The following is a 56681-nucleotide window of genomic DNA, read 5'->3' on the forward strand; positions in this document are numbered from 1 at the left end:
TGTGGTTGGTCGACATGAACCAGCGCGCGAAGAAGCCCGGCTTGTGCTCGGTATCATGCGCATGATGGTCGCTATGGGCCGCCTCAAAGGCGCTCGGTGTGACTGCGGTATCGGTCATGGCTTAGTTTCCCGTGGCGGGCTGAGTCGTGCCGACCGCTTCGGTCGTGGCATCGACGGTGTTTCCTGCAGGGGCGGCAACGCCCATACCGCCGGCTGGCGTGGCAGTGGCATCGACGGTGTCGGCGGCGGGCTGTGCCGGTGCCGCAGTCGAGGGCGCGTTCTTGTCCTCGGGCATGGTGCCGCCCTTGGCACGAACCCATTGCGCGAACTCGGCCTCCGGCACCGCTTCGACCACGATCGGCATGAAGGCATGGCGCGCGCCGCACAATTCGGAGCACTGGCCGAAATACAGGCCCGGCTTGTCGATCGTGAACGTCTTTTCGTTCAGACGGCCCGGAATGGCGTCGAGCTTCATCCAGAAAGCGGGCATCGCCCAGCTGTGAATGACATCGGTCGCGGTGGTGATCAGGCGGATCGGCCGGCCGACCGGCAGAACAACGCGATTATCCACGGCGAGCAGGCGCGGACCGTCCTGATCGGTGCGGAACCGCTGTCCCCCGGTGACCTCGTTCTTTTCCTTCAGCATGTTGGAAGTGAACTGAATATCGCCGTTATCGGGATATTCGTAGCTCCAATACCATTGGCTGCCGATCGCCTTCAGCGTGATCGCATTGTCGGGCGCGGGCTTATACTGATGCGCGAGCAGCCGGATCGACGGCACCGCGATAAAGACGAGGATCAGCACCGGAACCACGGTCCACACCACCTCGATAAAGGTATTGTGCGACGTTTTCGACGGTTCGGGATTGCGCGCGGCGCGATAGCGGAACACGACCCAGAGCAGCAGCACCAGCACGAACAGGGTGATCGCGGTGATGATCGGCATCAGGATGTAATTGTGGAAATTATGCGCCTCGATCCCGGTATCGGTGACCTGTTGCTGCAGGCCGAACCGCGCATCGATGGGATGGCCGATATCGGCGCTCTCACCCATCTTCTGCGACCCGTCGGGATTGAGCGTCGGGTCGGGCAGCGATGCAGCCGCCGTTACGGTTTCATTGCCGACCTGAACACCCGGTGCAGTGTCCTGTGCATGTGCAGCATTGCCAAGGCCTGCCAGCATAAGTCCGGCGGCAATCATTATGGTTTTTATACCGGTAATTCGCATCGTCCCCTACATCCCGTTGCTGGAGCGACATAGGTTATATCCATGTCGTCAGGACGAGATACGCCCTTCAAGTTGGTCTATACGCGCGGTAATCCTTTCTCTCAAGTTATCCCTTGGCGATTTTTGGCGCGCAGTTGCGGGCCTGCCCCGCCGGGCCTAAGAGAGCGGCGGTTTTTCAAGGGATCGGGACATGATGCGCGACGAAGAGATTCTGGCCGAATTCCGTGCGGCGGATGCGTTGCTGGAGGGGCATTTCATTCTTTCTTCGGGGCTGCGCAGTCCGCGCTATCTGCAATGCGCGCGGGTGCTGATGAACCCGGCGCGCGGCGCACGGCTTGCTGAGGCGCTGGTCGCGCGCATTCCCGATGATCTGCGCGCGCGCATCACGGCGGTGGTCTCGCCCGCAATGGGCGGCGTGATCGCGGGGCAGGAGGTTGCCCGCGCGCTTGGCGTCGATGCGATGTTCGTCGAACGGCCCGCCGGCACGTTCGAACTGCGGCGCGGCTTCCGGCTGGAGGCGGGGCAGGAAGTGCTGATGATGGAGGATGTCGTCACAACCGGCCTTTCCTCGCGCGAAGCGATCGCGGCGATCGAGGCTGCGGGCGGCACGGTGATCGCGGCGGCGTCGCTGGTCGACCGGTCTGGCGGCAATGCGCAGTTCGATATGCCGTTCTTTCCGCTGATCCGGCTCGACGTGCCGACCTATGAGCCCGATGCGCTCCCCCCCGAACTGGAAGCGATTCCGGCGATCAAGCCGGGGAGCCGGGCGGCGGCATGAGCAAGAAGCTGCGCCTTGGCCTCAACATCGACCATGTCGCAACGGTGCGCAATGCGCGCGGATCGGGCTATCCCGATCCGGTGCGTGCGGCGCTGCTCGCGGCGGAGGCGGGGGCCGACGGCATTACCGCGCATCTGCGCGAGGATCGCCGCCATATCACCGATGACGATATCGCCCGGCTGTCGGACCGCCTTTCGATTCCGCTCAATCTGGAAATGGCAGCGACCGAGGAGATGCTCGGCATTGCGCTGCGCCATGTCCCGCACGCTGCCTGTATCGTTCCCGAAAAGCGCGAGGAACTGACGACCGAGGGCGGGCTGGACGCCGCTGCGCATTTCGAACGGCTCGCGCCGATCTGCGCAAAGCTGCGCGCGGCGGGGATTCGCGTCAGCCTGTTCATCGAACCCGATTCGGCGCAGATCGACGCGGCGCTTCGTCTCGGCGCGCCGGTGGTCGAGCTGCATACCGGCCGCTATGCCGAACTCGCCGGGGCGGAGCAGGCGGCCGAGCTGAAACGCCTTGCCGATGCAGCGGCGCTCGCCGCGAAGAACGGGATCGAGGTGCATGCGGGGCACGGCCTCACCTTCGACAATGTCGTGCCGATCGCCGCGATCCCGCAGGTGCGCGAGCTGAATATCGGCCATTTCCTGATCGGCGAGGCGATTTTCGACGGCCTCGCTCCCGTGGTCCGGCGGATGCGCGCGCTGATGGACGAAGCGCGGTGATCATCGGTCTGGGGTCCGATCTGTGCAATATCGAGCGGATCCAACATTCGCTCGACCGGTTCGGCGACCGTTTCGTCAACCGCGTCTTTACCGAGGTCGAGCGTGAAAAAGCGGCGCGGCGACCCTTTACCCGCGCCGGAACACTGGCCAAGCGGTTCGCAGCAAAGGAAGCTTTCTCCAAGGCAGTGGGAACGGGGTTTCGCCGCGGAGTGTTCATGCGCGATATCGGCGTGGTCAACGCGCCGTCCGGAGCGCCCACTCTGGCGCTGTCGGGCGGGGCGAAGGCAGCGCTCGATGCGCTGCTGCCCGCCGGGCATGGCGCGAAGATACATTTGACGCTGACCGACGATCATCCCTGGGCGCAGGCATTCGTGATCATCGAGGCGATCCGGGATGAAAAGGCTGTTTGCGTAGATGGGTGATGACGAAGCGGTTCAGGGGAACGGAGCGCATGCGTCCGCGCAAACGCCTGCGCCGCCAAAGGCAAGGACCGATTGGTGGGGCGAGGGCAAGGCGATATTCTGGCTGATCCTGGCGGTGCTCGGCTTTCACAGCCTGGTCGCCAAGCCCTTTTACATCCCGTCCGAATCGATGCTGCCGACGCTGGAGGTCGGCGACCGGCTGATCGTGTCGAAATTCCCGTACGGCTATAGCTGGGTGACGCCGACCTTCCATGTCCTGCCCGTTATGCACGGACGGTTGTTCGGGCATATGCCGAAGCGCGGCGATATCGTCATCGCGGTGCCGCCGGGCACGCATACCGATTATATCAAACGCGTGATCGGCCTGTCGGGCGACCGGATTTCGTTGTCGGGCGGCGTGGTCTATCTGAACGGCAAAGCGCTGCCGCGCCGTCACATGCCTGACCTCTTGCTCCCCGTCGACGGCAATACCCGCTGCGATCCGGCCGAATATCCGGGGCGACGCGAAACGGGTGCGGATGGAAAGCTATATTGCCGGCTGCCCATTTATCGCGAAATGCTGCCCGGCGGCCGTTCCTATGACACGGTCGATCTGGGCGAATCGATCGGCGATGATTATTCCGAGATCACAGTGCCGCCGGGGCATGTCTTCCTGATGGGCGACAATCGCGACAACAGCGCTGACAGCCGGTTCAGCCGCGCGCAAAACGGGCTGGGCGGCCCGGTACCGTGGGAGAATATCGGCGGCCGCGCGGAGTTCATCACCTTCTCGCTCGACGGCAACGCCACCCTCAATCCCCTCAGCTGGTTTCATGCCTTTCGCCCCGGTCGGACGGGCATGTCCCTCCATCCGGAAAGCGATCCGAAATGAGCGAACGCCGTCACGCCGCCACGACCGAACCGGGGCCGAACGAGATGCGCGATCCCGTCACGCGCGCCGAATTACGCAAGGCGATGATCTGGTTTTCGGTCGCGATCGGCATTGCGCTGATCGTGCTGCTGATTCAGCCGTTGCTGATCATTTTCGGCGCGCTGGTCTTTGCCTCGATGCTCGACGGCGGAGTGCGGCTGCTGGGCAAGGTTTTGCCGATTCCGCGCGGCTTGCGCCTGCTGATCGTCATGCTGCTCGCCACCGCGTTCGTGCTCGGCACTTTCTATCTGGCGGGTATGCAGATCGCGGCGCAGGCGAACCAGCTTCGCGACACGCTGGAAGTGCAGGCGCATCGGGTGATGGGCTGGATGACCAGTCTCGACCTGATGCCGGGCAAGCAGGACATCGCCTCGCTCGCGAAGCAGGCACTGGGTTCGGTGGGTAAAGTCACTACCGCGGTCGGCACGGCGGTAGGCGCGGTGACGACAATGTTCATGATCCTCGTCATCGGCCTGTTTATCGCGATGGAGCCGCGAATCTACGATCGCGGGCTGCAATGGATGGTCCCGCTTTCGAAGCGCGAGGATTTCGCGGTCACGCTGGAACGCATGGCGCAAACGATGCGCAGCCTGCTGGCCGGCCGCCTGCTCGGCATGGCGTTCGAAGGGGTGCTGACCTGGATCTTCCTCGCCATTGCCGGTGTTCCGATGGCGTTGCTGCTCGGCATCATCACCGGGCTGCTGGCGTTCATTCCCAATATCGGGGCGTTCATTTCAGGCTTGCTCATGGTCTCCGTAGGGTTCAGCGCGGGCGTCGATACGGGGCTCTGGGCGCTTGCCATCTATTTCGGCGTCCAGACCTTTGACGGCTATGTCGTCATTCCGATGGTGGCGCGGCGGACCGTGGACCTGCCCCCCGCGCTCACATTGTCAGCGCAGATCCTCGCCAGCACGCTGTTCGGCATTTTGGGGCTGGCACTGGCCGATCCGATGGTCGCGATGATAAAGGTCGCGCTCGAACGCGAATCCGAACTTGCCGCGCGTGCGGGCTATCGCCTTGACGATGAGGGCGAGGATCAGCCCGACGACGCGGACTGACCAACCGGGAATTTTCATGAAATTGCGGCCCGCGCTGCTTGCTTCTCTGTCCGTTGTTGCTCTCTGCCCCGACCCGGCCGCTGCGCAGGCAATTCCCGGCGGTGAGATTGTCGTCGAAGGCGAAGGGCTGGCACCGCCGCCCGGCGATGCCGCATATTCGACGCTGACGATCGACCGCTATCGCCTGACGCATCTGGCTGGAGGGCGGCTGGAAGAGGCGCTCGCCGATGTCGCGGGCCTGGCAAGCTATCGCCGGTCCGATTCGACCTCATCGCACCCGACCAGTCAGGGAATCACGCTGCGGGGCCTTGGCGGCAATGCGTCGAGCCGCGCGCTGCTGCTGCTCGACGGGGTGCCGCAAAGCGATCCGTTCGGCGGCTGGGTCGCCTTTCCCGCCTACCTTCCCGACACGCTGGCGCGTATCCGCGTGATGCGCGGCGGGGGCAGTGGGGTGCAGGGGCCGGGCGCGCTCGCCGGGACGGTCGAGATGACGAGCGCGGGTCCCGATATGCTGCCGACGCTCGCCGCCAATGTCCGCTACGGCAGCCGCGATTCGCTCGACAGCGCGCTCTATGGCGCTACCCGCGCGGGCAGCGGCTTTGTCGGCTATGGCGCAAGCTATCGGCGCGGCGACGGGTTCATTCCGGTCGTGGCAGAGGATCGCGGTGCAGCGGATATCCTGGCCTGGTACGAACAGGGCAATCTTGCCCTGCGCGCCGGAATCGATGCGGACGCCGACACGCAGTTACAGGCATCGGTGCGCGGCTTTGTCGACCGGCGCGGCGGCGGTACTGCCTTTACCGGGATTCGCAGCGAAGGGGTGGATGCAAGCCTGCGCGCGGTGGGCACCGGACGCTGGCAATGGTCGGTGCTCGGCTATGTGCAGGCGCGCAATCTTGCCAGCGGTTTTGCGAGCGTCGACGATTCGCGCGACACCGCACGTCCGGCGCTCGACCAGTATCAGGTGCCCTCGACCGGGATCGGCGGGCGCGTCGAAGTCGTTCCCCCGCTGGGCGGCGGCTGGACGCTTCGGCTGGGCGGCGATGTCCGCAGCGTGACCGGGCGGACGCAGGAACGCTATATCTTCACCGGCACTACCCCGACGCGGCGTCGCGAAGCGGGCGGGACCAGCCGGACGCTGGGCGGTTTTACTGACCTTAATTATCAGTCCGGCCCCTGGACGCTGGATGCGGGCGGCCGTGTCGATTTCTGGCGGATCGGGCAGGGGAGGCTGATCGAACAGAATTTTTCGGGTGAGCCGCCCATCACCGATTCGCGGTTTGCGCCGCGCACCGGGGTGGAGCCGACGGGCCGGATCGGCGCTGCCTATCGCCTATCGCCGCTGGTGACGCTGCGCGCGGCGGCCTATCGCGGATGGCGCCTGCCCACGCTCAACGAACTGTACCGCCCCTATCGCGTCGGGGCGGATGCGACCGCCGCCAATGCGATGCTCGATCCCGAACATCTCAGCGGCGTGGAAATCGGTGCCGATCTGGTCGCGGGGCCGTTCGGCCGGCTGACCGCGACCCTGTTTCACAACCGGCTGGAGGACAGCATCGCCAATGTGACGCTGGGACAGGGGCCGGGCAGCTTTCCCGGCGTCGGCTTTGTCAGCGGGGCGGGCGTCTATCGGCAGCGCCGCAATCTGGACGCAGTGACGACCAGCGGCGCTGAAATCGCGCTGCACCTCAAGCTCGGCAGCTATCGGATCGATGCCGGCTATGCCTATAGCGATCCGAGGGTGGAAGCAGGGGGCGAAGCGGCCCCGCTCGACGGTCTGCGCCCCGCCCAGACCCCCCGGCACAGCGCCCATGGGACCTTCGGATGGCAATCGGCGGGCGGGATCGATGTCAGCGCGACGCTGCGCTATCTGGGCCCGAGATTCGAGGATGATCTCAATACGATCCGGCTGGGCTCTGCGGTGACGCTCGACGGCTCGGTCGAGGTGCCGGTGACGCAGCGCCTGTCCGTGCAGGTCAGCGGCGAAAATATCACCGGCGCGCAGGTGGTCAGCGCCATTGACGGCGACGGGGTTACCGAACGCGCGCGCGCGCGCACGATCTTTGCCGGGGTCAGCGTCCGCTTCGATTGATCGCAGATGGGGGCCGGCGCAGCGCTGCATCCGCAGCTTTGTCACAATCCTGTCGGTATTCTGACTTATGAGCGGCGCGATCCATGTCGAGAACCCTATAGCTGCGTCGTCGATTCAAAGCCCTATCTGCGTGACATCACCCCCTTCCCCCAGCCCGGTAACCAACGGCGCCGCCGCACTTGCGAACGATATCGCCGGGCTGGAGCCGTCGCGAAAGCTGCGCAATCGCTGGCCGAAATGGCTCGGCATGGCGCTGAGTGCGCTGATGGTCGCGGGGTTGTTGCACGAATTGTTCAATGAGGGGCTGGCCGACCTGTCGCTGGCGGTGCCGCACAATCCGCTTTTCTATATCGCCTTTGCCGTCACTTATCTGGCGCTGCCGGTTTTCGACTATCTGATCTACCGCAAATTATGGGGCATTCCGCTGATGAGCGGGCTGGGCGCAATCACGCGAAAGCGGATCGCGAACGATGTGGTGATCGGCTATTCGGGCGATGCCTATTTCTATGCCTGGGCGCGGCAGCGAATGAAGATGGTCGTCGCTCCCTTCGGCGCGATCAAGGATGTGACGATCCTGTCGGGCATTGCGGGCAATGCCACCGCACTGCTGATGGCGGCGGTCGCGCTTCCTTTGTCGAGCGACTGGCTGACGCCGTCGCAATTCAACAAATTCGCCGGATCGGCGGTCATCATCTTCGTCATCTCCTTGCCGTTCCTCATATTTTCGCGGCGCGTCTTCTCGCTGCCTTCGGGTCGGCTATGGTGGATTTTCGCGATGCATTGCGCGCGGATCGCGGTGGGCGCGGTCGCGCTGGCGCTCGCCTGGCATTTTGCGATGCCGATGATCGCCATCGGCTGGTGGCTGTTCCTGTCCGCCGCGCGGCTGCTGGTATCGCGCCTGCCGCTGGTTCCCAACAAGGATCTGCTGTTCGCCAATATCGCCATCATGCTGATCGGCGAGGGGCGGGCATTGTCCGACATGATCGCGTTCACCGCAGCGTTATATCTGTTGCTGCATATCGTGTTCGCAATCGCATTTGCTGGCCATAAACTGGTGGAGAAAGACGCGTGACCGGGTCCAAAATGCTTGTCGCGGCGCTGACCGCCTCGACATTTCTGGCGCTGCCTGCGCTTGCCCAGACGATCGGCAGCGACAGGGATGCGTGCAACAAATCCGAAGGGCCTGCGATCCAGGCCAATATCACCGGGCTGAAGGATCGCACCGGCCGGCTGAAGCTGGAACTCTATCCCGCGACCGAGGAGGATTTCCTCAAGGACGATCACGATCTGCGTGCCGAGAACAAAGTGTTTCGCCGCGTCTGGGCCTCCATGCCCGATGAAGGTCCGGTGTCGATGTGCATCAAAGTGCCGGAACCGGGCACTTATGCGCTGTTCTTCACGCATGACCGCGACCATCGCAACAAATTCAATTTCTGGAAGGACGGGGCGGGCGTGCCCGGCAACGGCAAGCTCGGCCGGTCGAAGCCCGACCTGTCGCAGGCAATCGTGAAAGTCGGCAGCGGCGTCACGGTGGTCAATATCCGGGTGCAATATCTGCGCGGGCTCGGCGGGTTCGGTCCGATCGACTGAGCGGGCGAGTTCGCGATGCGCATCGTCGATGTAAACGAATTTTATTCGCCGACCGGCGGCGGGGTGCGCACCTATCTCGATCGCAAAATGACGATCATGGCCGAGATGGGCCATGAACTGATTGTCATCGCCCCGGGGCGCGAGAATCGGGTCGAGGAGCGGCTCGACGGCGGCAAGGTGATCTGGGTCAGATCGCCGCCGCTGGTCTTTGATTTCAATTACCGCATGTTCTTTTTCGAAGCGCCGATTCACGCGCTGCTCGACGAACTCGATCCCGATATCGTCGAAACGAGCTCGCCCTGGCGACCGGGGTGGATCATCGGCAACTGGCAGGGGCGCGCGCCGAAGATTTTTTTCGCGCATAACGACAATGTCGGTGCCTATCCGATGCGCTGGTTCGAAAGCTTCGCCTGTCCCGGCGATGTCGAAAGCGCCTTTGGCTGGTATACCCGCTATATGGGCCGCTTCCTCGCGAAGTTCGACGCATTCGTGACCAACGGCCCCGCGCTGGCAAAGCGCCATGCCGCGCGCGGGCTTACCGTCCACGCCTCGATGCCGCTCGGCATCCAGCGCGGATTTTTCTCACCCGATCATCGCGACGAAGCGCTGCGCCGGTCGCTGCTCGAACAGCTCGACCTTCCCGAACATGGCCATTTGTTGCTGGGGCTGGGGCGGCATCATCCCGAAAAGCGCTGGCCCATGGTGATCGACGCGGTCGAGACGGCGGGGCAGGACCTTCCCGTCGGCATGATCATGATCGGGCAGGGGGTGCATAGCCGCCAGCTGGAAAAGCGAATCGCGGGCAGCCCGCATATCCGCATGTATCGCCCGGTCTATGAGCGTCCCCGCCTTGCCCGGATCATGGCAAGCTGCGACGCGCTGATCCACGGATCGGATGCCGAACCGTTCGGACTGGTCGGGCTGGAGGCGATTGCATCGGGCCTGCCGCTCGTCGCGCCGGACGAAGGCGGTCTGTTCGAGCTTGCCGATCCGCATATCGCCGAAACCTATCGCGCGCGCGACGCCCGTTCCGCCGCCGCCGCGATCCGGCGCCTGTTCGCGCGCGATCCCGCCATCCTGAAAGCCGCAGGACGGCACGCGGCATCGAAGGTCCGCACCGATGTCGACCATGTCGAGGACCTGATCGCTTATTATCAGTCGCTGATCGACGGCGCGCCCGCTTCGATCTGGGTTGCCTGACGAGGCGGCAGCGCGCGCCGCCGCCCAGACCGGCTTCAGATTTGTTCGGGATAGATCGGCTGAATATCGACCGGGATATGGTCCATCGTGCCGATCACCTGTTCGGCATGGGGGTCGAGCACCGCCCATTTGGCCATGAACGCCTTCACGCCCGCATAGTCGCCCTTTGCCTGCATCGTCAGGATGGTGTTCAGCAGTGTGCGGACGCCCGCCTCCATCTTCGCATCATTGACGCGAAAGCGCTGCGCCGCCGGGTCCCAGGCGAAGGCGCCCTGATCCTGCAAAAAGCGATATTGCATCGCTGCGCCCCGGCCATGCGCCTCTTCGGTCCCGAAACGGACCGCGCGGAAGATACCGGCGAGATAGGTGGCGAACAGCTGCGGCTTTTCGGCCGCGGGAAGCTCGCCTTTGTCCATCATGAACAGGATGTTCCACACGCCCGCGACATCGGCCTTCGCTTCTTCCAGCGCCGAAGCCTGATCCTTCAGCTCGGCATCGACCGTCGTTTCTCGCCCGTCCACCGTGATCGTGCCCGGCCCGAGGCTGTGCGACAATTCGTGGAACAGCGTTTCGAGCTGCATATATTTCTTGGCGACCAGCCCGGACTGATCGCTGACCAGCACCAGCGGCGCCATCGGCTTCAGAATGCGCTCATACTTCGCGCCGAGCACGTTCGACAGGATGACCTTCTTCGCGCCCTTCGCCTCGCGGACGCGTTCGTCATTCGGCAGGTTGAATGCGATCGTCTGAACGCCGGGCACATTGTCGCCGCCGCCATGCACCTGTTCGGCGACCGCGATCGGGCTTTCGAAGCCGCGGCGGAAATTTTTATATTCCTCGGGCTCGGGGAGGTTTGCCTCCATATCTTTCAGATAGCGCTTATATTTGGCGAGCGCGGCCGATTCTTCGGGGTCTTTCAGCGTCACAAAGCTTTCGAACGCTGCCTTCGCGCCATAGAGCCGGTCGGTATACACCTCATAGGGCCCGATCGCGACTTCGATCGGCGTGTCTTTCAGGTCCATCCACGCCAGCTCGCTTTCGAAATAATCGTCGGTGCGAAATGCTTTTGCGCGCAGCGACAGGAATTTTTTCAGGCTGGGATTGGTGGTGATCGCCGCCGCTTTGTCGAGCAGCTGCGCGGCGGGTTCGAGCCATTGCTTATATTCGACCGAATAGGGCACGGCCTTCAACCGGTCGCCGTCGCGGCGCACCACGGTGTAGAGGCTGGTGAGCTCCTCTTTCTGCTCCGGATGCGCCTTCAGATAGGCGTCGAATTCCTCGCGTGTCATATCGGTCGGATAGAAATTGGCGCCAAGCGGCATTTCCTCGGTGCCCCAAAACGGGTGGAGTTCGGCAAGCGCGTCCCACGGCCCGAAATTGAGGTCGTACATGTCGAGAAGCTCGTCGCGAATGGCGATGCGCGAACGCTCGATCGCCTTGCGGTCCTGCGGATACCAGGGGTCGCGCTGGCGGATATAGATGTCGCTCATCAGGTCGGATGCCTGAATCAGCAGATTGACCACCTGACGCTGTTCGTCGTTCAGGAAGCTGGTGTCGGGGTTCATGTCGATCCGGGCGATCTTGGCGCGCTGCGCGGCGAGATCGTAGCCTTCCGCTTTGTCGCTGACGGGTGCGGCGTCGGTGGCAGCGGCGGTTCGCGTTTCGCTTGCCATCGGGGTGCAGGCCGTGCTCGCCAGTAAAGCGAGGAGAAGGGTCTTGCGCATCTATACTCCTTGTCGGGGCGTCGCCCCGCAACCTCAGAAATCGTTGCGCATGAGACTAGCGACGCGATCGCGCGCTGTCACGAACCCGCCATATCAAAGGCGCAGAGGGCACCCGAATCGAGACCGAAAAAGGGAATGCCGCCAATGACTTTCCGGATCAACCGCCGTTCGCTGCTGATGACGGGCACGCTGGGCATGGGCGCCTTTTCGGTGCCGGGTTTCGCTCAGACATCCAATGTCTCGACCGCGAAAGGTTTCACCCATTCGGTGGCGAGCGGCGAGCCGGCGAGCGATGCGATGCTGTTCTGGACCCGCTATGTGCCGAACGCCGGGCAGCAGGTCGAACTGGCGCTGAAAGTGTCGAAGACCGACGATTTCGCCCGGCCCGTGGCAAGCGGCAAGGTGATTACCGGACCCTGGCGCGACTATACGGCGAAGCTGGCGCTGGACGGGCTCGAACCCGCCACGGTCTATTATTACCGCTTCCGCGCGCCCGACGGGTCGGTGTCGCCGGTCGGCATGACCAAGACGCTTCCCGAGGATGGGCTGAAGGCATTTCGCGCCGCGATCTTTTCCTGCTCGAACCTGCCGTACGGCTATTTCAACGCCTATGGCCATGCTGCGGACCGCAGCGATATCGATCTCGCCGTCCATCTGGGCGACTATTTCTACGAATATAAGCAAGGCGGCTACGCCCCGGCGGGCGGCGCGGTCGATGGTCGCTGGCCGCAACCGGTGGGGGAGATTGTCCACCTCGACGATTATCGGCTGCGCTATGCAAGCTATCGCGCCGATCCCGATCTTCAGCGGCTGCACCAGATGAAGCCGATGATCGCGCAATGGGACGATCACGAAAGCGCGAATGACAGCTGGGAAGGCGGCGCGCAGAACCACCAGCCGGGAGAGGAAGGATCGTGGGATGCGCGTAAGGCCGCGTCGATTCAGGCCTATCGCGAATGGATGCCGGTGTCGGACGAACCGTGGAAGACCTATGACATTGGCGGGCTCGCCACGCTGTTCCGCACCGAGACGCGGCTGCTTGGCCGTACCGAACAGCCCGATATCGCGCCGCTGTTCAAAACGGCCGACCCGGCAAAGGCGCTCGCCGATTTCCGCGACGTCAAATGGCAGGACCCCGCAGCCACGATGATGGGCAGCGAGCAGGAAATCTGGCTTGCCGATGCCATGGCCGCGTCGGTGAAGGGCGGAAAGAAATGGCAGGTGGTCGGCTTCGGCACGATCATGGGGGAAACGCGCGCGCCTGCCTCCGCGATGGACTGGGTCGCGCCCGATGCTGAGGATCGGGTGAAAAATTATGTCCGGGCAGGGGTGCTTGCCGGGAAGCTCGGCCTGCCGATGAATTTCGACAATTGGGGCGGCTATCCGGCGGCGCGTGCCCGCTTCCTCAAATCGGCGCAGGAAATGGGGTCGGAGCTGGTCGTCATCTCGGGCGACAGCCACAATGCCTGGGCCTATGATCTGGCGCAGGGCGGCGAGCGTGCGGGCGTCGAGTTTGCCGGGCATTCAGTGACGTCGCCCGGTTATGAATCGGCGATCAAGGTCGACCCGGCGCGGGTGGCCGACGCACTGGTCCGCGCCAATCCGGAGCTGAAATGGTGCGACACATCGAACCGCGGCTATATGGTGATGACGATCGAACCTGATCGCGTGACCAACCAATGGTTGTTCTGCGACACGATCCTGAAAAAATCGAACAATCTGCGCATCGGCCAGACCGCGAGCGTGCTGCGCGGTCAGAAGGTGCTGAGCGGGATTTGATCGAGCTCAGCCTCATCTGACAACGTCATTGCGAACTCCGAAGGCGCACGGCAATCCAGAGCGGCACGCGCTATCGCTCTGGATCGCCGCGTCGCTTCGCTCCTCGCGATGACGGTCGTGGCGGTGAGGTATACGGGCTAGTCGAGGCTCTTGCTCGCCTGTTCGAACACGTCCTTCGACAGGCCCGGTGTCGCGACGATTCGCTCCAGCTCTGAACGCATCCGTTCGCCACGGTTCTCATCGAAACGCCGCCAGCGCCCGAGCGGCGGTAGCAATTTCGCCGCCGTTTGCGGGTTGAGCTTGTCGAGCGCGATGATCTGATCGGCGACGAAGCGATAGCCCGATCCGCTGTCATGGTGAAATGCCCGCTGATTCATCGAAAAGGCACCGATCAGCGAGCGGGCGCGGTTGGGATTGGCGAGCGAGAAATCCTTGTGCTTCGCCAGCGCTTCGACCGCCTGCGGCGTATCGTCGCGTGAGGACAGCGCCTGTGTGGTGAACCATTTGTCGAGCACCAGCGCATTGTCGCTGTAGCGGTTATAGAAGATATCGAGCGCCGCGACGCGTTTTTCCGACGTGCCACTCGCCAGCGTCGCCAGCGCGCCTTGCCGGTCGGTCATATTGTCGGCACTCTCGAACTGGACGAAGGCAAGGCTCGCCGCATCGGGTGCGCCGGATGCGTTGATATAGCCGAGCGCGACATTTTTCAGCCGCCGTGCGCCCTTGGCGGCAGGCGAATATTCGAAGCGATTGGCGCGCGCCGCCTCATAGGCTTCGCGCCAGTCCGCCTCCAGCTCGCGCCCCAGATCGCGGCGAAGCGCCTCGCGCGCGCGAAAGATCGCTTCGGGATCGACCACCGGCATCTGATCGCCGACGAAACTGTCGGACGGCAGCAGCACCGCCTCGGCGATGAACGCCTTGTCGAGATCGGGATCGTGCAGCGTGTGGCGCACCGCATCGATCACCGGCGCATGATCGCCGCGCCCGCGCGCGACACTTTCGACCAGAGTGTCGAGCATCAATTGCTGCATCGCTTCATACCGGGCGAAGGGATCGTCGTCATGGCCCGACAAAAAGCCGAGATCGGCCGCACTGCGATCGGTTTCGACGATCACCGGCGCGGAGAAACCGCGATTGATCGATGCGACCGGCCGTTCGCCGACGCCCTCAAACGCGATTTCGGCTTCGCTGTCGGAAAGCAGCACGAGCTGTTCGGGCGCGATTTCGCGGCCGCTCTCCGCACCGAACAATTTGACCTTGAGCGGCAGCAGCATCGGCGCCTTGTCGGGCTGTCCCGGCGTCGGTGGGACGCCCTGGCGCAGGTTCAGCGCGGCGCGGCCGCTGCCCGCTTCATGCGTTACGCTGGCCGTGACGCGCGGCGTGCCTGCCTGACTGTACCAAAGGCGGAACTGGGTCAGGTCGATGCCGCCCGCTTCCTCCATGCACGCGACGAAATCCTCGCAGGTGGCGGCGGTCCCGTCGAAGCGAGTGAAATACAGATCGGTCGCCGCCCGGAATTTCTCGGGGCCGAGGATCGTCGCCATCATGCCGATCAGCTCGGCCCCTTTGTTATAGATGGTCGCGGTGTAGAAGTTCGAAATCTCGATATAGCTGTCGGGGCGTACCGGATGGGCGAGCGGCCCGGCATCCTCCGGGAATTGCGCGGCGCGCAGCGTGCGGACATCTTCGATGCGCTTGACCGCGGCCGACCCCTGATCGGCCGAGAATTTCTGGTCGCGATAGACCGTAAAGCCTTCTTTCAGCGACAATTGGAACCAGTCGCGGCAGGTGATGCGATTGCCCGACCAGTTATGGAAATATTCATGCGCGACGACGGCGGCGATCGCGTCATAATCATGGTCGGTCGCGGTGTCAGGATCGGCGAGGATGTAGCGGCTGTTGAAGATATTCAGCCCCTTATTCTCCATCGCGCCGAAGTTGAAATCATCGACCGCGACGATGTTGAACACGTCGAGATCATATTCGCGGCCATAGACCTGCTCATCCCACGCCATGGCACGTTTGAGCGATTCGAGCGCATGGTCGGTCTTCGGCAGGTCGCGCTCCCGCACCCAGATGGCGAGCGTCACCTCGCGCCCCGATTGGGTCGTAAAGGTCGCGCGATTGGCGGCGAGATCGCCGGCGACCAGCGCGAAGAGATAGCTCGGCTTCGGATAGGGGTCGTGCCATTCGGCCCAGTGGCGGCCGTTTTCCAGCTCGCCCGAACCGACCGGATCGCCGTTCGACAGCAGCACCGGATAGCGCGCCTTGTCCGCAGCCATCCGTACGCGATAGCGGGTCAGCACGTCGGGGCGGTCGGGGAAGAAGGTGATCCGGCGAAACCCCTGCGCTTCGCACTGGGTGCACAGATTGCCGCCCGACGCGTACAGACCCATCAGCTGCGTATTGCGTTCGGGCGCGATCACCACTTCGGTTTCGACCCGGTGCGAATCGCCCGGAAGGTCGATCAGCAGCGCCCCGTCTTCCATCCGCCATTCGGCATCCGCCCCGTCTACGCGCACCGCCGCAGGCACCAGCGCGTCGCCGTCGAGGCGAAGCGGCCCGCTCGAATCGCCGTTCCGCTCGACCGAAAGCTCCGCGCGGACGCGGGTTTCGCCGGGCGAAAGGTCGAAATCGAGCGCGATTTCGGGCACCAGCCAGGCGGGCGCGACATAGTCTTCGCGGCGTGTGACAGTGGGCTGTGCGGTGTTCTGAACATCAAGCATGGCGAGACCTTAAACTAAAATCGCAACGGCAATGAAGGTGATAACGATGGATCGCCTTTGCTGGACCCGGACGAATCGCCTGCTAAGGCTTGTCCGATCGAGCTACAACAGAGGATGTCGATGATCCGTTTCCTGATTCCCCTGCCGCTATTGCTGGCCGGCACTGCGCTTTCCGCTCAGACGGTTGATGCGCCCGTCCCGGTTCCTGCGGCGAGCGAGAGCGATATTGCCGCACGCAATGCGATCATCAACGAAGCGCTGCCGCCCGATCAGGCGGCGATGAAGGCGCATGTGATGTTCCTTGCCTCCGACGCGATGCGCGGGCGCGACGCGGGCAGCGAGGAATATGACATTGCCGCGCAATATGTCGCCTCGCAATTCTATGCGGCCGGGCTGAAGCCTGCGGGTGGTGATGGCAGCTATCTGCAGCATGTGCCGCTGATCGGCTATAAACCGGCGGGCGAGGGCAAATTTTCGCTCACCATCGGCGGCGAGACGATCCCGCTGACCTATGGCGAGGATTATCTCCCCTCCGGCAATGCGGCGAAGGACCTGACCGAGGTGAGCGGCAAGCTTGTCTTTGTCGGTCAGGGCATCGTCGCGCCGCAATACAGCCATGACGATTATGCCGGGGTGAATGTGAAGGGGAAGATCGTCGCGCTGGTGCGCGGTGCCCCTGATTCGTTCGACGGCGAAGAACGCGCCCATTATGGCAGCACCGCCACCAAGCTGGTCGAGGCAGCGAAGCATGGTGCGATCGGCGCGGTCATGCTGATGCCGCCGGGCGATTCGCTGGCGCGGATGAAGGGCTATGTCGATCACGAGTCAGTGACATGGGCGGATGCGGACGGGAACGGCCATGTCGCCGCGCCGCAAACCCCGATGCTGGGCATGATCGGCGGCGAGGCGGCGACGCGCCTGATCGCGGCGGCGAAGGTCGATCCGAAGGCGATGCATAGCGCCATCGAAAACGGCACGTTCCGGGCGATTGCCTTTCCCGCCACGCTGAACGCCGAGGTGAAGACCGAACGGCGCAGGATCGAAAGCTCGAACGTCGCCGGCATGATTCCGGGCGGCGATCCGGCGGCAAAGGATCAGGTGGTGGTGCTGTCGGCGCATCTCGACCATGTCGGGGTGGGAAAGCCGGACGCGAGCGGTGATACCATCTATAACGGCGCGATGGACAATGCGGTCGGCATCGCGTCGCTGATCGAGGAAGCGAAGCGGTTTCAGTCAGCGAAAAAGCCGCCGCGTCGTTCGATCCTGTTCCTTGCCGTGACGGCGGAGGAAAAGGGGCTGGTCGGTTCGGACTATTTCGCCAACCATCCCACGGTGCCGAAAAAGAACATCGTCGCTGACGTTAATCTCGACATGCCGATCATCACCTATCCGTTTGAGGATGTGATTGCTTTCGGTGCCGAACGCTCGACGCTGGGGCCGATCGTGAAGAAAGCGGCGGCGGATGCGGGCGTCGCTTTCTCGCCCGACCCGATGCCCGATATGGGGCTGTTCGTTCGCTCCGACCATTATCGCTTTGTGCAGCAGGGCATCCCGTCGGTATTTCTGTGGCCGGGCGAAAAGGGGCCGGGCAAAAAGGCGGTCGAGGATTTCTTCGCCAACCATTATCACCAGGCATCGGACCAGATCGACAAGAATGGCGTCGACTGGAAACAGGGCGTTCGCTTTGTCGAGGTGAATTATCAGATCGCGCGCGAAATCGCCGATGCCGATACGCGCCCGGCATGGAATAAGGGCGATTTCTTCGGAACGCTCTACAACGGCTATGGCGCGAAATAAGGCGGTATCGTGCGGCTGTTGATCTTCGGTTTCGGGTATAGCGCAGGCTATATTGCGCGCGCTGCCCGAAGTCGGGGGGCAGTCGTTACTGGCACGACGCGCGACGGGCGAGAGGACACGCTGCGCTTCGATGATCGTGAACGCGTGTTGCACGAAATCGCGGGCGCGACGCATATCCTGTCGAGCGTGCCGCCCTCCGAGGGGCGCGACCCGGTGCTGGCCGCCTATGGCGATGCGATTGCGCAGTCCGGGGCATGGCTGGGCTATCTTTCCTCGACCGGCGTCTATGGCGATGCGCAGGGCGCATGGGTCGATGAAAGCGCGTCGATCGGCGGGGGGCGCCGTGTCGCGCGGGCGGAGGCGGATGCGGCGTGGCAGGCAAGGGGCGCCAGCGTCTTTCGCCTGCCCGGCATCTATGGCCCCGACCGCTCGCCGCTCGACCGGGTGCGCGAGGGGAAGGCGCACCGCGTCGATGTGCCGGACCAGATTTTCAGCCGGGTCCATGTCGAGGATATTGCGAGCGGCGTTATCGCCGGGTTCGATGCGCCTTCGGAAGCCTATAATCTGTCCGATGACGAGCCCGCGCCGCAAAATGCAGTGATCGACTATGCCGCGATGCTGCTCGGCATGGCTCCGCCGCCCTTTGTGTCGGTCGACGATCTTTCACCGATGGCGCGCGGCTTTTATGCGGAGAATCGCCGGGTCGCGAATGGCAAGGCGAAGCGGATACTCGGCTGGCGTCCGCTCTACCCCAATTATCGTCTGGGCCTGCGTGCTCTGAGCGCCACGACCATACCGATAATGCCCAGCGCGCCGCCGGCGAGCGCGAGCGGCGACCAGCGATAGCCCTCGAACACGGTCGAAAAGCCCATGGCGATGATCGGGACGAGGACGTTGGAATAGGCCGCCTTTGCCGGGCCGATCACGCGGATGACATTGTAATATAAGGTGAAGTTCAGCGCGCTCGCGAACAGGCCGAGATACACCACGCCCAGCCAATAGGTCGGCGCGCTCGACAGCACCGGCGGGCCGAGCGTCGACCACGCCAGCATCCCGTCCATCGCCGCCCCCATAAGCATCGCGACCGCCAGCATCGGTATCATCGGATAGCGGCGCGAAATCTGCGTGCCCTGCATCACATTGGCGACCGAGGCGGCGAACATGCCGCCGGTCGCGATCGCAACGCCCAGCCACACATTGCCCGACGGGCCGGTCAGCGCGCGCGCTTCCTGCACGAACAGCAGCGCGACCCCGGCGACCGCGAGCACCGACCCGGCGAGGAGCTGCCCGCTCAGCCGCTGGCCCAGAAAGATGCGCGCCAGCACCGCATTGGGAACCAGCAGCAGCGCGATGATCGCGGCGACGAGGCCGGAGGTCACATAGCGTTCGGCATGATAGACGAAATTGAAGTTGAGGCAGAATTGCGCCAGCCCCAGCGCGGCGGCAAATCCGAGGCCCGGCAGATCGAGCGGAAACCGCTCGCGCCGCCACAGGCCCAGCGCCAGCATCGTCCCGCCGGCGATGAGGAAGCGATAGGTCACCGACCAGCCGGGCGGCACTTCGGCAATCTGGCCGCGTATGACGATCCAGGTCGATCCCCAGATCAGCGTGACGATCGCAAAAGGGATCAGAATCGCCAGCCGGGTGGAGTTGGGGCGTTCCTCCCCGGCGGCGTCGCTCATAAGGCTGCGATCGCGTCCGCCAGCGGGCGGATCGCCGCTTCGTCCTGATCCCAGGAAATGACCAGCCGCACCTCGCCCGGCGCCCAGTCGTAGAAGTCGAAACCAAGCGAGCGCAGATGCGCCGCCTCTTCCGCGCTTGCTTTCAGGAACACTTCATTCGCTTCGACCGGATAGACCAGCCGCTCGCCCGCCGCACGCGCGAGCAGCGCTGCGCCTGCATTGGCGGCGCGGGCATTGCGCAGCCACACATCCTTGTCGAGCATGGCCAGCAATTGCGCGGCCATATAGCGGCCCTTGGAAAACAGCATGCCCGCCCGCTTGCGCCGATACAGCGTGGCATCGGCAAGGTCGGTCCGGAAAAAGATCAGCGCTTCGGCATTCATCCCGCCGTTTTTGACAAAGCCGAAGCTCAGCGCATCGACGCCTGCGCGCCATGTCACATCGGCGGGAGAGCAACCCATATGCACGACCGCATTGGCGAAGCGTGCGCCGTCCATATGGAAGCCAAGCCCGCGCGTCCTTGCCAGCGCGCCGATCGCGGCGACTTCGTCGGGCGTATAGGCCAGCCCATATTCGGTGGCGTTGGTGATCGAGATTGCGTGCGGCTGCACCTGATGCACATCGTCGCGGATGGGATCGATCCGCGCTGCGATGCTCTCCGGCGTCAGCTTCGCGCCATCGCCATGGGCAAGCAGCAATTTCGCGCCATGGGTGAAGAATTCGGGCGCACCGCCCTCATCCTGCTGAATATGCGCTTCGTGATGGCACACCACGCCGCCATGCGGTGGCACCAATGCGGCGAGCGCGAGGCAGTTGGCGGCAGTACCGCTCGGGACCCAGAGCGCACGCACCTCGGTCTCGAACAGCTCCGAAAAGCGCGCATCGAGCGACCGGCTCAGCGCATCGCCATCATAAGCGGTATCGAGCCGGTTCGAAGCGGCGAACGCTTCGAGGATTTCGGGGCAAACCGCGGCGGCATTGTCGGAGAAAAAGCGCATGGCCAGCGCCTTGGAGCGGGGCGTGGCGTCAGTCAACAGCGGACGCGACGATGGGCGCTACGGGCGCATCTGTATCTGCCTCGTCACCCCGGACGTGTTCCGGGGTCCACTCTGCCGTAAGCACGAAACGCCTGATGGTGAGGCACCGTGGATGCCGGAACAGGTCCGGCATGACGGACCGGCCTTAGCGTTCCTCACTCCTCGCGGGCGGCGGTGCGGGTGCGTCGGGGGCGCGGCCCGGGTCGGCGGGCGCGCGCTCGCCGCTGCGCCCGATCCGAACGCCGCCGTCGGGATCGATACGAAGCTGCAATCCCATGCCGCCGATCTCGCCGTCAATCTGCACCGGAGCATCGGGCACATCGGGTTCGATCATATTGCCGAGGTCGATCAAATTGCCCTCGTCCTCGACCGGTTCGACCGGTGCTTTGGGGGCGAGATCGACGTCCAGCGCATGCGTCATCACATCGCGCCAGATGCGCGCGGGCACGCCACCGCCAGCAAGGCCGGGATTGGGGGTATTGTCGTCATTACCTACCCATACGCCGGTCACCAGCCCGCCCGCATAGCCGATGAACCAGCCGTCGCGATTGTCCTGTGTCGTACCCGTCTTGCCATAGGTCGGAATGGAAAGCGCGGCGCGGTGGCTGGTGCCATATTGCACTGATGCGGCAAGCAATGTGCGCAGACCGCGCAGCTCGCGGGCCCCGAACGCATGTTGCTGCGGGCGGATCGCGTCGAGCCAGGAGGTTTTGCTCTCAGGATCGGGGGCAAGGCCATGCGCCTTCACCGGCATCTCTCCCGCAGCGACAGCGGCAAAGGCGGAGGTCAGCTCGATCAGCGACACCGATGACGTGCCGAGCGCGATCGATGCCTCGTCGGGAATATCGCCGGTCAGGCCAAGATCTCGCGCCGCGCGGATGACCTTGCGCGGCCCGACTTCGTTGGTGAGGCGGGCTGCAGCGACATTGCTCGACCGGGCAAAAGCCTGAGTCAGCGTGATCGGCCCCTTATAGACCTTGTCCGAATTTTCGGGCGACCAGTTCGCAATCGTGACCGGTTCGTCGAGCACAGTCGAATCGGGGCTCATCCCCGATCGCAGCGCGGCGAGATAGACGAACAGCTTGAACGTCGAACCCGCCTGTCGCTGCGCCTGCACCGCGCGGTTGAACGCGCTTTTGCGATAATCGCGCCCGCCGACCATCGCGACGACATCACCATTGGGACGCATGACGACCACTGCGACCTGCGCCTCGTTCAGCCCGGCGCGCTGCACCGCCGCTTCCGCTGCCTTTTGAATCGGCACGTCCAGCGTCGTTCGGACGGTGCGATCCGATCCGTCGAGTTCGGCGCGGTCGCGCGCATCGGGCAGCACCCAGTCGGCGAAATAAGTACCGCTCGGCAATTGGCGCGCCTTGCGGACCTTCAGCACGGCCGGGCGGACCCGGTTGGCTTCCGCTTCGGTAAGGTAGCCCGCTTCCTCCATCGCATGGACGACGACTGCCTGACGCGCGCGCGCGCCTTTGAGATTGTCGGTCGGGTCGAGCGCGGAAGGGGCTTTTACCAGTCCGGCGATCATCGCCGCCTGGGCGGTGGTCAGGTCTTCGGGGTCGCGGCTGAAATAATGCTGGGCGGCGGCGGTCAGGCCATAGACATTGTCGCCGAAATAGACGTTCGAAAGATAGCGCGACAGGATCTCATCCTTGCTGAGCCATGCCTCCAGCCAGAAGGAGATCAGCAATTCGCGAAATTTGCGCCCCATCGTCCGGTCGGAGCTGAGAAAGGCGTTTTTGGCGAGCTGCTGGGTGATCGTGCTGCCGCCCTGCGCCGACCCGCTGGTGAAGATATTGTTGATCGCGGCGCGCAGGATGCCGCGCGGATCGACGCCCCAATGGCTGTAAAAGCGCCGGTCCTCGATGGCGAGGAATGCACCTTTGACTTTATCCGGAAGCTTCGCCGCATCGACCGGCTTTCCGATGATCGCGCCGCGCTCGGCGATCGGTGTGCCGTCGGCGGCAAGCAGCGTGATCGAGGGCGGGGCGAGCGGTTCGAGCGATTTGGAAAGCGGCGCGGTAAAAGCAAGCCAGCCGACCGCGATGAAGAACAGGATCAGGCCAAGCCCGGTCAGCCGCCAGAACCAGCGCCAGCGCCGCCGCCATTTGCCGGGGCGCAGCGCGTCTTCATAGTCCTCGTCATCCTCGTCGAAATAGGCATCGCCCTCGGGCGCGTGCATATCATCGTCGGGATACAGGGGGGCGTCCGCGTCGCGGTCTTCGTCTCGTCTGGGATCGTACCGCATCATCTACGCGCATTGCCTCTGCGCGCTGTATTATCGCGATATGACAGTAAGGGCAAGCCGGGCGATGACGGGAGCGGGATCAGGCCTCCAGCTCGATGTCCCAATATAGCCAGTCGCGCCAGGTTTCGTGCAGATAATGCGGTGGGAAGGAACGGCCATGTTCCTGAAGTTGCCAGCTGGTCGGCCGGATCGGTGCGATGCGCAGCGGCATGGCGGCCTGTTTCGGCGTGCGTCCGCCCTTTTTCAGATTGCAGGGGGCGCAGGCAGTGGCGACATTTTCCCAGGTGGTACGCCCGCCCTGCGCGCGGGGAATGACATGATCGAAGGTCAGGTCATGGGGAGAGCCGCAATATTGGCAGGCGAATTTGTCGCGAAGAAAGACGTTGAAGCGAGTGAAGGCGGGGAAAGCGGAGGGTTTGACATATTGTTTTAGCGCGATGACCGAAGGAAGTTTCAGCGTCGCGCTGGGACTTCGGACCTCTCTTTCATAATAGGATACGATATTGACCCTATCGAGAAAGACCGCCTTTATCGCCGTTTGCCAGGGCCATACGCTTAAGGGATAATAGCTTAGCGGCGTATAATCGGCATTGAGCACCAGCGATGGACACCCGTCCGGGTGTCGGATCAGATCGGGATGATACATCGAGCCTCCCTCCCGCCATTTACCTCAGGCAAGCCTTTCGCGAACCTTGGTTACGCGGGTATGACAGCATTCCGATGAGTCACGGTCAACCCTTCACATGACAGCGCCGGTCGTCACCCGCTTCGCGCCCAGCCCGACCGGGCGGCTGCACCCCGGCCACGGCGTGGCGGCGCTTGCCGCTTATGATTTCGCGGTTGCACGAGGCGGGCGCTTCCTGCTCAGGATCGAGGACATCGACGGTGCGCGCAGCCGTACCGAACATGTCGAGGCGATCCTTGCCGATCTTCGCTGGCTGGGCATTGTCTGGGACGAGCCGGTGGTGTTTCAGTCGCAGCGACTGGCATGGTATGAAGCGGCGCTCGACCGGCTTCGCGCGCTGGGTCTGCTCTATCCGTGTTTCTGCACGCGCAAGGAAATTGCTCGCGAAATCGCCGAAAGCATGTCGGCACCGCATATCGGGCCGGACGGGCCGGTCTATCCCGGCACCTGCCGCGCGCTGGGGCAGGCCGGGCGCGACCGGCGTATCGCAGGGGAGGCGCATTGCTGGCGGCTCGATATGGCAAAGGCGGTCGCGATGGCTGGCGAACTGCACTGGACCGATCACGGGCGGCGGGTGCGCGCCGACCCGCTCGCCTATGGCGATGTCGTGCTGGCGCGAAAGGATGCGCCGGCCAGCTATCACCTCGCCGTCACGCTGGACGATGCAGCGCAGGGGATCACCGATATCGTGCGCGGCGAGGACCTGTTTCCCGCCACCCATGTCCATCGCCTGCTACAGGCGCTGCTGGACCTGCCGCTGCCGCGCTATCATCATCACGCGCTGGTGCGCGACGGCAACGGCGAGCGGCTCGCCAAGCGCAACGGGGCACCGACGCTGGAGGCGCTGCGGCTGGCGGGAGTCGACGGTGCGGCGCTGGCGGCGGAATTGCGCGCCGGGCGCGTGCCGCTTGGCATCTTCGCTTCAAAGGCTTAGGATGTCCTTATGCAGCTTTTCCTCATCCTGTGCCTGATCGCTGCGATGATCGCCACGGTGGTCGCGCTGATCCGCGGAATCGTGACCTTCCTGCAAACCAGCGAAGCCGAACTGCATGGCGACGGCCCCAGCGAATCCAGCATCAAATCGAACAAGATGATGCAGGCGCGTATCCTGTTTCAGGCGGTGGCGGTGCTGATCGCGGTACTGCTGCTGGTATCGGTGGGCGGCAGCTGACCGGATCATGGTCCGGCTCAATCGTATCTATACGCGGACTGGCGATGACGGCACCACGGGGCTTTCCGACGGGTCGCGCATTTCGAAATCCGACAGCCGCATGGAAGCGGTCGGCGCGGTCGATGAACTGAACTGCGCGATCGGCGTGGCGATCGTCGGGATGGACGACGAGGAGCTGGCCGGGGCTTTGCGCGCGATCCAGAACGACCTGTTCGATCTCGGCGCCGACCTTGCCACGCCGGGCGAGGATTTCACCCCCGGCGACACTGCGCTGCGCATCGTGCAGTCGCAAATCGACCGTCTGGAGCACGGCATCGATACGCTGAACGCCGAACTCGAACCGCTCAGAAGTTTCATCCTGCCCGGCGGCAGTGCGACCGCCGCCGCGCTGCATGTCGCGCGTGCCTCCGCCCGCCGTGCCGAGCGAATGGCGGTCGCCGCGAGGGCGGAGCATCGGCTTAACCCGCTCGCCCTGATATATATTAATCGTCTGTCGGATTATCTTTTCGTTGCCGCACGATGTGTGAACCAATCTGCCGGTGGCGACGTTCTTTGGGTGCCCGGAGGATCGCGATGAACGGGGTCCTGCGTCATCAATTCAGAAAGCCTGACCGCTAGCGAGGGTTCGCGGCGCATGTGCAGGGGAGGAAAAATGGCCGCAAAAACCGCCATACAGGACCGTGCCGATCCGCTGGTACGCCGTTATAGCGAAGTTCGCGATCTGACCTGTGCGCTTGCCGCGCCGCTGTCGGATGCCGATGCCAGCGGTCAGTCGATGCCCGACGCATCGCCCGCCAAATGGCATCTCGCGCATGTGACATGGTTCTTCGAAACCTTCATCCTGCGCGATCATGTTAAGGGCTATGCCCTGTTCGACGAGCGCTTTCCGTTTCTGTTTAACAGCTATTATGAGGCGGAGGGCGAACGCCATGCGCGGCCGCGCCGGGGGATGCTGACCCGTCCCGCGCTGGACGACGTGCTTGCCTATCGCGCGCATGTCGATGCAGCGATGCAGGCCGCGATCCCGGCGCTCGACGATGAAGTGAAGGCGCTGGTCGAGCTTGGCTGCCATCATGAGCAGCAGCATCAGGAATTGCTCCAGACCGATATTCTTCACCTCTTTGCGCAGAATCCGCTGGAGCCGGCGATGTGGCCCGCTTCGCCCAAAGTGCCCGTCGATATGCCAAGCCCGATCCGCTGGGCCGAACATCCCGGCGGGCTGGTTGAGGTCGGGCATGATGGCGAAGGATTCGCTTTCGATTGCGAAGGGCCGCGGCATCGGGAATTGCTGCACCCCCATGCGATTGCCGACCGAACGGTGACCAATCGCGAATGGACGGCCTTTATCGAAGATGGCGGCTATCGCGATGCACGGCACTGGCTGTCCGACGGCTGGGCATGGGTGAAGGAAAACGGCGTCGAGGCACCGCTTTATTGGGAAAAGCGGGACAATGTCTGGACCCGGTTCGGGCTGGACGGACGGCGGCCGATCGATCCGGCGGCACCGGTGACGCATATCAGCTTTTTTGAAGCCGATGCTTATGCAAGCTGGGCCGGAGCTCGCCTGCCGACCGAAGCCGAATGGGAAGCCTTTGCCGCAGGGCGCGATTGCCGGTCTGGCAATTTCCTGCGCACCGCAGGCCCGGTCGAGCCCCGGCCTGCGCGCGGAGGATGCGGCATGTTCGGTGATGTGTGGGAATGGACCGGTAGCGCCTATCGCCCCTATCCCGGCTTCCGCCCGGCCAGCGGCGCGGTCGGCGAGTATAACGGCAAGTTCATGAGCGGGCAGTTCGTGCTGAAGGGCGGGTCCTGCGCGACCCCGGTCGGGCATGTCCGCCCGTGCTATCGCAACTTTTTCTACCCCCATCAGCGCTGGCAGTTCACTGGCCTTCGCCTCGCAAAGGATATCTGACGTCGATGCTCAAAGAGGAAAACGACACGCTGGAGCGCACGATGGTCGATCCGATGTTCCGGGCCGATGTGCTGAACGGTCTGGCGGCGCGTCCGCGCGCGATTCAGGCGCGCTGGTTCTATGACCATCGCGGATCGCAGCTGTTCGAACAGATTACCGACCTGCCCGAATATTATCCCACCCGGACCGAAGCCGCGCTGCTCGACAAAGCGGGGCCGCAAGTGCTGGAGATTGCCGGAGCGGGCCGGGCGGTGGTCGAATTCGGGTCGGGTTCGTCGGCGAAAACGCCGCGCGTGCTCAGCGCGATCAAGCCATCGGCCTATGTCCCCATCGATATTTCGGGCGATTTTCTGCGTGAGTCGGCGCGCGAGCTGTCGCGGCAATTTCCCGACCTGCCGGTGCATCCGGTCGAGGCGAATTTCCTGCACCCCGTGCCGTTGCCCGATCAGGTCGCGACACTGCCCAAGCTCGGCTTTTTCCCCGGCTCGACGATCGGCAATATGACGGCAGCTGCGGCGGTCGATCTGTTGCGCGCGATGCGCCATTCGCTGGGCGAGGGCGCGCATCTGCTGATCGGCATCGACCGGGTGAAAGACCCGGCGGTGCTCGTCCCCGCTTATGACGATTCGCAAGGGGTGACGGCGGCGTTCAACATGAACCTGCTGGAGAGGATCAACCGCGAGCTGGACGGAACGATCCCAATCGAGAATTTCCGGCACAAGGCGGTATGGAACGCGGCGATCGAACGGATCGAAATGCATCTGGAGGCAGTGCGCGACAGCGAGTTCACCGTCGAAGGGCGCAGCTTTTCGATTCGACAGGGCGAAACCATCCATACCGAGAACAGCCACAAATATACCCCGTCGGGGGCACGGCTGCTGCTGCGGTCAGGCGGCTGGACGCCGGTCGCCGAATGGACAGACCCCGATGATAAATTCGCGCTGCTGCTGGCCGAGGCGCAGCCGGTGCGGGCAGCGCCTTAACCGACGACGGCGTGGCCCTGAACCTGATCCATATAGCGCAGCGCGTCGCCCAGCCCGGCAAGCGCCACCTTGCCGATATAGCGGCCCCGCTGCGTCCGGATGACAACCGCACGGGCGGGCGGGCTGGCCGCCGCTCGCGCCGCGCGTTCGGCACTCGCACCGATCAGGCGGACGACATCGCCGCGGATCACCCCGCTATAGATGACGGTGCCGTCCATCGCGATCGTTACCGGCTGATCCACCGCTTGATCGGGCCAGATTTCCACCGTGGTCTTTCCGTCCGATCCATCGCGAATGATTCGCATCGAAGCACGCGCCAGCGATCCCCGGCCGGTGGGCACCATGGTTTCCATGGCAACACAGCGCAGATCGTCGTTGCAGCGCACCGTCCACGACCCGAAGGAGCGCGGTTCGATGGGTGTGCTGACCGAGGTCAGGGCAAGGGCGATCGCGGCGATCATGGCGCAGATATAGCCTATTTGCGCGCCAGACGGTAGGGCCGTCGCAACCTGTTAGGAGATGAAGGCATGAAAATGATTGGGGTCATCGGCGCCGGGCAGATGGGGGCGGGGATCGCGCAGGTCGCGGCCGCTTCCGGCTATACCGTGCTGCTGTCGGATATTTCGCGCGAACAGGCAGAGGCCGGTAAGGCGAAGATCGGCAAAGGGCTCGACCGACTCGTCGCGAAGGAGAAAATCACCGGCGATGCACGCGACGCCACGCTCGCCAATATCGAACCGGTCGGCAATGTTTCCGCGATGGGCCCGTGCGAGCTGGTGATCGAAGCCGCGACCGAGCGTGAAGAGGTCAAGCGCAAGATTTTCGAGACCGTCGCTGAAGTGCTGTCGGACAAGGCGATCCTCGCCTCCAACACCTCGTCGATCCCGATCACCCGGCTGGCGCAGGCAAGCTATGATCCGGCGCGATTCATGGGCGTGCATTTTTTCAACCCGGTGCCGGTGATGGGCCTGATCGAGCTAATTCGCGGTCTCGCCACGTCCGACGCCACGGTTGCCGCAGTGGAAGCATTCGGCAAATCGCTGGGCAAGGAAATCGTCCATGCCAATGACGCGCCGGGCTTCATCGTCAATCGCGTATTGATGCCGATGCTGAACGAGGCGTGTTTCGCGCTGGGTGAGGGCGTCGCCTCAATTCCCGATATCGATACCGCCTGCAAACTGGGACTCAATCATCCGATGGGGCCGCTGACGCTCGCTGATTTTATCGGCCTCGATACCTGTCTCGAAATCACCCGGGTACTGTTCGAAGGGACGGGCGATCCCAAATTCCGACCCGCGCCCCTGCTCGTCAAATATGTCGAAGCGGGCTGGTACGGGCGCAAGACCGGGCGCGGCTTTTACGATTATTCGGGCGATGAGCCCGTGCCGACGCGGTAGCGGCAGGCAAGGGCCGGATGGGCGAGGATATCGAAAAGGCGCCGCTGGAGGCGATGGCCGATGACGCGGTCGATGCCGCGCAGAACGGCAAGGTGACAATCGGCGACCTTCTCGATTCGTTCGGCGATCGCGGTTTCGGCCCGATGCTGGCATTGTGCGGGCTGATCGCCGCAATCCCGCCGGTGGGCGGTATTCCCGGCGTTCCCACGACCATGGGGCTGCTGACGGTGCTGCTTGCCGGGCAGATCGTGTTTGGGCGCAAGATGCCATGGATGCCGGGCTTTATCCGCAAGCTCGGCGTTTCGAAGGACAAGGTCGAAGCGGCGCGCGATAAAGGGCAGTCGATTTTCTCCAAGATCGATTCGCTGATCCGTCAGCGGATGCAATGGGCGTCGGGGCGTGCGGCGGCGTATGTCGCGGCCTTATGCTGCATATTGCTCGGCCTGATGATGCCGCCGCTGGAACTGCTGCCGTTCGCGGCGGCGGCGCCTGCCTCAGCGATCGTGATGTTCGGACTGTCGCTGACCGCGCGCGACGGGGTGCTGATGATCATCGCCTTTGTCGCCAGCGCGGGCAGCGCCGCGCTGATCCTCTTCAACCTGCCCGCGCTGTTCAATTAATAGGGCAGCAGCAGCCCGGCGAGGGCGGCGGACATCAGATTGGCGAGGCTGCCCGCGAACAGGGCGCGAATGCCGAGCTTTGCGATCATCGGACGCTGATTGGGGGCAAGCCCGCCGGTCACCGCCATCTGAATCGCGATCGAGCTGAAATTGGCGAACCCGCACAGCGCGAAGGTGATGATCGCGCGTGTGCGCTCGCTGATTCCCGCAATCTGCCCCAGATCGATGAATGCGACGAATTCGTTCAGCACTACCTTGGTACCGAACAGGCCGCCTGCAATCTGCGCCTCGGTCCAGGGGATGTTGAGCAGATACATGACCGGCGCGAAGACCCAGCCGACAAGCCCCTGAAAGCTGAGATCGGGATAGCCGAACCAGCTCCCCACCTCACCCAGCAAACCGTTGGCGAGCGCCACCAGCGCGACGAACGCCAGCACCATCGCGCCTACCGCAACGGCAAGGCGGACGCCGGTCTGCGCGCCGTTCGACGCTGCCATAATGATGTTCGCCGCCCGGTCCTCCTCAAGGCTCTGTTCGGCGGCGCGGATCACCGCTTCCTCGCGGTCCTGTTCGTCGAGCGGCAATTCGCCGTCGGGACCGGCGATCCGGTCGGGCATGATGATCTTTGCCATCAACAGCCCGCCGGGCGCCGCCATGAACGAGGCGGCGAGCAGAAAGGGCAGATAGTCATTGCCGAGGATCGCGGCATAGCCCGCAAGGATCGTGCCTGCGACGCCCGACATCCCGACCGACATCACCGCGAATAGCTGAGACGGGGTAAGCGTCGAGAGATAGGGTTTGATGACCAGCGGCGATTCGCTTTGCCCGACAAAGATATTCGCCGCCGAACATAGCGATTCGACCTTGGACACGCCCGTCACCCGCTCGATCGCCCCGCCCACCCAGCGGATCACGAACTGCATGATGTTGAGGTGATAGAGAACCGCGACCAGCGAGGCGAAGAAGATGATGACGGGCAGCGCGGTGATCGCGAAGCTGCGTCCGCCCATATCGGGATCGGCCAGCGGACCGAAGATAAAGGCTGTGCCCGCATGCGCATAGCCGAGCAGCGCCGACACGGCGAGCGACATGGCCGCGATGGCCGACTTTCCGGCAGGGACGTAAAGGACGAGCACCGCGATCCCCGCTTGAAGCGCGAAGGCAGAGCCGACGACTCGAAACCGGATCGCCCGGCGATCGGTCGACAGCAGCACCGCGATACCCAGGATTACCGCGATCCCGGCAAGCCCGATCAAAAATCTCGTCATGTAAAGTGTGTCATCCCCGACCCGTAGCTGACCCTAGCTTCGCACTTTTCGCATGGGTCGCGCAAGAAAGTTGCTTGTGTGGAATCGGTTGTCCTTCTCGATTCAGGATGTGGCGGATTTGCGGCGGGGGGTTGAGGCAGGCACGGGACGGCCCCTGTCTGCGCCGGGGCGACGGGAATTATCAGGTCGACCCAACACCCCGTTCGCTTCGAGCGCAGTCGCGAAGCCTGTTCGCTCCGCTCGACCGGAACGTTTCTCGACTGCGCTCGAAACGAACGGGAAAAAGGATCGGGTGTGCCTCCCTGGCGCGCTCTAACTGCACCCGAATCGATTCTCGCGCTTGCGGGAATATGGGAACAGCCGCTAGCAGGCATTGATGGACGCTAAATCGGTTTCGATCCCCCGCTCGCTGTTTTTCCTGTCGATCTTTTACGGCGGCATGGTCTGTATTGCGGGGGTGCTGGGCAACAAACAGGTGATGCTCGGCCCGATTTCGGCGCTGGGACCGTTGATCGGCATCGGTCCGCTGGCGGTCGAGGCGGGGATTTTCGCCTTTTTGCTGCTCGTCGTCGTGTCGAGCGCAGTGGCCGAACTCCATGGGGGCCGAGTCGCCAATCAGCTGGTGCGCATCGGCTTTGTCCCGCTGATCTTCTCGATCCTGCTCTCCATCGTCGTGCATGCGGTGCCCGCTTCGCCCGATATGCAGCCCGAATATCGCGATGCGATCCAGACCGTGCTGGGCGGGACATGGCGGATCTGGCTCGGCGGGATCGTTGCTTATGGCGTGTCGCAGACGCTGAACGTGACGATCTTCGCGCGGCTGAAGGGCGAAGAGGGCGCGCAACTGCTCTGGTTCCGCGCCGGGCTTGCCAGCGTATTGAGTCAGATCGTCGATACGTTGCTGTTCGTCACCATTGCCTTTTACGGTACCTTTCCGATCGGCGAATTGCTTGCCGGGCAGATGCTGGCCAAGGTCGTACTGTCGGCATTGCTTGTCCCACCGCTCATCTATGTCGCGGTGGGGTTTGGCCGCCGGCTCGACGCCATGGGGCCGATCCGCAGCACCTGATCCGCTCGCCCCACCGGCGCGCTCGGACTACAGCGTAATATAATATAGATTATAGCCGACAAAGATGATGGCGACGATGCCGAGGATCAGGGCAAAGAGAAATCCGCCCCCTTTCCAGCGTCGCGTCGATCCGGTTTTTTCGTCATAGTTCATGATACGCATCCATAGGGTTACAGGACAGAGTCAATTCATGGGCGCGGCATCGGGTCCTTTGCGTGATCGCATGGAAATCGGCTTATGTGGTCGATACAGCGCAGGCGGCAGCGCAATTGTGCCGATGTGAAAGCTGAAATCGCGCAGGATAAGCCGAGCTCTGTTTTATCGCTTTCACCTATGATATTGATTGAAGTTAACGAAATAATTCGCAAATTCTCAATGATCCGAGCGCCGTTCATTCTATAATGGTCGTTTGTCGATGCGGAGATGCAGAATGGCGACCAGATGTCAGGGATGCCGTTCCGAACGGCTTGATTTCGGCCTTGCAATGGCATTTCAGCCGATCGTCGATGTCGAGGCGCAGCGTGTATTCGCGTTCGAGGCGCTCGCGCGCGGTGAAGGCGGCGAGCCCGCGAGCGAAATATTGGCGCGCGTCACCCCCGACAATCGCTATGCCTTCGATCAGCAATGCCGGGTGGCCGCTATTCAGGGCGCGGTGGAGGCGGGAATTCTGGGCAGCGACGCACGGCTGTCGATCAATTTCCTTCCCAACGCAGTATATTCGCCGCTTGCCTGTATCCAGCTCACTCTGAAAACGGCGGGCGAGACCGGCTTTCCGGCCGATCGGCTGATCTTCGAATTCACCGAAAATGAGGAGATCGTGGATTCGGCGCATGTGCAGAATATCATCGAAAGCTATTCGCGCATGGGCTTTACCACCGGAATCGACGATTTCGGTGCCGGTCATGCGGGGCTTGGCCTGCTCGCACGGTTTCAGACCGATCTGATCAAGCTCGATATGGAACTGATCCGCGATATTGACGCGAGCATTCCCAAAAGGCGGATTGTCGAGGGCGTGATCGGCATTGCGCGTTCGCTGAACCTTATGGTCATCGCCGAGGGGGTGGAGACGGCGGGTGAATATCATGCGCTTCGCGACCTCGGCATTCGCTATATACAGGGCTATCTGCTCGCCCGACCGGGATTTCGCAGCCTGCCCGATTTCACGCTGCCCGATCCGCCCCAGGTCGAAGTTATCTGAACGCGCGGCGATTGCAGCGGCGACACCGGTTCTTGCTTGGGGCTTTGCCACTGTGCCGCTAAAGCAGCGCGCATGACCGACCATACTCCCGATCCGGCGATGCTCGCCAAGGCCGAAACGTTGACCGAGGCGCTTCCCTATCTTCAGCGCTATGCGGGCAAGACCTTCGTCGTAAAATATGGCGGCCATGCCATGGGCGACCCTGAATTGCAGCGCGATTTCGCCGAGGATGTCGTGCTGTTGAAAGCGGTCGGCATCAACCCGGTGGTGGTGCATGGCGGCGGCCCGCAAATCGGGCGGATGCTGAAACAGCTTGGCGTCGAAAGCGAATTTATCGACGGGCTTCGCGTCACCGATCTGGAAACCGCGAAGGTTGCCGAAATGGTGCTGTCGGGCGCGATCAACAAGGAAATCGTCGCCTGGATCGGTCAGGCGGGCGGGCGCGCAGTCGGCCTGTCGGGCAAGGATGGCGGGTTTGTTCGCGCAGCCAAGGTGGAGCGCACGACGCGCGATCCCGAAAGCAATATCGAACGCGCGATCGACCTCGGTTTTGTGGGTCAGCCCAAACATATCGACCGGACAGTGATCGATACGGTGTCGGCGGCCGGGATGATCCCGGTGGTTGCGCCGATCGGTATCGGCGATGACGGCGAAACCTATAATATCAATGCCGACACCATGGCGGGTGCGATTGCCGGTGCGCTGGGCGCATCGCGGCTGTTCCTGCTGACCGACGTTGCCGGCGTGCTCGACAAGCAGGGAGAGTTGCTCACCGATCTCGATCCCGCCGCGATCGCCGGGCTGCGCGAGGACGGGACGATTTCGGGGGGGATGATCCCCAAGCTGGACACCTGTGTCGAGGCGGTGGAGGCAGGGGTCGATGCCGCGGTCATTCTGGACGGGCGGATTCCGCATGCGATGCTGCTCGAAATCTTCACCACGCGCGGGGCGGGTACGCTCGTTCATCGCTGATGCGCCGGTCATACCCCTCCCGAAATGGTCGCTGCGTTCCTATAATGAGAAGATATGATGCGGCGTGACATAAAGGGTGGCCCGGCAGGCCGGTTCGTGCGAGGCACGCATCCTGCCTTGTCCCCTGAACCCGTCATGCTGTATCAGTCCGGCGATACACTGATCTCCCGCGGAGAAGTTTTTTGAACGTCCTGCTTGATATCATCCAGGTGCTGCTCTCGCTGCTCTGGTGGATCATCGTGATCCAGGCGATCCTGTCCTGGCTGATCGCCTTCAACGTCATCAACACCTATAATGATTTCGTCCGGTCGGTCTGGCACGCGCTGGGCGTGATAACCGAGCCGATCTATCGCCCGATCCGCCGGGTGCTGCCCGATTTCGGCGCGCTGGACCTGTCGCCGCTGGTGGTGCTGATCCTGCTGTATATCCTTCAGTCGATCGTTATTCCGGCGCTGTACGTTCGTCCGGCATATCCGATGTGATCGGGTGGGGCCGGGCGGGGAGTTTCCCGATCTGGTCTGAAACGAACCGGACGGCAGGGAGAGGCGTACGCTTTCGCTGGCGGGGCTGGTGTCTGGCAAGTGTAACCGGGCGGCCCCGGCCTGCGCCGGGGCGACGCCGGGGGCCTCGACGATTATCGCCGTTCGCTTCGAGCGAAGTCGAGAAGCCTCTGTCTGCGTTTTGAGGATAACGGTCCCGTGATCGCACCGCCCCCCTGGCAGCTTCGCGATAGCGGGATCAGCCTGTCGGTGCGTGCGAGCCCCAAAGCGTCGAAGGATGCGATCCTGCCGGGCGACGGCTATTTCGCCGTCCGGCTTACCGCGCCGCCGGTCGACGGCGCGGCAAACAAGGCGCTCGTCAAATTGCTCGCCAAAACATTCGGGGTCGCAAAGCGCGATGTCACGATCGAGGCGGGGGACGCCGCCCGAATGAAGCGGATTTTCGTGGCGGGCGATCCCTCAGCGCTGGCAAGCATCGCTGCGAGCCTTTATGACCCCGAAGCATGAGCGCTGAAATCATCGATGGAAAAGCGTTCGCGAAGCAGCTTCGCGAGCGGGTGGGGGCAATTTCCGCGGACTTCGCGGCGGCGGCGGGGCGCAAGCCCGGCCTTGCCGTGGTGCTGGTGGGGGAGGACCCCGCATCGTCGGTCTATGTCCGCAATAAGGGCAAGGCGACGATCGGCGCCAATATGGAAAGTTTCGAACATCGCCTGCCCGCCGAAACGAGTCAGGAGGAACTGCTTGCACTGGTAGACCGGCTGAACGCTGACCCTGCGGTCGACGGCATCCTGGTGCAATTGCCGCTGCCGTCGCACATCCATGAACAGACGGTGCTCACCCGGATCAGCCCCGACAAGGACGTCGATGGGTTTCACCCGGTTAATGCCGGACGGCTCGCTACCGGGCTGGATGGATTCGTGCCCTGCACGCCGCTGGGCTGTCTGATGCTGCTCAAGGATCGGATCGGCCATCTCGCGGGTGAACAGGCGGTCGTGGTGGGCCGGTCGAACATTGTCGGCAAGCCGATGGCGCAACTGCTGCTGCGCGAAAGCTGCACCGTCACCATCACCCATTCGCGCACCCGCGACCTGTTCGAACATCTGCGCACCGCCGATATCGTCGTCGCAGCCGTCGGGATTCCGCGCATGATACAGGGCGAGTGGCTGAAACCGGGCGCGACCGTCATCGATGTCGGCATCAACCGCACCGAAGCCGGACTGGTCGGCGATGTGGACTTTGACAGCGCGGTGAAGGTCGCGGGCGCGATCACGCCGGTGCCCGGCGGGGTGGGGCCGATGACCATCGCCTGCCTGATCCGCAACACCGCGGTCGCCGCGCATCGCAATGCGGGGATCGCGCTCGATCGGGACGCGATCTGATGACCATGACCGAATTGTTTGTGTCGACGCTCATCACCTTTTTCGTGGTGATCGATCCGCTTGGCTGCGCACCGATCTATGCCGGACTGACCGCGGGGGCGTCGAACGCGATGCGCCGGGCGATGGCGATCCGCGCGGTGGTGGTGTCGGCCATCATCATCTTCGCCTTTGCCTTTTTCGGGCGGCAATTGCTCGACGGGCTGGGGATCAGCCTCGATGCATTCCGGATCGCGGGCGGGATCATGCTGTTCGTGATCGCGCTCGAAATGGTGTTCGAAAAACGCACACAGCGGCGTGAGGATCGCGCGCAAAAGATTATCGACACGCCCGAGGTGGAAGATGTGTCGATCTTCCCCATGGCGATGCCGATGATCGCCGGGCCGGGATCGATCGCCAGCGTCATGCTGCTGATGGCGCAGCATCGCGGGCTGGAAGCGGCGATCGCGATTCTGGGCGCGGTGTCGCTGATCCTTGCCCTCACGCTTGCCGCGCTGATCGCTTCGGGGCCGCTGATGCGGCTATTGGGCGCGAAGATCGAGGCGGTGATTACCCGCCTGCTCGGCGTGCTGCTCTCCGCCTTTGCCACGCAATTCGTGATCGACGGAATTCGCGGCAGCCTCGGCTAATTGATCTTCCACGCCTTGAACGGAGAGCCTTTGGGCAGTTCGACAGGGGTGAGGAAATCGAATGTCTTGCCGTGCGCGAGCTGGTCATAGAAACCGCCCGGCGCGCGCGAGCGATAGACGGTCGTCTCCGACATGTTCGGGCAGGTGAGCAGCAAGGTCGCATGGTGCCGTTTGGCGATCGCGCGAAATTGCTGCGGCGTGCCCATGAACGCGTGATGCACGTCGAGGATCGCATCGCCGTTGCGGTGATACGGCCCGGCGATCGCGTCGAAATGCGTCGTGGTGATGAGGCGTGGCCCCAGATCGACATGGGTGAAGACGATCTGCGCCGGGATGCGGTTGAGCTGTTGCAGGCGCGGCAGGCTGGTACAGCGGGCATTGGCGCGGTTGACGGTCTGCACGCGCTTTGAGGGCGGATCGATCGGGAACCAGCGCAGCAGCACGCCGGTGAAGAGGCCGCCGATCGCGATACACGCGGCCGCGGTGCCGACCACGCGCAACGCCATCGACCGGCGCTTGCGCAGCCATGGCAGAACGATCCAGACCAGCGCGGTCGCGCCGGGCACCGCCAGCAACTGCGCTGCGGGTCCCGCGCGCACCTGCCACAACAGCATGGCGCAGGCGAAGATCGAAAAAAGTCCCACCGGAATCCATCGCACCGAGCGGTGGCGCCGCCAGTCGAGCCAGCACGCGACGATCGTACCTACCAGTCCGATCAGCGGCATGACTGCGATCGGAATCGCGGTGCGCAGCGGGTGCTGATAGATCGGCTTCGCCTCGCGCACATTGTTCAGCCATAGCCGGGCAAGTTCGGGCGATACGCCTTCGGGACGGCCCAGACATTGCGGAAAGACAAGCGCGAAACCCGCGCCCAGCGCTGCGCCCGCCGCCACCGATGCGGCGAGGCGGACGATCCGGCTCGCCGGATTCCACAGGCCGAGCAGGAACAGCAGTGCCCCCGCCACCGTCATCACGGTCAGATAGACGGGCGTCAGCGCGTCGCAGCGCATCGCCATATTGGCGTAGGAGGTAAAGCCCGCAAAGCCGAGCGCCGTGCCTCCTGCAAGCGTCAGCGCATAGACTTTGAGCTGCACCACCTGATCGCGGTCCCAGATCCAGCGCAGCGCGACGATTGCGCCCGCCATCGCGCAATAGGGCAGCATTTCAAGCCCGATGGTCAGCGACGCCGCGCTCGACAGGCCGATGATCGCACCCGCGCGAAAGCGATGGTCATCGGCAAGCCCCGCCACGGTCAGGCACAGAAAGGCGAGCTGCCAGCCATGATGGTCGATGCGCTCGGGCATGAACATCAGCATCGCGACGGTGCACCCGAACGCGATCATCACGATCGCCAGCGGATAAGCGAGCGGCGCGATCAGTCGCCGAACGGTGAAGGCGATCGACCCGATCACGATCGATAGCGGGATCAGCGGCGCAATGCCGACCGCGAGCCGCTGTGCCCAGAAATCGCTGGTGAACAGACGGAAGAACAGGATAAGCCCCGCGATCGGCAGATCAACCAGCCGCGACCAGTGGATGTTGAACCCTTCCGGCGGGTTCAGCCGATATTGGGTGAGGTCATACCAGCCTTGCCCCGATAGCAGGCCGCGCACCTGCATCAGGCGCATATTGTCGTCGGTGTCGCCCAGTGCGAGCCAGTAGATATAGGGCCAGCGCTGCCAGATGAACCATGCAGCGATCAGCAGCCATGCGATCAGGCTCCATTGCAGCCAGCTGACTTCCACATCCCGGCGCACGATCGATGCGCGCTCACGCCACTTACTCAATTTCCGCTCCCAAGAGGCTGCGGATCGCGCATTACGCGCTCGGCACCCGCGCGGCAACGGGGAAGCGGCGCGGGGCGGCAGATGGAAACCAAACGCATCCGCTCGCTTCGGGCGAAGCCGGGAAGCGTTCCCCCCCGGCGCTCGCACCGGGCTGCGTCCCGCGCCTGCACGGTTGCCCGCACAGGAACATTGCCGTTTCCGCTCACAGGGCCTAGGGCGAGCCACCGGAAAACAGGCAGGGCAGACGTGACCGCGATTCAGCGACGATTTAGCGCCATGCGGCAGTCGGGCGTGCTGGGGCAATTGATCCGTTTCGGCATTGTCGGCGGGATTTCCACGCTGGTCTATGCGCTCGTCTATCTGCCGCTCGTCACATGGGTGATGCCCGAAGGCTGGGCCGTCGGCGCGGTGCCCTTCGCCTTTGCCGTCGCGGTCGCGGTCGGCTTTCCGCTACACAGCATGTGGAGCTTCAAAGGCCATGGCACGCGAAAGCGCGACGGGTCGCAACAGATGAAATTCATCGTGGTGCAGGGGTCGGGGCTCGTCATGAATATGGGCTTCACCTGGCTGCTGGTCGATCTTGGCGGGCTCGCCGACTGGGCACCGCTGGTCCCTGCGGTGACGGTCATTCCGCTCGTCACCTTTCTTATCAATCGCCACTGGGTATTCGGCTGATGGAACGTATCGTTTATGATCGCATGGCGGCGCATGATTCCACCCATTGGTGGTATCGCGCGCGCCGCGAAATCCTGTCCGATTATCTGAAGCGAAATGCGAATTTGCCGCAGGATGCGCGCATCCTGGAGATCGGGTGCGGCACGGGCCACAATCTGCCGATGCTCGCGCGGTTCGGCGATGTTGATGCGATCGAGATCGATCCGGCGGCGCGCGCGATCGCGGGCGAGCGGCTGGGCAAGGCGATCGGCCATGCGCCGCTTCCCGAACTGAAAGGCGTTGAGCGCGGCGCCTATGACCTGATCGCAGTGCTCGATGTGGTCGAGCATATCGAAGACGATGTTGCTGCGCTCAAGGCCATGGCCGAATGCCTGAAACCCGGCGGGGCGATCCTCGTCACTGTGCCTGCGCATCAATGGATGTGGAGCGCGCATGACGTGGTGAACCATCACCACCGGCGCTATTCGAAACGCACGCTGGCGCAGGCGATCGAGAAAGCCGGCTTGCGCCACAACGGGCTGCGCTGGTTCAATTCGCTGCTGTTTCCGGCCGCAGTCGCCGCCCGGCTGGCCGGACGAATTCGCGGCAAGGACGACAGCGACGATTCGCCGCCCGCCAAGCCGCTCAACACCGCGTTTCAGGCGGTGTTCGGACTGGAGCGGCATCTGCTCGGCCGCCTGCCCATGCCGCCCGGCCTGTCGATCATCACGCTCGTGCGGCGTCCCTGAAAATCCCGTTATGTGACGGGCCAGAAACGACCGCCCGAATGCCGGATATCGTTGCGCGGCTAGACCACCGCCAGACTGGCTTGACCACTTCCTCTTTTTCCCGGTAACTGTTAGCGATAACAAAAAGCCGGCGGCTAAGCATGCCGGATGCGAACCGGAGAGAGAGAAATGACCGACGCCGCCGATGGCAGCGATGTCACGCGCCGCACATTATTAGGCGGGGCGGCCCTCAGCGTTGCGCTTGCCGCAATGCCGCACCCTGTCTTTGCCCGAACGCAGGAAGCGCAGGCCGATCCGCGCACTGCCTTTCCGCTGATCCGCAACGGCAGGGCCGCAACGGTCTTCGTCGATGACGAGGCGGATTCGGCGGTCCGGCGGGTTGCAGCGAGCTTCGCCGGCGATCTCGAACGCGTCAGCGGCAGCCCGGCGAAGCTGATCGGGGGAGATGCGGACTCGCTTTCCGGTCCCGCAGTGCTTATCGGCGTGGCGGGCCGGAGCCCGTTGCTCGACCGGCTGGTGGCGGAGGGCAGGCTCGATGCGGCCGACCTTCGCGGCGAATGGGAAGCGTTTCGCCAGATCGTGGTCGACCGTCCGCTGCCCGGCGTCCCTCGCGCGCTGGTGATTATCGGTTCCGACCGACGCGGGGCGGTGTTCGGCACCTATGACCTTTCCCAACGGATCGGGGTTTCGCCCTGGTACTGGTTCGCCGATGTGCCGGTCGTGCGGCAGACCAATTTGCTGATCCCGGCCGGGTCTCGGCGCGACCAGCCCAAAGTGCGCTATCGCGGCTTTTTCATCAATGATGAGGATCCCTGTCTCAGCGGCTGGGCGAAGCGGAAATTCGGCGGGGTCAATGCGGCGATGTACGCGCATGTCTTCGAATTGCTGCTGCGGATGAAAGGCAATTATCTCTGGCCCGCAATGTGGGGAAAGGCGTTCGCCGACGACGACCCGCAAAGCATGGTGCTCGCCGATGCAATGGGCGTGGTGATGGGCAATTCGCATCACGAACCGATGCTGCGCGCCCAGGCCGAATGGCACCGGCACAAAGAAGACGGGGTCCGGGGCGGCGCATGGGATTACACCACCAACCGCGATAATCTGCGCACCTTCTGGCGCGGCGGGATCGAGCGCATGATGTCCAAGGGCAAGGGGCAGCGCTATGAATCGGTCGTGACCGTGGGCATGCGCGGCGATGGCGATGAGGCGATGGCCGAGGGTACGGCGACCGAATTGCTCGAAAAGATTGTCGCCGATCAGCGCGCGATCATCGCCGAAGTGACCGGCCGCCCGGCAAGCGAAACGCCGCAGGTGTGGGCATTATATAAGGAAGTACAGGATTATTATGACCATGGCATGAAGGTGCCGGAGGATGTGACCCTGTTGTTTTCCGATGATAATTGGGGGCAGATCCGTCGCCTGCCCGATCCGGGCGCGGCACCGCGCGGCGGCGGCTATGGCGTCTATTATCATTTCGATTATGTCGGCGGGCCGCGCAATTATAAATGGATCAACACCAACCAGATCGAGAAGATCTGGCAGCAAATGGACCTTGCCTATCAGCGCGGCGCGCGCGCGATGTGGATCGCCAATGTCGGCGATATCAAGCCGATGGAATATCCCCTCGGCTTCTTCCTCGCTCAGGCATGGGACCCCGATGCGATGACGCCGGAGCTGCTCGCGGCGTATCCCGTTGCCTGGGCAGCCTCCACCTTCGGCCCGGAGCGGGGGGCCGCGATCGGCGATCTGGTCACCCGCTACAGCCGATATGCCGCATGGCGTAAACCCGAACTGATCGACGACAGCAGCTTTGCGCTGGGCGGAATTACCCCGGAGGGACTGGACGGCGGCGAATTCGGGGCGATGGTCGCGCAATGGGACGCGCTGGAGGCCGATATGATGAAAGCACGCGCCACGCTTCGTCCCGATCAGCGCGACGCTTATTTTCAGCTCATCGAGTTCCCGATCGCCGCGCTCGCCAATCTCTACCGGCTATATTATGCGACCGCGTGGAATCGCATGCTCGCGTCGCGCAACGATGCCCGCGCCAATTATTTCGCCGATCAGGTGGAGGCGACGTATCGGCGCGACGGCGAACTGACCCGCCGGTATCACAGCATCCATGACGGCAAATGGGACGGGATGATGGCGCAGGTCCATATGAGCTATGTCATCTGGAACGACCCGACCCAGCAGACCATGCCCAGCATCGTTCGGGTGGGCGCCGATACGCCGGACGACAGGCAACGGCCGACGCCGAAATTCATCGATCGCGCCGCGCCGCCCGAGGGCGTGATCGCGCTGGAAGCCGCCGATTTCGCCCGGACGCGCGGCGCGGCGGGGCTGCGCTGGACCCCCATTGCGCATCTGGGGCGGACCGGAGGCGGCGTCGTCGCGCTTCCGCAGGGGCGGCCCGCGACGCAGGCGCAGGATGCGGTGATGCTCGAATATGATGTCCGGGTCACCAAAGCGGGACCGGCGCAGCTGACGCTGCTCCTTGCCCCGACGCTCGACACGCTGGGTCACGGCGGCAACCGCATCGGCGTGTCGATCGATGACGGACCGGTGACGATGCTGGAGGCGAAGCTGGAAGCGTCGGGCGGCGCGCAGGACACGCCGGGCAAGCAGCGCTGGGCACAGGCGGTTCGCGACAATGTCATCCGGCTTTCCGCCGATATGGGGCCGCTCGCCGCGGGGGACCATCATATCCGGCTCTGGCGGATCGACGATAATGTCGTGCCGACCCGGCTGGAGCTTCGCACGGTGGAGGCGTCCGAATATTATCTGGGGGCGCCGGCCCGGCCGCAGCGATCCTGAGCGGGCGAGGGGGGCGACCTGCTCGCCCCGGACGACGGCTATTTGCCCGCCGCCGGTGCAGCGCCTTCCGCCGGCCGGTCGCGATCCTCGGATGCTGAATCGCGCGGCAGCGGCTTGATGCCCCAGCGGACCATCGCCCAGCCGCGTTCGTGGAGATAGAAAAGGAAGATCTTGGTGAACACTTCGGTCCCCGCGATCGACACCGCGATCGTGGGGTTGCCGCTGAACAGCCAGCTGAGCACGAACGTGTCGAGGCTGCCCAGCGTGCGCCAGGAAATCGCCTTCAGGATCGAGCGCGGATGGCTCTCCGTGCCACGCAACAACAGCATCGCGTCTCCTTACCGGTTGCCCGATGCATGCGCCTGATTGACGCCCATGCTCTGGAGATAGCGCTTCACATTGCGCGCTGCCTGACGCAGCCTTTGTTCATTCTCGACCATCGCGATCCGTACATAGCCTTCACCGTTCTCGCCATAGCCGACGCCGGGCGCGACCGCGACCTTTGCATGGGTTAGCAATTGTTTTGAGAACTCAAGGCTACCTAAATGCGCGAGCGCGGGCGGCAGCGGTGCCCACGCGAACATCGATGCGCGCGGCGAGGGGATATCCCATCCGGCGCGGGCGAAGCTTTCGACCATTACGTCGCGGCGCTTGTGATAGAGCTGGCGGTTCTTTTCGACGATATCCTGCGGGCCGTTGAGCGCAGCGCAGGCCGCAGCCTGAATCGGGGTAAAGGCGCCGTAATCGAGATAGGATTTGACTCGCGTCATCGCCGCGATGAGTTCGCGATTGCCGACCGCAAAGCCCATCCGCCATCCGGCCATGGAATAGGTTTTGGACAGCGAAGTGAATTCGACCGCCACCTCTTTGGCGCCTTCTACCTGCAGGATCGAAGGCGTCGGCTTGCCGTCATAATAGAGTTCCGAATAGGCAAGGTCGCTAAGGATCCACACTTTATTCTCACGCGCCCATGCGACGAGCCGTTCGTAAAAGGCAAGGTCGACCGTCTCCGCCGTGGGGTTGGACGGATAATTGACCACCAGCACGCTGGGGCGCGGGACGGTATAATACATCGCCTTGTCGAGGCTTTCGAAATAGGCCTCGTCCGGCGTGGTCGGTACGCTGCGGATCGTCGCGCCCGCGATGATGAACCCGAAGGTGTGGATCGGATAGGACGGGTTGGGCGCGAGCACGACATCGCCCGGCGCGGTGATCGCGGTGGCGAGGCTGGCCAGACCCTCTTTCGACCCCATGGTCACCACGACTTCGGTTTCGGGGTCGAGATCGACGCCGAAGCGGCGTTCATAATATTTCGCCTGCGCACGGCGCAGCCCCGGAATGCCCTTGGACTGCGAATAGCCATGCGCGTCGGGCTTGCGCGCGACTTCGCACAATTTCTCGATCACATGGTCGGGCGGGGGCAGATCGGGATTGCCCATGCCGAGGTCGATAATATCCTCTCCGCCCGCGCGCGCCGCCGCCCGCATCGCGTTGACTTCGGCAATGACATACGGGGGCAGACGACGGATACGGTAGAATTCTTCGGACATACACAACCTCCATGGCGCATGAATCGCACAGCATGCTCTGCTAGGCTATAGCAAGGTTGCAACGGACCAGCGAACGGGATGACGGCATGAACGATCGGGACGAAGGCACGGCTGCGGGAACGCAGACACTGGCGGATCTGCAACACTGGACCTGGGTGCTGGGCAAGGCGCAGCAAATGATGCTGGAGCATGGCATCCACACGATGGGCGATTTTCCGCCGTCGGACTGGGAAAAGATGAACGTGCCGGGCTGGGGCGATCCGGGTGACTTTGTTCGGGCGAGCGCCGATTTCTGGTCCGATACGATGAAATTATGGCAGCGTTTTCTTGATCCCGCTACGCCCGATACGCGGGGCGAGCGGCCCGAACATGCCCGCGACAAACGCTTTCGCGCGCCGCAATGGCGCGAAGAACCGTTGTTCGACTTTATCCGGCAAAGCTATTTCCTGATCGCCGACCATATGCTGAAGGGTGTGGACGCGTTGCCCGGCATGGATTCGCGGCAGAAAGAGCGCATCCGCTTCGCCACCAAAAGCTTTGTCGATGCGATGAGCCCCACCAATTTCGCCGCGACCAACCCACAGGTTATTGAACGAATCGTCGAAACGCGCGGCGAAAATCTGCTGAAAGGCCTGCAGAATATGCTGTCCGACCTCAGCAAGGGGCAGCTTACCCAATCGGCCACCGACGCATTCAGGCTGGGCGAGAATATCGCCGCCACGCCGGGCAAGGTGGTGCATCGAACGCCGCTATACGAGCTGATTCAATATGCGCCGACCACCGAAACGGTGGCGAAGACGCCGCTGATCATCTTTCCGCCATGGATCAACCGCTTCTATATTCTCGACCTGTCACCCGAAAAAAGCTTCATCAAATGGGCGGTGGATCAGGGGATCAGCGTCTTCGTCGTGTCGTGGAAATCGGCGGATGCGAGCATCGCCGGTATCGGCTGGGACGGGTATGTCGAAAAGGGACAGATCGATGCCATCGATACGGTGCGCGCGCTGCTGAAGGTCGATAGCGTCAATGTCATCGGCTATTGCGTGGCGGGAACCGCGCTCGCCGCGACGCTCGCTGTGCTTGCCGCGCGGGGCGAAGCGGCGAAGGTGGCGAGCGCGACCTTCTTCACCGCGCAGGTCGATTTCGCGCAGGCGGGCGATCTGTCGCTGTTCGTGGACGACGAGCAGCTGGCGGTGATCGAATCGCTCAATACCGACGGCTATCTCGACGGGCGGTTCATGGCGGCGACGTTCAATCTGCTGCGCGGGCGCGATCTGATCTGGAACTATGTCACCAATAATTATCTGCTGGGCGAAGATTATGCGCCGTTCGACCTGCTATATTGGAATGCCGATGTCACCAATCTGCCGGGGCAATGGCATCTCGATTATCTGCGCGATCTTTACCGCGACAATATGCTGGTGCGACCGGGCGCAATGAAAATCGCGGGCGAGCGGATCGACCTCACCACGATCAAAACCCCGGCCTATGTGCAGGCGGGGCGTGAGGATCATATCGCCCCGGCGGAAAGCGTGTGGAAGATGACCGAGCATCTTTCGGGGCCGATCCGCTTCGTGCTGGCGGGGTCAGGGCATATTGCGGGCGTGGTGAACCCGCCTGCGGCCAGGAAATATCAATATTGGACCAATCCGGAGTCCACCGAAAGCCTGACCGCCTTTATGGATGGGGCGAAGGAACATCCGGGCAGCTGGTGGCCCGACTGGCGCGAATGGATCGCCGGTTTTTCGGGCGGTGAGGTGAAGGCGAACGGGGCGCGCATGCCGGGATCGGGGCGTCGCAAAACGCTGGGCGATGCGCCGGGAAGCTATGTCCGGCAACGCTGATATTCCGTAGCGGCATTCGCCAATATTGCGATTTTGTTGCACTGCACAAGAGTCTTGTGCAAGCCCCGCGAATCATGTATGTTGCACCGCAACAAACATAGGAGGATTCGCATGGCCAGCCAGGATCGGAAGACCGGCGCCAAATCCACGCCCGCTAAAACCGCTCCATTTGCCAAAGGTGCTGCCGCCAAACCGGCTGCGGCGCGACCGTCCTCGACCGGCGGTACAGGCGCAGCGGCGAAGGCCGAAGCGAAGCCGGTAGCGGCTAAGGTGCCGGTGAAAGCGAAAGCGGCTCCGGCGCCTGCGAAGCAGACGCCCGCGCCCGCTCCCGCTCCCGCACCGGCTGCGCAAACGCCGCCCAAGGCAGAAATCGCCGGGGTTGAGCAGCGCGCAAAGGTAGCGGAGCCGGTGACAAAATTGCCCGAGCCCGCACCGGCGGCGAGCCGGAGCGAGCCCCCGGAACCTTCGAAACCCAACCCGGCGAACGCCGCCGAAACGGCCGCCGCCACCCCCAGCCAGATCGCCGCCGAGACTCTGGCACCCGCAAGCGAGGAAGTCGAAACCATGGAAAACACCGTCAACGAAACGATCAGCAAGTCGCAGAACATGTTCGCGGACATGAGCGCGCGTGCCAAGGGTGCGATGGAGAAGAATATGAAGATGGCCGAAGAAATGAACGATTTCGCCAAGGGCAATGTCGAAGCGATGGTCGAAAGCGGCAAGATCACCGCCAAGGGCCTCGAATCGATCGGCCAGGATGCTGCCGAATATGGCCGCAGCTCGTTCGAGCACATGACCGCCACCATGAAGAACATCGCGCAGATCAAGTCGCCGACCGAGCTTTTCAAGCTGCAGAGCGATTTCGTTCGCGGCGCGTTCGACTCCTATGTCGCTCAGGCATCGAAGCAGACCGAAGCGATGCTGAAGCTCGCCGGTGACGCTGCTCAGCCGCTGTCGAGCCGCTTCGCGGTCGCAGCCGACAAGGCGAAGTCGGTAGCCTGAATTCGCGGTTTTGGTGCCCTTCGGGGCTTCGAACGTGATCAGGACGGATAAAAAGGGGCGGCTGCGCGATCGCGTAGCCGCCCTTTTTATCGGCGGAACCGGGGCGCATCCGGGCGCGTCGTTCATGCTGTCGGGGATGAAACGACATTCGAACCGCTATCCCCCCTTGTCCTTCCCCCGCTTCATGCCATATTTTGTTGGACGTTATGGATTCCATTCACGAATTCCTGATCCGCATGAGCGACGAAGATGGCGAAGACGGCGATGAAAACGCGGTCGGTATCGCCACGCGGACGCGTACGCGGACCAAAAAGCCCACCCCCTATCGCGTGTTGTTGTTGAACGACGATTATACGCCGATGGAATTCGTCGTGCTGGTGCTGCAGCGCTTTTTCCGGATGAGCATCGAGGATGCGACCCGGGTGATGCTCCAGGTGCATCAAAAGGGCGTCGGGGTATGCGGCGTCTTCACCTATGAAGTGGCGGAAACCAAGGTGAGTCAGGTGATCGATTTCGCCCGGCAGAATCAGCATCCGCTGCAATGCACGCTGGAAAAGGCCTGAGCACCGCGTTTCGGCGCTGATCTCATGGTGCGATAAGTGTAGCCGGGTGACGGTTCGTCACCGCGAGGCGCGCAGCGACGAAGCGGTCCGGAGCGATGGTGCATAACCCTCTGGATTGCCGCGCCCCTGCGGGGCTCGCAATAACGTTGGTATAAGTCCTGCCACTGTCAGGAAAAATCCGGTTCGCGGTTCGGCCCGTTCGACCACATGCCCCCCGGCACGCGGAACGGTGTCATGCCCTTGCCTCGGGCGCGCGAAACGATAGAAGCTGAGCATGGACCGTATTATCATTCGCGGTGGAAACCGCCTTTCCGGACGTATCGCCATTTCGGGCGCGAAGAACGCGGCGCTGACGCTGATGCCCTGCGCGCTGCTCACCGACGAGCCGCTGACGCTGCGCAACCTGCCGCGCCTCGCCGATGTCGACAGTTTCGGCCATTTGCTCAACCAATTGGGCGCATCGACTCAGATCGAGGGTGCGCGGCCCGAGGATTTCGGTCGGGTGATGACGATTCGCGCCGGACGCCTCACCAGCACCGAAGCGCCCTATGACATTGTCCGCAAGATGCGCGCCTCGATTCTGGTGCTCGGCCCGCTGCTCGGCCGCGCCGGGGTGGCGAAGGTGTCGTTGCCCGGCGGCTGCGCGATCGGCAACCGGCCCATCGATCTGCACCTCAAAGCGCTGGAAGCGATGGGTGCGGAGATCGAGCTGACCGCAGGCTATGTGAAGGCGACTGCGCCGGGCGGACGCCTGCCGGGCGGGCGGGTGACCTTTCCGATCGTGTCGGTCGGTGCGACCGAAAATGCGCTGATGGCAGCAGTCACCGCGCGCGGCACGTCGATCATCGAAAATGCAGCGCGCGAGCCGGAGATCGTCGATCTGTGCAACCTGCTCGTCGCGATGGGCGCATCGATCAGCGGGATCGGGACCGAAACGCTGGAGATTGAGGGGCGCGAGCGGCTGCACGGCGCGACCTATCGCGTCATGCCCGACCGGATCGAGGCAGGCAGCTATGCCTGTGCCGCGGCGATTACCGGCGGCGCGCTGGAACTGGTCGGCGCTGCGCCGGGCGATATGCGCGCGACGATCTCGGCGCTGGTCGAGGCGGGGATTACGGTCGAGGAGCGCAAGGATTCGTTGTTCGTCGAAGCGTCGAACGGTATGGGACCGCTCAACATCTCCACCGCGCCCTATCCGGGCTTCGCGACCGATATGCAGGCGCAGTTCATGGCGATGCTGTGCAAGGCGGACGGGGCCAGCGTGCTGACCGAAACCATCTTCGAAAATCGCTATATGCACGTCCCCGAACTCGCGCGGATGGGCGCGGATATTCAGGTGCGCGGGCGTGCCGCCGTGGTGCGCGGTGTCGATAAGCTGGTCGGTGCACCGGTAATGGCGACCGACCTTCGCGCGTCGATGAGCCTGATCCTCGCGGGTCTTGCCGCCGAAGGCGAAACGCAGGTCGCCCGCGTCTATCATCTTGATCGCGGCTATGAACGTCTGGAAGAAAAGCTTCAGGCGGTCGGCGCGGATATCGAGCGGGTGAGCGACGGATAGGGTTGCGAAGCGGGCGTTCGACCGGCGCCTATACGAACACCTCGATTTTACCGTCGCCGTTGCGTTTGAAAATGGGGTGCCCGGTGCCTGCCAGTGCCTGTGCCATATCATGGCGCAGCGTGTCGGCATCGGGCATGCCGGTATAATAAATCCAGCCTGTAATCCCGCTCTTGTCGATGGTGGCGAGGAAATAGCCCTCGACCTTGGCAGGAGGCTGATGGTTTTTGCTCGATTCGATTGCCTTCATCAGGTTGACCACCGGAATCATCGTGGCGAACGGTTTGCCCTTGTGATCGGGTTTCGCAATCCGCTGATGTCCATGATCATCGTCGCCATATAGCGAATAGCCGAGGGTGCCCGCATCGAACTGACCCAGCTTGCACGACGGCTTTGCCTTGGCGACGCTGGCATAGTCGATGTGCAGAAATGCGGGCATCATGCTCATCGAAAAGACCAGGTCGGCATCTGAATCGACACCGGGATCGATGGTCTTTTCGGCGGCTGCTGCGTCCGACGAAACGCTGCAATCCGCCCATGCAGGCGTTGCCGCGAAGAGGGTGAAAATGGCGATCATCGCATCCAAATGGCACCGCATCACAACCTCCTGTTTTATCTCGGTACAGCGTTTGCCTTCCCAAGCGATCCGTCAATGGCCGTCGGCTATTCTATCAGGGCCAGCCCCGCCCGGATCGCATCATAGATCTCGTCGAGCTGTTCGCGGCTCACGCAATAAGGGGGCATGACATAGACCGTATTGCCGAGCGGGCGGAGCAGCACGCCGCGCTCCCGGAACACCGCGGACAGGCGGGGGCCGAGATCGGAGAGATAGGCGCCCGCCGCATCGCCGATCTCCAGCGCGGTGATCGTGCCGATCTGCCGCGCGCCATGCACGCCGGGCAGGTCCGCCAGCACGGCAAGCCGCTTCGCCTGTTCCTCAGCCAGCGCGGCGATGCGTTCGAGCACCGGCTCCTCACGCCAGATGGCAAGGTTCGCCGCCGCCGCTGCGCAGGCGATGGAGTTGGCGGTGTAGCTTGACGAATGGAAGAACATCTTCGCCTTGTCGGTCGACCAGTGCGAATCGAAAATCGCCGGGGTGGCCATAGTCACGGCCAACGGCACCGCGCCGCCGGTAATCCCCTTGGACAGGCACATCAGGTCGGGCACCACGCCCGCCTGTTCGCACGCGGTGAGCGTGCCGGTGCGGCCCCATCCGGTCATCACTTCGTCCGCGATGAACAATACGCCGTAGCGCGCACAAATCTCGCGCATCGCGGCGAGCGTCGCGGGATCGTAGATCAGCATCCCGCCCGCGCCGAGGATGAGCGGCTCGACGATCAGCGCGGCGAGGCTTGCGGGGCTGCGGCACAGCGCCTCAAGCGCGTCGAGCGTCTCCTGTGCAGCGCCCGCGCCCGGAAAGGGGATGGTCGCGACATCGAACAGCAGCGGCGAATAGGGCCGGTTGAACACCCCGCGCGCGCCGACCGACATGCCGCCCACCGTGTCGCCATGATAGCTGCCCGCCATCACCGCGATCCGGCTTCGCGCTTCGCCCCGGTTCGCCCAGAACCCAAGCGCCATTTTCAGCGCGACCTCGACCGCCGTCGAGCCGCTGTCGGAGAAGAATACATGGTCGAGCGGGCGGGGGAGCATCGCCACCAGATCGCGCGCTACGGCCTCCGCCGGGCCGTGGGTGAAGCCGGCAAAGATGATCTGGTCGAGCGTGCCCGCCTGCTCCGCAATCGCGGCGGCGATTCGCGGATGGCAATGGCCGTGCGTCGTCACCCACCACGAGGAAATGACGTCGAGAAAGCGCGTGCCGTCGCTCGTCCATAATTCCGCACCCTTTGCGCGCGCGATCTCAGGGATGGGTTCTTCCAGCCCATGCTGGGTGAAGGGATGCCAGACAGGCGAGCGGGTCATGTAAAATCCGTGATCTGAAAATTATCGGCAAAGGCGCGTGCAAGGCTGTCCGGGTCGAGCGGATCGAGGTGCGGAAGCCGCCCGAGCCGCGTTACCCCGCCGATTTCGGCGATGGTCGCTTCGCTGTCGGGCTGCGCTTCGCCGACAAAGGCGATGCCGAGAATCGGGACGCCCCGCGAGCGCAGCGCTTCGATGCTAAGCAGGCTATGATTGATCGTGCCGAGTATCGTGCGCGCGACAAGCACCACAGGCGCGCGCCAGCGGGCGAAGAGATCGGCGAAGAGCAGGTCGCGGCGTACCGGCACCAGCACGCCGCCCGCGCCCTCCACCACCAGTGTTTTCGGGCTCGGCGGCAGCGTCAGTGCGCTATCCGCGATCGTCACACCGTCAATCTCCGCCGCGCGGTGCGGCGAACAGGGCGTGACGAGCCGATAGGCGCTGGGGAGCGGGCGAACCCCGGCCAGTTCGGCGACGGTGTCGGCATCCTCACCCTCGTCCAGCCCCGACTGGACCGGCTTCCAGTAATCGGCGCCCAGCGCGCCGGTCAGCGCAGCGGCGAAGACGGTCTTGCCGATGCCGGTATCGGTGCCGGTGACGATGATCGCGCTCATGCCAGTGCCTTTCGAATAGCGTCGGCAAGGGTGTCGATCTCCGCTTCACCCACATTGCAGGTGATTGAGATGCGCAGCCGCGCTGTGCCCGCCGGAACGGTGGGCGGGCGGATGCCGCGAACGTCGAAGCCGGCGGCCTGAACCGCCGCCGCCGCGGCCATCGCCTCGGCATCGCCGCCGATGATGAGCGGCAGGATCTGCGACCCCGATATGGTGGCGCCAAGCGGTCCCAGCACCGCACTCGCATGGCGCGCCAGCGCGAACAGGCGCGCGCGGCGCTTTGCATCCGCTGCGACCGTGGCGATGGCGGTGCGCGCCACGGCGGCCATCAGCGGCGAAGGCGCGGTGGTGAAGATCACTCCGCGCGCGCGATTGACCATCATGTCCTTCAGCACGGCGGGCAGCAGCAGCAGCGCGCCCTCCGCACCATAGGCCTTGCCCAAAGTCACGAGGCGGATGAGATTGTCGGCAGGGGCGAGGTCGGCGGCAAGGCCGCGCCCGCCATCGCCGAACACCCCGGCGGCATGCGCCTCATCGACCAGCAGCATTGCGTCATTGGCCTTCGCAATGGCGGCGAGCGACTCGAGCGGCGCGCGGTCGCCGTCCATGCTGTACAGGCTCTCCACGGCGATCCACGGGGTTCCTGTGCCGCCCCCGGCACGCCACCGGGTGATCGCATCGGCAAAAGCGTCGGCGTCATTATGCGCGATCAGGCTGTGACCGCACCGGGCGAGGCCAAGCCCCTCATGCATGCTGGCATGGATCAGCGAATCGGCGAAGACATGGTCGCCATTTTGCGGCAGTGTGGTGAGCGCGGCGGCATTGGCGGCAAACCCGCTCGATACGAACAGCGCGGCCTCCGATTGGAACAGGCGTGCTGCTTCTGTCTCCAGCGCTTCATGTTCGGGATCATTGCCGCGCAGCAACCGCGACCCGCCCGAACCGGTCGCAACGCCACGATCGAGCGCGGCACGCGCAGCATCGGCAAGGCGCGCATCTTTTGCCATCGCCAGATAATCGTTCGAGGCGAAGTCGATTCCGCGACGGGGGATGAGCGAGCGGCGACGGGCATTGGCCGACAGTGCAGCAAGATGGTCGTGATAGCGGGAAAGCAACGTCATTGCGCCATGGCGGTTAGGCGCTTCGCCGCGAACGGGCAATGGTATGTTGCAACGCCGGACGGTTTTCCCGCGCCGGGACGTGCTTGCCAGATGGTGGAAGCGGAAGGGAAATGGTGCTGCTGGCGAGGATTGAACTCGCGGCCTCTCCCTTACCAAGGGAGTGCTCTACCACTGAGCTACAGCAGCAGCGACGGGCATTGCGCCCGTTTCCGTGGAGGCGGCCTATGTGCAGGTGCGCGACCGATTGTCAACCCGGTCTGGTCCGGTTTATCGCATGTCGTATGGCAGACAATAGCGAAAAACAGGCCCGCCTTGCCGAAGCGCTCCGCGCGAATCTGCGCCGGCGAAAGGCGCAGACCCGCGAACACAAGGAAAATGCGACTGGAAAAGGCGATCAGCCCTTCAGCAACAAACACCAGTCGCCGAACGAATAAGCGACGAACAGCGCGCCGCCCAGCGTTCCGCTGCCGATTATGACGTCGAGCGCTCGACGGGCGCGCATTTTTCCATGAGCCATGCCTTGTCCTCTCCTTCAAGGAGCGGGCCGATTTTTTCGATTACCCGCGCATGGTAGTTATTTAGCCAGTTAAGCTCGTCTTCGGTCAAGAGTGCCGGATTAATCAGGTCGCGCTCGATCGGCGCCCAGGTGAGCGTTTCGAAGCCGAGCACCTTTGCGCCGTCGTCCAGCGTGCGCTCGACGATCAGCGCCAGATTTTCGATGCGAATGCCATATTCGCCCGCTTTGTAATAACCCGGCTCGTTCGAACAGATCATGCCCGCACGCAGTATTTCGGACTGGCCCGATCCGGCATAATTGGGTGCGGCAATCCGTTGCGGCCCTTCATGCACGGCAAGGAAGGCGCCGACGCCGTGCCCGGTGCCGTGCGCATAATCGAGGCCGACTTCCCAGAGCGGGCGGCGGGCGAACGAATCGAGCTGGCCGCCGGTAATCCCTTCGGGCCATTGCGCGACATCGATCGCGATATGCCCCTTCAGCACGCGGGTGAAGCGGTCGCGCATCTCAGCGGTCGGTTCGCCGATCGGCAGCACGCGGGTGATGTCGGTGGTACCGTCCTCATATTGCCCGCCCGAATCGACCAGATAGAGCTGTCCCATTTTCAGTTCGGCGTTCGATGCTGCATCGACCCGGTAATGCGGGCTGGCACCATGGCCGCCTGCTGCCGAAATCGTGTCGAAGGACGTATCCTTCAGCAGTCCGGTCTCCCCCCGGAAAGCCTGCAGTTTCGCGACGCAGTCGAGTTCGGTCAGCCCGCCCTTCGGCGCGGTTTCGGATACCCAGCGCAGGAAGCGGACGATCGCCGCGCCGTCCCGGGCCTGTGCCGCTTTGTGCCCGGCAATTTCGGCGGGGTTCTTCAGCGCCTTGGCAAGCACCACCGGATCGCGGACCGAAAGAATTTTGGCACCGCCGGCATCCAGCCCGTCGAAAATCGCCGCGACCGCGCGTTCGGGATCGGCAGCGACTCGCTTGCCGGTGAACCCGCGCAGCGCATCGTCGAACGCAGTGCGCGGATGCACCCGCACGGCATTGCCGAGATGCTGGGCCACCGCATCGGTCATCTTTTCCGGCGCAACGAAGAAATCGGCCGTGCCGTCGGCATTCACGATCGCATAGCTCAGCGCAACGGGCGTATGATCGACGTCGCGCCCACGAATATTAAGCAGCCATGCGATCGAATCGAGCGCGGAAAGGACCACCGCATCTGCTTTGCGTTCGGCCAGCCAGTCGGCCACTTCCTGCCGTTTGTCGGCGCTCGAACGGCCCGCTGCCTCGTCCGGGTGCACCGTCAGCCTGGCGAGCGAGGGCGACGGATGGTCGGACCAGACTGCGTCGATCGGATTGCGGGTGACGGCGACCAGCTCTGCACCGCGTTCGGCCAGCGCTTTCGTCGCTTCCTTCACCCAGTCGCGGGTGTGCAGCCAGGGATCATAGCCGATCCGGCCTCCCTCCGGTGCAAATTCGGACAGCCAGCCCGCGATGCTCTGCTGCGGCACCGGCACATATTGCCAGTCATTGCCGTCGACCTGTTCGCGCACCTGAAGCGTGTAGCGCCCGTCCGTGAAAATCGCGGCCGCTTCGGGCAGGACGACTGCATTGCCCGCCGATCCCTGAAACCCGGTCAGCCAGGCAAGCCGCTGGGCATATTCGCCGACATATTCGCTCATATGCTCATCGGTCAGCGGCACGACGAAACCGTCGAGCCGGTCGGATTTGAGCTGGTCGCGAAGCGCTTTCAGGCGATCGGAATAGGTCGACATGGGCACCCTTTTTCTGTTCGAACATGGTGACCGGCTCTGCCGCGCAAAAAATCGAAACGATGCGATGCACCGGGCGCGACGCGCGGGCGGAGCCGGTCGGATATGCGTGTGTTACACAAATGGCTATGGCAGGACAGATGGGAACCGAAACCGCAGGTTTCCAGCCCTGAGCGGAGCTTCACAGCCTTTGAAGCCGGTACTCTTCGACCGAAAGAGATTTACTCAGGTTAATTCGTAAATGCTTGTTTTTTTTCCGGACGACGCGAAAGTGAGCGCTAACGAACAGGGGAAGAATCAAGAAACGTGTTGCCATTGAACCGTTTCAGCGAGTTCGCCTCGCTGACCGAAAGGGAGCGGCAGCTGATCAACCAGCTGGCCGATCCGCCGGGAATAGTGCCGAAAAATTCGCGTCTGCGCAGCGAGGGGGATCGACCGGAAGCCGTATATCTGCTGCTCGAAGGATGGGCGGGAACCTCGCTTGCTCTGCCGGGCGGCGGGCGACAGATCATGCGCGTGCATCTGCCGGGCGATCTGATGGGAATGCCGAGCCTGTGCCTTGAACATGCTGCGGAAACGCTGACCGCGTTTTCGCAGATCAAGGTGGCGACAATCCCGAATGCCCGGCTGATGGCGCTGTTTACGAAGGCGCCCCGCGTTGCCGCACTGATCTTTCTGGCGAGCCAGCGCGAACGGGTGGCATTGATGGACATGACGGCGTCGCTTGGAAGGTCGAGCGCACTTGCGCGACTGGCTTCGGTGCTGATCGACCTGCATGGCCGTTTGCGCGCGATCGGCCTGACCGAGGGCAACCGGCTCGACCTCGCCCTGACGCAGGAGCAACTGGCCGATATGGTCGGCGTCACGCCGGTGCACGTCAACCGCACGTTACGCGAACTGGAGCAGCGCGGAGTGATCGCGCGGCATCTGAACCAGGTCCGGCTGATCGACGAACCGGCGCTGCGCGCGATGGCGGGCATGGTCGAGCGGTGTACGGTGCGCGATCCGGAGTGGTTGCCCGCCGCCGGCAAATGACCCTTTGTCGGGCGCAGCGGCGCCGACGGGCTTTTCGTCGCCGCCGCTCGGCTCTACATCGCCCGTCATGACAGATATTCCCACGCCGCCGACCGCGCCGCAGCGCCCGCATTCTTTCGAACGCCATGGCGTCACCATCGACGATCCCTGGGCGTGGATCCGCGCGCCGGGCTATCCCGCGCCGGTCGAGGATGAAGATGTCCTGGCCTATCTGAACGCCGAAAATGCCTATTATGAAGCGGTGATGGCACCGCATAAGCCCCTCGCCGACACGCTGTTCGCTGAGATGCGCGGGCGGATCAAAGAGGATGATGCCAGCGTGCCGCAAAAGGATGGCGACTGGCTTTACTGGACCGATTTCGAAAAGGGCGGCGAATATCGCCGCTGGTGGCGAAAGCCGGTCGATGGCGG

At 63.5% G+C, this 56681-nt stretch carries 54 protein-coding genes and 1 tRNA gene (2 of these 55 cut by a window edge); 35 read left to right on the forward strand and 20 right to left on the reverse strand.

The window, feature by feature from the left end:
* Both ctaD and coxB read right to left on the reverse strand, forming a co-directional pair.
* On the reverse strand, positions 1 to 118 hold the 5' end (the start) of the coding sequence (gene ctaD / locus EV664_RS11055) for a cytochrome c oxidase subunit I (RefSeq protein WP_133495782.1). Its footprint begins 1532 nt before the window's first position; 118 of the gene's 1650 nt are visible here — the first part of the coding sequence; it begins with the start codon at positions 116 to 118; its stop codon lies beyond the left edge, outside the window.
* A 3-nt stretch (positions 119 to 121) separates the two neighbouring features.
* Positions 122 to 1201: a cytochrome c oxidase subunit II gene (gene coxB, locus EV664_RS11060; protein WP_229668227.1), complete on the reverse strand. Its 1080-nt coding sequence runs from the start codon at positions 1199 to 1201 to the stop codon at positions 122 to 124.
* 220 nt (positions 1202 to 1421) lie between these two features.
* On the opposite strand from coxB, the gene pyrE reads away from it, so the two are divergent.
* The 9 genes from pyrE (at position 1422) to EV664_RS11105 (ending at position 10003) form a co-directional block, all read left to right on the forward strand.
* A complete protein-coding gene (gene pyrE, locus EV664_RS11065; RefSeq protein ID WP_133495915.1) occupies positions 1422 to 2006 on the forward strand; it encodes an orotate phosphoribosyltransferase in 585 nt (194 codons plus the stop codon).
* Positions 2003 to 2731 (forward strand): pyridoxine 5'-phosphate synthase, encoded by a 729-nt coding sequence (locus EV664_RS11070; protein WP_133495784.1) that lies wholly within the window; start codon positions 2003 to 2005, stop codon positions 2729 to 2731. Before pyrE ends, EV664_RS11070 begins: the two co-directional genes overlap by 4 nt.
* Complete coding sequence (gene acpS / locus EV664_RS11075; RefSeq protein ID WP_133495785.1) at positions 2728 to 3153, forward strand: holo-ACP synthase; 426 nt, start codon at positions 2728 to 2730, stop codon at positions 3151 to 3153. Before EV664_RS11070 ends, acpS begins: the two co-directional genes overlap by 4 nt.
* The gene (lepB, locus tag EV664_RS11080) at positions 3146 to 4024 is read left to right on the forward strand and encodes a signal peptidase I (protein WP_133495786.1); all 879 of its coding nucleotides are present in this window, start codon (positions 3146 to 3148) and stop codon (positions 4022 to 4024) included. Before acpS ends, lepB begins: the two co-directional genes overlap by 8 nt.
* Positions 4021 to 5121, forward strand: a complete 1101-nt coding sequence (locus EV664_RS11085) for an AI-2E family transporter (protein ID WP_133495787.1) — start codon at positions 4021 to 4023, stop codon at positions 5119 to 5121. The genes lepB and EV664_RS11085 overlap by 4 nt, the downstream gene beginning before the upstream one ends.
* Before the next feature lie 16 nt (positions 5122 to 5137).
* A complete protein-coding gene (locus EV664_RS11090; protein ID WP_133495788.1) occupies positions 5138 to 7213 on the forward strand; it encodes a TonB-dependent receptor in 2076 nt (691 codons plus the stop codon).
* 130 nt (positions 7214 to 7343) lie between these two features.
* On the forward strand, positions 7344 to 8285 hold the full coding sequence (locus tag EV664_RS11095) for a hypothetical protein (protein ID WP_133495789.1): 942 nt from the start codon (positions 7344 to 7346) through the stop codon (positions 8283 to 8285).
* Entirely contained in the window at positions 8282 to 8803 is a 522-nt protein-coding gene (locus tag EV664_RS11100) for a DUF2141 domain-containing protein (RefSeq protein ID WP_373287509.1), read from the forward strand. The genes EV664_RS11095 and EV664_RS11100 overlap by 4 nt, the downstream gene beginning before the upstream one ends.
* Before the next feature lie 15 nt (positions 8804 to 8818).
* Complete coding sequence (locus EV664_RS11105; RefSeq protein ID WP_133495790.1) at positions 8819 to 10003, forward strand: glycosyltransferase; 1185 nt, start codon at positions 8819 to 8821, stop codon at positions 10001 to 10003.
* Positions 10004 to 10038: 35 nt separating this feature from the next.
* Here the strand turns inward: EV664_RS11105 and EV664_RS11110 are convergent, their stop codons facing one another.
* Complete coding sequence (locus EV664_RS11110; protein WP_133495791.1) at positions 10039 to 11727, reverse strand: dipeptidyl-peptidase 3 family protein; 1689 nt, start codon at positions 11725 to 11727, stop codon at positions 10039 to 10041.
* Between the two features lie 144 nt (positions 11728 to 11871).
* Here EV664_RS11110 and EV664_RS11115 point away from each other — a divergent pair, with 144 nt between their 5' ends.
* On the forward strand, positions 11872 to 13506 hold the full coding sequence (locus tag EV664_RS11115) for an alkaline phosphatase D family protein (RefSeq protein ID WP_133495792.1): 1635 nt from the start codon (positions 11872 to 11874) through the stop codon (positions 13504 to 13506).
* A gap of 137 nt (positions 13507 to 13643) precedes the next feature.
* On the opposite strand, the gene pepN is transcribed toward EV664_RS11115, so the two are convergent.
* Positions 13644 to 16232 (reverse strand): aminopeptidase N, encoded by a 2589-nt coding sequence (pepN, locus tag EV664_RS11120; protein ID WP_133495793.1) that lies wholly within the window; start codon positions 16230 to 16232, stop codon positions 13644 to 13646.
* Positions 16233 to 16352: 120 nt separating this feature from the next.
* Here pepN and EV664_RS11125 point away from each other — a divergent pair, with 120 nt between their 5' ends.
* Both EV664_RS11125 and EV664_RS11130 read left to right on the forward strand, forming a co-directional pair.
* Complete coding sequence (locus EV664_RS11125) at positions 16353 to 18029, forward strand: M28 family metallopeptidase (RefSeq protein WP_133495794.1); 1677 nt, start codon at positions 16353 to 16355, stop codon at positions 18027 to 18029.
* A gap of 9 nt (positions 18030 to 18038) precedes the next feature.
* Positions 18039 to 18875, forward strand: coding sequence for a Rossmann-fold NAD(P)-binding domain-containing protein (locus tag EV664_RS11130; protein WP_133495795.1), 837 nt, complete (start codon positions 18039 to 18041; stop codon positions 18873 to 18875).
* Here the strand turns inward: EV664_RS11130 and EV664_RS11135 are convergent.
* From EV664_RS11135 to EV664_RS11150, 4 genes are all read right to left on the reverse strand, one after another.
* Positions 18785 to 19711, reverse strand: a complete 927-nt coding sequence (locus tag EV664_RS11135) for a DMT family transporter (RefSeq protein ID WP_133495796.1) — start codon at positions 19709 to 19711, stop codon at positions 18785 to 18787. The two genes, EV664_RS11130 and EV664_RS11135, sit on opposite strands and share 91 nt — an antisense overlap.
* Positions 19708 to 20709 (reverse strand): threonine aldolase family protein, encoded by a 1002-nt coding sequence (locus tag EV664_RS11140; protein ID WP_133495797.1) that lies wholly within the window; start codon positions 20707 to 20709, stop codon positions 19708 to 19710. Before EV664_RS11140 ends, EV664_RS11135 begins: the two co-directional genes overlap by 4 nt.
* Before the next feature lie 184 nt (positions 20710 to 20893).
* Positions 20894 to 23008 carry a transglycosylase domain-containing protein gene (locus EV664_RS11145; protein WP_133495798.1) on the reverse strand — a complete coding sequence of 705 codons (2115 nt, stop codon included), beginning with the start codon at positions 23006 to 23008 and terminating at the stop codon, positions 20894 to 20896.
* 76 nt (positions 23009 to 23084) lie between these two features.
* Positions 23085 to 23651 (reverse strand): HNH endonuclease, encoded by a 567-nt coding sequence (locus EV664_RS11150; protein ID WP_133495799.1) that lies wholly within the window; start codon positions 23649 to 23651, stop codon positions 23085 to 23087.
* 97 nt (positions 23652 to 23748) lie between these two features.
* Here EV664_RS11150 and gluQRS point away from each other — a divergent pair, with 97 nt between their 5' ends.
* The 5 genes from gluQRS to egtD all read left to right on the forward strand — a co-directional run bounded on the left by gluQRS (position 23749) and on the right by egtD (position 27756).
* Positions 23749 to 24624, forward strand: a complete 876-nt coding sequence (gene gluQRS / locus EV664_RS11155) for a tRNA glutamyl-Q(34) synthetase GluQRS (protein ID WP_133495800.1) — start codon at positions 23749 to 23751, stop codon at positions 24622 to 24624.
* Between the two features lie 9 nt (positions 24625 to 24633).
* Complete coding sequence (locus tag EV664_RS11160) at positions 24634 to 24861, forward strand: twin transmembrane helix small protein (RefSeq protein ID WP_133495801.1); 228 nt, start codon at positions 24634 to 24636, stop codon at positions 24859 to 24861.
* Between the two features lie 7 nt (positions 24862 to 24868).
* Positions 24869 to 25438 carry a cob(I)yrinic acid a,c-diamide adenosyltransferase gene (locus EV664_RS11165; RefSeq protein ID WP_133495802.1) on the forward strand — a complete coding sequence of 190 codons (570 nt, stop codon included), beginning with the start codon at positions 24869 to 24871 and terminating at the stop codon, positions 25436 to 25438.
* A gap of 75 nt (positions 25439 to 25513) precedes the next feature.
* Complete coding sequence (egtB, locus tag EV664_RS11170) at positions 25514 to 26773, forward strand: ergothioneine biosynthesis protein EgtB (RefSeq protein WP_133495803.1); 1260 nt, start codon at positions 25514 to 25516, stop codon at positions 26771 to 26773.
* Positions 26774 to 26778: 5 nt separating this feature from the next.
* The gene (egtD, locus tag EV664_RS11175; RefSeq protein ID WP_133495804.1) at positions 26779 to 27756 is read left to right on the forward strand and encodes an L-histidine N(alpha)-methyltransferase; all 978 of its coding nucleotides are present in this window, start codon (positions 26779 to 26781) and stop codon (positions 27754 to 27756) included.
* Here the strand turns inward: egtD and EV664_RS11180 are convergent.
* Entirely contained in the window at positions 27753 to 28217 is a 465-nt protein-coding gene (locus EV664_RS11180) for a DUF1176 domain-containing protein (RefSeq protein WP_133495805.1), read from the reverse strand. The genes egtD and EV664_RS11180 overlap by 4 nt on opposite strands.
* A gap of 66 nt (positions 28218 to 28283) precedes the next feature.
* Between EV664_RS11180 and EV664_RS11185 the strand changes: the two genes are divergently transcribed.
* Entirely contained in the window at positions 28284 to 29153 is an 870-nt protein-coding gene (locus EV664_RS11185; protein WP_133495806.1) for a 3-hydroxybutyryl-CoA dehydrogenase, read from the forward strand.
* A gap of 17 nt (positions 29154 to 29170) precedes the next feature.
* A complete protein-coding gene (locus tag EV664_RS11190; protein WP_133495807.1) occupies positions 29171 to 29773 on the forward strand; it encodes an exopolysaccharide biosynthesis protein in 603 nt (200 codons plus the stop codon).
* Here the strand turns inward: EV664_RS11190 and EV664_RS11195 are convergent.
* Positions 29770 to 31041, reverse strand: a complete 1272-nt coding sequence (locus EV664_RS11195) for a NupC/NupG family nucleoside CNT transporter (RefSeq protein ID WP_133495808.1) — start codon at positions 31039 to 31041, stop codon at positions 29770 to 29772. The two genes, EV664_RS11190 and EV664_RS11195, sit on opposite strands and share 4 nt — an antisense overlap.
* 376 nt (positions 31042 to 31417) lie before the next feature.
* On the opposite strand from EV664_RS11195, the gene EV664_RS11200 reads away from it, so the two are divergent.
* Entirely contained in the window at positions 31418 to 32110 is a 693-nt protein-coding gene (locus EV664_RS11200) for a queuosine precursor transporter (RefSeq protein WP_133495809.1), read from the forward strand.
* A gap of 27 nt (positions 32111 to 32137) precedes the next feature.
* Here EV664_RS11200 and EV664_RS19665 read toward each other — a convergent pair whose 3' ends face one another.
* A complete protein-coding gene (locus tag EV664_RS19665; RefSeq protein WP_268237671.1) occupies positions 32138 to 32263 on the reverse strand; it encodes a hypothetical protein in 126 nt (41 codons plus the stop codon).
* A gap of 277 nt (positions 32264 to 32540) precedes the next feature.
* On the opposite strand from EV664_RS19665, the gene EV664_RS11205 reads away from it, so the two are divergent.
* The 6 genes from EV664_RS11205 (at position 32541) to EV664_RS11230 (ending at position 36785) form a co-directional block, all read left to right on the forward strand.
* Positions 32541 to 33308, forward strand: coding sequence for an EAL domain-containing protein (locus EV664_RS11205; protein WP_229668228.1), 768 nt, complete (start codon positions 32541 to 32543; stop codon positions 33306 to 33308).
* Positions 33309 to 33380: 72 nt separating this feature from the next.
* Positions 33381 to 34280 carry an acetylglutamate kinase gene (gene argB / locus EV664_RS11210; RefSeq protein WP_133495810.1) on the forward strand — a complete coding sequence of 300 codons (900 nt, stop codon included), beginning with the start codon at positions 33381 to 33383 and terminating at the stop codon, positions 34278 to 34280.
* Positions 34281 to 34462: 182 nt separating this feature from the next.
* Positions 34463 to 34762 (forward strand): YggT family protein, encoded by a 300-nt coding sequence (locus tag EV664_RS11215; protein WP_133495811.1) that lies wholly within the window; start codon positions 34463 to 34465, stop codon positions 34760 to 34762.
* A 216-nt stretch (positions 34763 to 34978) separates the two neighbouring features.
* The gene (locus EV664_RS11220; protein WP_308423524.1) at positions 34979 to 35287 is read left to right on the forward strand and encodes a DUF167 domain-containing protein; all 309 of its coding nucleotides are present in this window, start codon (positions 34979 to 34981) and stop codon (positions 35285 to 35287) included.
* Positions 35284 to 36159, forward strand: coding sequence for a bifunctional methylenetetrahydrofolate dehydrogenase/methenyltetrahydrofolate cyclohydrolase FolD (folD, locus tag EV664_RS11225; protein WP_133495812.1), 876 nt, complete (start codon positions 35284 to 35286; stop codon positions 36157 to 36159). Before EV664_RS11220 ends, folD begins: the two co-directional genes overlap by 4 nt.
* A 5-nt stretch (positions 36160 to 36164) precedes the next feature.
* Complete coding sequence (locus EV664_RS11230; protein WP_133495813.1) at positions 36165 to 36785, forward strand: MarC family protein; 621 nt, start codon at positions 36165 to 36167, stop codon at positions 36783 to 36785.
* On the opposite strand, the gene EV664_RS11235 is transcribed toward EV664_RS11230, so the two are convergent.
* A complete protein-coding gene (locus tag EV664_RS11235) occupies positions 36782 to 38572 on the reverse strand; it encodes an AcrB/AcrD/AcrF family protein (RefSeq protein ID WP_133495814.1) in 1791 nt (596 codons plus the stop codon). The genes EV664_RS11230 and EV664_RS11235 overlap by 4 nt on opposite strands.
* Positions 38573 to 38818: 246 nt before the next feature.
* Here EV664_RS11235 and EV664_RS11240 point away from each other — a divergent pair, with 246 nt between their 5' ends.
* From EV664_RS11240 to EV664_RS11250, 3 genes are all read left to right on the forward strand, one after another.
* The gene (locus EV664_RS11240; RefSeq protein WP_308423525.1) at positions 38819 to 39247 is read left to right on the forward strand and encodes a GtrA family protein; all 429 of its coding nucleotides are present in this window, start codon (positions 38819 to 38821) and stop codon (positions 39245 to 39247) included.
* The gene (locus EV664_RS11245; protein WP_133495815.1) at positions 39247 to 39975 is read left to right on the forward strand and encodes a class I SAM-dependent methyltransferase; all 729 of its coding nucleotides are present in this window, start codon (positions 39247 to 39249) and stop codon (positions 39973 to 39975) included. Before EV664_RS11240 ends, EV664_RS11245 begins: the two co-directional genes overlap by 1 nt.
* Before the next feature lie 168 nt (positions 39976 to 40143).
* Complete coding sequence (locus tag EV664_RS11250; protein WP_133495816.1) at positions 40144 to 42792, forward strand: glycosyl hydrolase 115 family protein; 2649 nt, start codon at positions 40144 to 40146, stop codon at positions 42790 to 42792.
* A gap of 38 nt (positions 42793 to 42830) precedes the next feature.
* Here EV664_RS11250 and EV664_RS11255 read toward each other — a convergent pair whose 3' ends face one another.
* Both EV664_RS11255 and EV664_RS11260 read right to left on the reverse strand, forming a co-directional pair.
* Positions 42831 to 43121 carry a DUF2061 domain-containing protein gene (locus EV664_RS11255; protein WP_133495817.1) on the reverse strand — a complete coding sequence of 97 codons (291 nt, stop codon included), beginning with the start codon at positions 43119 to 43121 and terminating at the stop codon, positions 42831 to 42833.
* Between the two features lie 9 nt (positions 43122 to 43130).
* Complete coding sequence (locus EV664_RS11260; RefSeq protein WP_133495818.1) at positions 43131 to 44342, reverse strand: LL-diaminopimelate aminotransferase; 1212 nt, start codon at positions 44340 to 44342, stop codon at positions 43131 to 43133.
* A gap of 86 nt (positions 44343 to 44428) precedes the next feature.
* Between EV664_RS11260 and EV664_RS11265 the strand changes: the two genes are divergently transcribed.
* The 4 genes from EV664_RS11265 to murA all read left to right on the forward strand — a co-directional run bounded on the left by EV664_RS11265 (position 44429) and on the right by murA (position 49309).
* Complete coding sequence (locus tag EV664_RS11265) at positions 44429 to 46186, forward strand: PHA/PHB synthase family protein (protein ID WP_133495819.1); 1758 nt, start codon at positions 44429 to 44431, stop codon at positions 46184 to 46186.
* Positions 46187 to 46297: 111 nt separating this feature from the next.
* Entirely contained in the window at positions 46298 to 47188 is an 891-nt protein-coding gene (locus tag EV664_RS11270) for a phasin family protein (RefSeq protein ID WP_133495820.1), read from the forward strand.
* Between the two features lie 236 nt (positions 47189 to 47424).
* Positions 47425 to 47751: an ATP-dependent Clp protease adapter ClpS gene (gene clpS / locus EV664_RS11275; protein WP_133495920.1), complete on the forward strand. Its 327-nt coding sequence runs from the start codon at positions 47425 to 47427 to the stop codon at positions 47749 to 47751.
* A 274-nt stretch (positions 47752 to 48025) separates the two neighbouring features.
* A complete protein-coding gene (murA, locus tag EV664_RS11280) occupies positions 48026 to 49309 on the forward strand; it encodes a UDP-N-acetylglucosamine 1-carboxyvinyltransferase (RefSeq protein ID WP_133495821.1) in 1284 nt (427 codons plus the stop codon).
* A 28-nt stretch (positions 49310 to 49337) separates the two neighbouring features.
* Here murA and EV664_RS11285 read toward each other — a convergent pair whose 3' ends face one another.
* From EV664_RS11285 to EV664_RS11310, 6 genes are all read right to left on the reverse strand, one after another.
* Complete coding sequence (locus EV664_RS11285) at positions 49338 to 49904, reverse strand: hypothetical protein (protein ID WP_133495822.1); 567 nt, start codon at positions 49902 to 49904, stop codon at positions 49338 to 49340.
* 65 nt (positions 49905 to 49969) lie between these two features.
* Complete coding sequence (locus EV664_RS11290; RefSeq protein ID WP_133495823.1) at positions 49970 to 51229, reverse strand: adenosylmethionine--8-amino-7-oxononanoate transaminase; 1260 nt, start codon at positions 51227 to 51229, stop codon at positions 49970 to 49972.
* Positions 51226 to 51840 carry a dethiobiotin synthase gene (gene bioD, locus EV664_RS11295; RefSeq protein WP_133495824.1) on the reverse strand — a complete coding sequence of 205 codons (615 nt, stop codon included), beginning with the start codon at positions 51838 to 51840 and terminating at the stop codon, positions 51226 to 51228. Before bioD ends, EV664_RS11290 begins: the two co-directional genes overlap by 4 nt.
* The gene (locus tag EV664_RS11300) at positions 51837 to 52961 is read right to left on the reverse strand and encodes an 8-amino-7-oxononanoate synthase (RefSeq protein WP_133495825.1); all 1125 of its coding nucleotides are present in this window, start codon (positions 52959 to 52961) and stop codon (positions 51837 to 51839) included. The genes bioD and EV664_RS11300 overlap by 4 nt, the downstream gene beginning before the upstream one ends.
* Before the next feature lie 111 nt (positions 52962 to 53072).
* Positions 53073 to 53147, reverse strand: a tRNA-Thr gene (locus tag EV664_RS11305).
* 285 nt (positions 53148 to 53432) lie between these two features.
* Positions 53433 to 55238: an aminopeptidase P family protein gene (locus EV664_RS11310; protein ID WP_133495826.1), complete on the reverse strand. Its 1806-nt coding sequence runs from the start codon at positions 55236 to 55238 to the stop codon at positions 53433 to 53435.
* 312 nt (positions 55239 to 55550) lie between these two features.
* On the opposite strand from EV664_RS11310, the gene EV664_RS11315 reads away from it, so the two are divergent.
* Positions 55551 to 56270, forward strand: a complete 720-nt coding sequence (locus tag EV664_RS11315) for a Crp/Fnr family transcriptional regulator (protein ID WP_162848826.1) — start codon at positions 55551 to 55553, stop codon at positions 56268 to 56270.
* A gap of 67 nt (positions 56271 to 56337) precedes the next feature.
* Positions 56338 to 56681 carry the 5' end (the start) of a S9 family peptidase gene (locus EV664_RS11320; protein WP_133495828.1) on the forward strand. 1723 nt of this gene lie beyond the right edge of the window, so the window shows 344 of its 2067 coding nt (coding positions 1-344); its start codon is at positions 56338 to 56340; its stop codon lies beyond the right edge, outside the window.

The sequence above is a fragment of the Stakelama pacifica genome (genome assembly GCF_004361835.1).
Classification (GTDB): domain Bacteria; phylum Pseudomonadota; class Alphaproteobacteria; order Sphingomonadales; family Sphingomonadaceae; genus Sphingomonas; species Sphingomonas pacifica.

What these genes read in the sequence shown, in the direction of transcription:
- pyrE (WP_133495915.1), top strand. Translation starts at nt 1,422, where the DNA reads ATGCGCGACGAAGAGATTCTGGCCGAATTCCGTGCGGCGGATGCGTTG.
- EV664_RS11090 (WP_133495788.1), top strand. Translation starts at nt 5,138, where the DNA reads ATGAAATTGCGGCCCGCGCTGCTTGCTTCTCTGTCCGTTGTTGCTCTC.
- EV664_RS11265 (WP_133495819.1), top strand. Translation starts at nt 44,429, where the DNA reads ATGAACGATCGGGACGAAGGCACGGCTGCGGGAACGCAGACACTGGCG.
- EV664_RS11070 (WP_133495784.1), top strand. Translation starts at nt 2,003, where the DNA reads ATGAGCAAGAAGCTGCGCCTTGGCCTCAACATCGACCATGTCGCAACG.
- gluQRS (WP_133495800.1), top strand. Translation starts at nt 23,749, where the DNA reads ATGACAGCGCCGGTCGTCACCCGCTTCGCGCCCAGCCCGACCGGGCGG.
- EV664_RS11195 (WP_133495808.1), bottom strand. Translation starts at nt 31,041, where the DNA reads ATGACGAGATTTTTGATCGGGCTTGCCGGGATCGCGGTAATCCTGGGT.
- EV664_RS11270 (WP_133495820.1), top strand. Translation starts at nt 46,298, where the DNA reads ATGGCCAGCCAGGATCGGAAGACCGGCGCCAAATCCACGCCCGCTAAA.
- EV664_RS19665 (WP_268237671.1), bottom strand. Translation starts at nt 32,263, where the DNA reads ATGAACTATGACGAAAAAACCGGATCGACGCGACGCTGGAAAGGGGGC.
- EV664_RS11115 (WP_133495792.1), top strand. Translation starts at nt 11,872, where the DNA reads ATGACTTTCCGGATCAACCGCCGTTCGCTGCTGATGACGGGCACGCTG.
- EV664_RS11125 (WP_133495794.1), top strand. Translation starts at nt 16,353, where the DNA reads ATGATCCGTTTCCTGATTCCCCTGCCGCTATTGCTGGCCGGCACTGCG.
- clpS (WP_133495920.1), top strand. Translation starts at nt 47,425, where the DNA reads ATGAGCGACGAAGATGGCGAAGACGGCGATGAAAACGCGGTCGGTATC.
- EV664_RS11200 (WP_133495809.1), top strand. Translation starts at nt 31,418, where the DNA reads ATGGACGCTAAATCGGTTTCGATCCCCCGCTCGCTGTTTTTCCTGTCG.
- EV664_RS11310 (WP_133495826.1), bottom strand. Translation starts at nt 55,238, where the DNA reads ATGTCGACCTATTCCGATCGCCTGAAAGCGCTTCGCGACCAGCTCAAA.
- EV664_RS11165 (WP_133495802.1), top strand. Translation starts at nt 24,869, where the DNA reads ATGGTCCGGCTCAATCGTATCTATACGCGGACTGGCGATGACGGCACC.
- EV664_RS11150 (WP_133495799.1), bottom strand. Translation starts at nt 23,651, where the DNA reads ATGTATCATCCCGATCTGATCCGACACCCGGACGGGTGTCCATCGCTG.
- EV664_RS11285 (WP_133495822.1), bottom strand. Translation starts at nt 49,904, where the DNA reads ATGCGGTGCCATTTGGATGCGATGATCGCCATTTTCACCCTCTTCGCG.
- EV664_RS11260 (WP_133495818.1), bottom strand. Translation starts at nt 44,342, where the DNA reads ATGTCCGAAGAATTCTACCGTATCCGTCGTCTGCCCCCGTATGTCATT.
- EV664_RS11205 (WP_229668228.1), top strand. Translation starts at nt 32,541, where the DNA reads ATGGCGACCAGATGTCAGGGATGCCGTTCCGAACGGCTTGATTTCGGC.
- EV664_RS11300 (WP_133495825.1), bottom strand. Translation starts at nt 52,961, where the DNA reads ATGACGTTGCTTTCCCGCTATCACGACCATCTTGCTGCACTGTCGGCC.
- EV664_RS11135 (WP_133495796.1), bottom strand. Translation starts at nt 19,711, where the DNA reads ATGAGCGACGCCGCCGGGGAGGAACGCCCCAACTCCACCCGGCTGGCG.
- EV664_RS11230 (WP_133495813.1), top strand. Translation starts at nt 36,165, where the DNA reads ATGACCGAATTGTTTGTGTCGACGCTCATCACCTTTTTCGTGGTGATC.
- lepB (WP_133495786.1), top strand. Translation starts at nt 3,146, where the DNA reads ATGGGTGATGACGAAGCGGTTCAGGGGAACGGAGCGCATGCGTCCGCG.
- egtD (WP_133495804.1), top strand. Translation starts at nt 26,779, where the DNA reads ATGCTCAAAGAGGAAAACGACACGCTGGAGCGCACGATGGTCGATCCG.
- bioD (WP_133495824.1), bottom strand. Translation starts at nt 51,840, where the DNA reads ATGAGCGCGATCATCGTCACCGGCACCGATACCGGCATCGGCAAGACC.
- EV664_RS11085 (WP_133495787.1), top strand. Translation starts at nt 4,021, where the DNA reads ATGAGCGAACGCCGTCACGCCGCCACGACCGAACCGGGGCCGAACGAG.
- coxB (WP_229668227.1), bottom strand. Translation starts at nt 1,201, where the DNA reads ATGATTGCCGCCGGACTTATGCTGGCAGGCCTTGGCAATGCTGCACAT.
- argB (WP_133495810.1), top strand. Translation starts at nt 33,381, where the DNA reads ATGACCGACCATACTCCCGATCCGGCGATGCTCGCCAAGGCCGAAACG.
- EV664_RS11145 (WP_133495798.1), bottom strand. Translation starts at nt 23,008, where the DNA reads ATGATGCGGTACGATCCCAGACGAGACGAAGACCGCGACGCGGACGCC.
- murA (WP_133495821.1), top strand. Translation starts at nt 48,026, where the DNA reads ATGGACCGTATTATCATTCGCGGTGGAAACCGCCTTTCCGGACGTATC.
- EV664_RS11160 (WP_133495801.1), top strand. Translation starts at nt 24,634, where the DNA reads ATGCAGCTTTTCCTCATCCTGTGCCTGATCGCTGCGATGATCGCCACG.
- egtB (WP_133495803.1), top strand. Translation starts at nt 25,514, where the DNA reads ATGGCCGCAAAAACCGCCATACAGGACCGTGCCGATCCGCTGGTACGC.
- pepN (WP_133495793.1), bottom strand. Translation starts at nt 16,232, where the DNA reads ATGCTTGATGTTCAGAACACCGCACAGCCCACTGTCACACGCCGCGAA.
- EV664_RS11105 (WP_133495790.1), top strand. Translation starts at nt 8,819, where the DNA reads ATGCGCATCGTCGATGTAAACGAATTTTATTCGCCGACCGGCGGCGGG.
- folD (WP_133495812.1), top strand. Translation starts at nt 35,284, where the DNA reads ATGAGCGCTGAAATCATCGATGGAAAAGCGTTCGCGAAGCAGCTTCGC.
- EV664_RS11250 (WP_133495816.1), top strand. Translation starts at nt 40,144, where the DNA reads ATGACCGACGCCGCCGATGGCAGCGATGTCACGCGCCGCACATTATTA.
- EV664_RS11110 (WP_133495791.1), bottom strand. Translation starts at nt 11,727, where the DNA reads ATGCGCAAGACCCTTCTCCTCGCTTTACTGGCGAGCACGGCCTGCACC.
- EV664_RS11255 (WP_133495817.1), bottom strand. Translation starts at nt 43,121, where the DNA reads ATGCTGTTGTTGCGTGGCACGGAGAGCCATCCGCGCTCGATCCTGAAG.
- EV664_RS11290 (WP_133495823.1), bottom strand. Translation starts at nt 51,229, where the DNA reads ATGACCCGCTCGCCTGTCTGGCATCCCTTCACCCAGCATGGGCTGGAA.
- EV664_RS11190 (WP_133495807.1), top strand. Translation starts at nt 29,171, where the DNA reads ATGGGCGAGGATATCGAAAAGGCGCCGCTGGAGGCGATGGCCGATGAC.
- EV664_RS11245 (WP_133495815.1), top strand. Translation starts at nt 39,247, where the DNA reads ATGGAACGTATCGTTTATGATCGCATGGCGGCGCATGATTCCACCCAT.
- EV664_RS11180 (WP_133495805.1), bottom strand. Translation starts at nt 28,217, where the DNA reads ATGATCGCCGCGATCGCCCTTGCCCTGACCTCGGTCAGCACACCCATC.
- EV664_RS11185 (WP_133495806.1), top strand. Translation starts at nt 28,284, where the DNA reads ATGAAAATGATTGGGGTCATCGGCGCCGGGCAGATGGGGGCGGGGATC.
- EV664_RS11140 (WP_133495797.1), bottom strand. Translation starts at nt 20,709, where the DNA reads ATGCGCTTTTTCTCCGACAATGCCGCCGCGGTTTGCCCCGAAATCCTC.